Annotated in this window: 48 protein-coding genes and 1 tRNA gene (1 of these 49 running past the window's edge); 37 read left to right on the top strand and 12 right to left on the bottom strand. The window is 69.8% G+C overall.

The genetic code is table 11. The features are described from left to right. Window positions 1-677: the 3' end of a S9 family peptidase gene (locus ACYVD1_RS20955; protein ID WP_460775470.1), read on the top strand. It extends 1273 nt beyond the left edge of the window; only the last 677 of its 1950 coding nucleotides appear in the window; the start codon falls outside the window, past its left edge; the stop codon is at window positions 675-677. Between the two features lie 527 nt (window positions 678-1204). Next, the gene (locus tag ACYVD1_RS20950; RefSeq protein ID WP_460775466.1) at window positions 1205-1417 is read left to right on the top strand and encodes a DUF397 domain-containing protein; all 213 of its coding nucleotides are present in this window, start codon (window positions 1205-1207) and stop codon (window positions 1415-1417) included. Window positions 1418-1424: 7 nt separating this feature from the next. On the opposite strand, the gene fxsT is transcribed toward ACYVD1_RS20950, so the two are convergent. Both fxsT and ACYVD1_RS20940 read right to left on the bottom strand, forming a co-directional pair. Next, window positions 1425-3974, bottom strand: a complete 2550-nt coding sequence (gene fxsT, locus ACYVD1_RS20945) for an FxSxx-COOH system tetratricopeptide repeat protein (RefSeq protein WP_460775463.1) — start codon at window positions 3972-3974, stop codon at window positions 1425-1427. A gap of 509 nt (window positions 3975-4483) precedes the next feature. Further along, window positions 4484-4663 carry a hypothetical protein gene (locus ACYVD1_RS20940; protein WP_460753067.1) on the bottom strand — a complete coding sequence of 60 codons (180 nt, stop codon included), beginning with the start codon at window positions 4661-4663 and terminating at the stop codon, window positions 4484-4486. Between the two features lie 138 nt (window positions 4664-4801). Here ACYVD1_RS20940 and ACYVD1_RS20935 point away from each other — a divergent pair, with 138 nt between their 5' ends. The 6 genes from ACYVD1_RS20935 (at window position 4802) to ACYVD1_RS20910 (ending at window position 11706) form a co-directional block, all read left to right on the top strand. Beyond that, window positions 4802-5530, top strand: coding sequence for a FadR/GntR family transcriptional regulator (locus ACYVD1_RS20935; protein ID WP_460775459.1), 729 nt, complete (start codon window positions 4802-4804; stop codon window positions 5528-5530). A gap of 301 nt (window positions 5531-5831) precedes the next feature. After that, on the top strand, window positions 5832-7406 hold the full coding sequence (putP, locus tag ACYVD1_RS20930; protein WP_460775455.1) for a sodium/proline symporter PutP: 1575 nt from the start codon (window positions 5832-5834) through the stop codon (window positions 7404-7406). Between the two features lie 142 nt (window positions 7407-7548). Then, entirely contained in the window at window positions 7549-8133 is a 585-nt protein-coding gene (locus tag ACYVD1_RS20925) for a putative glycolipid-binding domain-containing protein (protein ID WP_460775452.1), read from the top strand. Between the two features lie 124 nt (window positions 8134-8257). Continuing rightward, window positions 8258-9088, top strand: coding sequence for an ammonia-dependent NAD(+) synthetase (gene nadE, locus ACYVD1_RS20920; RefSeq protein WP_460775449.1), 831 nt, complete (start codon window positions 8258-8260; stop codon window positions 9086-9088). Between the two features lie 309 nt (window positions 9089-9397). Continuing rightward, a complete protein-coding gene (locus ACYVD1_RS20915; protein WP_460775445.1) occupies window positions 9398-10771 on the top strand; it encodes an acyltransferase family protein in 1374 nt (457 codons plus the stop codon). A 92-nt stretch (window positions 10772-10863) separates the two neighbouring features. Beyond that, window positions 10864-11706 (top strand): alpha/beta fold hydrolase, encoded by an 843-nt coding sequence (locus ACYVD1_RS20910; RefSeq protein ID WP_460775442.1) that lies wholly within the window; start codon window positions 10864-10866, stop codon window positions 11704-11706. 30 nt (window positions 11707-11736) lie between these two features. Here the strand turns inward: ACYVD1_RS20910 and ACYVD1_RS20905 are convergent, their stop codons facing one another. Then, window positions 11737-12567: an SDR family oxidoreductase gene (locus ACYVD1_RS20905; RefSeq protein WP_460775440.1), complete on the bottom strand. Its 831-nt coding sequence runs from the start codon at window positions 12565-12567 to the stop codon at window positions 11737-11739. A gap of 213 nt (window positions 12568-12780) precedes the next feature. Here ACYVD1_RS20905 and ACYVD1_RS20900 point away from each other — a divergent pair, with 213 nt between their 5' ends. The 8 genes from ACYVD1_RS20900 to ACYVD1_RS20865 all read left to right on the top strand — a co-directional run bounded on the left by ACYVD1_RS20900 (window position 12781) and on the right by ACYVD1_RS20865 (window position 23307). Continuing rightward, window positions 12781-14055: an AGE family epimerase/isomerase gene (locus ACYVD1_RS20900; RefSeq protein ID WP_460775437.1), complete on the top strand. Its 1275-nt coding sequence runs from the start codon at window positions 12781-12783 to the stop codon at window positions 14053-14055. A 41-nt stretch (window positions 14056-14096) separates the two neighbouring features. Then, window positions 14097-15083 carry a carbohydrate kinase family protein gene (locus ACYVD1_RS20895; protein WP_460775484.1) on the top strand — a complete coding sequence of 329 codons (987 nt, stop codon included), beginning with the start codon at window positions 14097-14099 and terminating at the stop codon, window positions 15081-15083. Between the two features lie 372 nt (window positions 15084-15455). Continuing rightward, window positions 15456-18272 carry an AAA family ATPase gene (locus ACYVD1_RS20890; protein WP_460775434.1) on the top strand — a complete coding sequence of 939 codons (2817 nt, stop codon included), beginning with the start codon at window positions 15456-15458 and terminating at the stop codon, window positions 18270-18272. A 101-nt stretch (window positions 18273-18373) separates the two neighbouring features. Continuing rightward, window positions 18374-19228, top strand: coding sequence for an ABC transporter ATP-binding protein (locus ACYVD1_RS20885; protein WP_460775430.1), 855 nt, complete (start codon window positions 18374-18376; stop codon window positions 19226-19228). Continuing rightward, window positions 19225-19989, top strand: a complete 765-nt coding sequence (locus ACYVD1_RS20880; protein ID WP_460775427.1) for an ABC transporter ATP-binding protein — start codon at window positions 19225-19227, stop codon at window positions 19987-19989. Before ACYVD1_RS20885 ends, ACYVD1_RS20880 begins: the two co-directional genes overlap by 4 nt. 11 nt (window positions 19990-20000) lie before the next feature. Beyond that, entirely contained in the window at window positions 20001-20852 is an 852-nt protein-coding gene (locus ACYVD1_RS20875; protein WP_460753114.1) for a branched-chain amino acid ABC transporter permease, read from the top strand. Between the two features lie 6 nt (window positions 20853-20858). Further along, the gene (locus tag ACYVD1_RS20870) at window positions 20859-21953 is read left to right on the top strand and encodes a branched-chain amino acid ABC transporter permease (RefSeq protein WP_460775423.1); all 1095 of its coding nucleotides are present in this window, start codon (window positions 20859-20861) and stop codon (window positions 21951-21953) included. Between the two features lie 28 nt (window positions 21954-21981). Beyond that, complete coding sequence (locus ACYVD1_RS20865) at window positions 21982-23307, top strand: ABC transporter substrate-binding protein (RefSeq protein WP_460775420.1); 1326 nt, start codon at window positions 21982-21984, stop codon at window positions 23305-23307. A 590-nt stretch (window positions 23308-23897) separates the two neighbouring features. Here the strand turns inward: ACYVD1_RS20865 and ACYVD1_RS20860 are convergent. After that, a complete protein-coding gene (locus ACYVD1_RS20860) occupies window positions 23898-24842 on the bottom strand; it encodes an alpha/beta hydrolase family protein (protein ID WP_460775417.1) in 945 nt (314 codons plus the stop codon). 412 nt (window positions 24843-25254) lie between these two features. Here ACYVD1_RS20860 and ACYVD1_RS20855 point away from each other — a divergent pair, with 412 nt between their 5' ends. Beyond that, window positions 25255-26232 carry a TIGR03557 family F420-dependent LLM class oxidoreductase gene (locus ACYVD1_RS20855; protein WP_460775414.1) on the top strand — a complete coding sequence of 326 codons (978 nt, stop codon included), beginning with the start codon at window positions 25255-25257 and terminating at the stop codon, window positions 26230-26232. Window positions 26233-26239: 7 nt separating this feature from the next. Here the strand turns inward: ACYVD1_RS20855 and ACYVD1_RS20850 are convergent, their stop codons facing one another. Then, window positions 26240-27625: a cytochrome P450 family protein gene (locus ACYVD1_RS20850; protein WP_460775410.1), complete on the bottom strand. Its 1386-nt coding sequence runs from the start codon at window positions 27623-27625 to the stop codon at window positions 26240-26242. A gap of 382 nt (window positions 27626-28007) precedes the next feature. Here ACYVD1_RS20850 and ACYVD1_RS20845 point away from each other — a divergent pair, with 382 nt between their 5' ends. The 5 genes from ACYVD1_RS20845 to ACYVD1_RS20825 all read left to right on the top strand — a co-directional run bounded on the left by ACYVD1_RS20845 (window position 28008) and on the right by ACYVD1_RS20825 (window position 35541). Continuing rightward, complete coding sequence (locus ACYVD1_RS20845; protein WP_460775482.1) at window positions 28008-29252, top strand: SWIM zinc finger family protein; 1245 nt, start codon at window positions 28008-28010, stop codon at window positions 29250-29252. Next, window positions 29249-30898 carry a DUF5691 domain-containing protein gene (locus ACYVD1_RS20840; RefSeq protein WP_460775407.1) on the top strand — a complete coding sequence of 550 codons (1650 nt, stop codon included), beginning with the start codon at window positions 29249-29251 and terminating at the stop codon, window positions 30896-30898. The genes ACYVD1_RS20845 and ACYVD1_RS20840 overlap by 4 nt, the downstream gene beginning before the upstream one ends. 85 nt (window positions 30899-30983) lie before the next feature. Continuing rightward, complete coding sequence (locus tag ACYVD1_RS20835; RefSeq protein ID WP_460775479.1) at window positions 30984-32054, top strand: ATP-binding protein; 1071 nt, start codon at window positions 30984-30986, stop codon at window positions 32052-32054. Further along, window positions 32054-34345 carry a DUF5682 family protein gene (locus ACYVD1_RS20830; RefSeq protein WP_460775403.1) on the top strand — a complete coding sequence of 764 codons (2292 nt, stop codon included), beginning with the start codon at window positions 32054-32056 and terminating at the stop codon, window positions 34343-34345. The genes ACYVD1_RS20835 and ACYVD1_RS20830 overlap by 1 nt, the downstream gene beginning before the upstream one ends. Continuing rightward, window positions 34342-35541 (top strand): VWA domain-containing protein, encoded by a 1200-nt coding sequence (locus ACYVD1_RS20825; protein ID WP_460775400.1) that lies wholly within the window; start codon window positions 34342-34344, stop codon window positions 35539-35541. The genes ACYVD1_RS20830 and ACYVD1_RS20825 overlap by 4 nt, the downstream gene beginning before the upstream one ends. A gap of 53 nt (window positions 35542-35594) precedes the next feature. Here the strand turns inward: ACYVD1_RS20825 and ACYVD1_RS20820 are convergent, their stop codons facing one another. Together ACYVD1_RS20820 and ACYVD1_RS20815 are read right to left on the bottom strand one after the other, a co-directional pair. Beyond that, window positions 35595-36029, bottom strand: a complete 435-nt coding sequence (locus tag ACYVD1_RS20820; protein ID WP_460775397.1) for a VOC family protein — start codon at window positions 36027-36029, stop codon at window positions 35595-35597. A gap of 116 nt (window positions 36030-36145) precedes the next feature. Then, on the bottom strand, window positions 36146-36916 hold the full coding sequence (locus tag ACYVD1_RS20815; protein WP_460775395.1) for a GntR family transcriptional regulator: 771 nt from the start codon (window positions 36914-36916) through the stop codon (window positions 36146-36148). Window positions 36917-37108: 192 nt separating this feature from the next. Between ACYVD1_RS20815 and ACYVD1_RS20810 the strand changes: the two genes are divergently transcribed. Both ACYVD1_RS20810 and ACYVD1_RS20805 read left to right on the top strand, forming a co-directional pair. Then, the gene (locus tag ACYVD1_RS20810) at window positions 37109-37630 is read left to right on the top strand and encodes an ATP-binding protein (protein ID WP_460775391.1); all 522 of its coding nucleotides are present in this window, start codon (window positions 37109-37111) and stop codon (window positions 37628-37630) included. Further along, window positions 37627-38046, top strand: coding sequence for a hypothetical protein (locus ACYVD1_RS20805; RefSeq protein WP_460775388.1), 420 nt, complete (start codon window positions 37627-37629; stop codon window positions 38044-38046). The genes ACYVD1_RS20810 and ACYVD1_RS20805 overlap by 4 nt, the downstream gene beginning before the upstream one ends. Before the next feature lie 108 nt (window positions 38047-38154). Here the strand turns inward: ACYVD1_RS20805 and ACYVD1_RS20800 are convergent, their stop codons facing one another. Next, complete coding sequence (locus tag ACYVD1_RS20800) at window positions 38155-39492, bottom strand: hypothetical protein (RefSeq protein ID WP_460775384.1); 1338 nt, start codon at window positions 39490-39492, stop codon at window positions 38155-38157. Window positions 39493-39728: 236 nt separating this feature from the next. On the opposite strand from ACYVD1_RS20800, the gene ACYVD1_RS20795 reads away from it, so the two are divergent. The 8 genes from ACYVD1_RS20795 to ACYVD1_RS20760 all read left to right on the top strand — a co-directional run bounded on the left by ACYVD1_RS20795 (window position 39729) and on the right by ACYVD1_RS20760 (window position 48963). Next, window positions 39729-40124, top strand: a complete 396-nt coding sequence (locus ACYVD1_RS20795) for a hypothetical protein (RefSeq protein WP_460775380.1) — start codon at window positions 39729-39731, stop codon at window positions 40122-40124. A gap of 124 nt (window positions 40125-40248) precedes the next feature. Then, on the top strand, window positions 40249-40953 hold the full coding sequence (locus tag ACYVD1_RS20790; protein WP_460775377.1) for a Crp/Fnr family transcriptional regulator: 705 nt from the start codon (window positions 40249-40251) through the stop codon (window positions 40951-40953). 341 nt (window positions 40954-41294) lie between these two features. Further along, window positions 41295-41894 (top strand): O-methyltransferase, encoded by a 600-nt coding sequence (locus ACYVD1_RS20785; RefSeq protein ID WP_460775373.1) that lies wholly within the window; start codon window positions 41295-41297, stop codon window positions 41892-41894. 98 nt (window positions 41895-41992) lie between these two features. Continuing rightward, entirely contained in the window at window positions 41993-42778 is a 786-nt protein-coding gene (locus tag ACYVD1_RS20780; RefSeq protein WP_460775476.1) for a polyamine aminopropyltransferase, read from the top strand. A 65-nt stretch (window positions 42779-42843) separates the two neighbouring features. After that, complete coding sequence (locus tag ACYVD1_RS20775; protein WP_460775371.1) at window positions 42844-43983, top strand: FUSC family protein; 1140 nt, start codon at window positions 42844-42846, stop codon at window positions 43981-43983. Window positions 43984-44093: 110 nt separating this feature from the next. Beyond that, a complete protein-coding gene (locus ACYVD1_RS20770) occupies window positions 44094-45137 on the top strand; it encodes a PQQ-dependent sugar dehydrogenase (RefSeq protein WP_460775368.1) in 1044 nt (347 codons plus the stop codon). Window positions 45138-45265: 128 nt separating this feature from the next. Beyond that, entirely contained in the window at window positions 45266-47833 is a 2568-nt protein-coding gene (locus ACYVD1_RS20765) for a hypothetical protein (RefSeq protein ID WP_460775366.1), read from the top strand. 179 nt (window positions 47834-48012) lie between these two features. Next, a complete protein-coding gene (locus ACYVD1_RS20760; RefSeq protein WP_460775363.1) occupies window positions 48013-48963 on the top strand; it encodes an alpha/beta hydrolase in 951 nt (316 codons plus the stop codon). A 122-nt stretch (window positions 48964-49085) separates the two neighbouring features. Here ACYVD1_RS20760 and ACYVD1_RS20755 read toward each other — a convergent pair whose 3' ends face one another. Then, window positions 49086-51386, bottom strand: a complete 2301-nt coding sequence (locus ACYVD1_RS20755; RefSeq protein WP_460775360.1) for a glycoside hydrolase family 9 protein — start codon at window positions 51384-51386, stop codon at window positions 49086-49088. 285 nt (window positions 51387-51671) lie between these two features. After that, window positions 51672-52514 (bottom strand): SDR family oxidoreductase, encoded by an 843-nt coding sequence (locus tag ACYVD1_RS20750; RefSeq protein ID WP_460775356.1) that lies wholly within the window; start codon window positions 52512-52514, stop codon window positions 51672-51674. Between the two features lie 85 nt (window positions 52515-52599). Between ACYVD1_RS20750 and ACYVD1_RS20745 the strand changes: the two genes are divergently transcribed. Then, window positions 52600-53037, top strand: a complete 438-nt coding sequence (locus ACYVD1_RS20745) for a MerR family transcriptional regulator (RefSeq protein WP_460775353.1) — start codon at window positions 52600-52602, stop codon at window positions 53035-53037. 297 nt (window positions 53038-53334) lie between these two features. Further along, on the top strand, window positions 53335-53994 hold the full coding sequence (locus ACYVD1_RS20740) for a peptidoglycan-binding domain-containing protein (RefSeq protein ID WP_460775350.1): 660 nt from the start codon (window positions 53335-53337) through the stop codon (window positions 53992-53994). Between the two features lie 219 nt (window positions 53995-54213). On the opposite strand, the gene ACYVD1_RS20735 is transcribed toward ACYVD1_RS20740, so the two are convergent. After that, window positions 54214-54828 carry a TetR/AcrR family transcriptional regulator gene (locus tag ACYVD1_RS20735; protein WP_460775347.1) on the bottom strand — a complete coding sequence of 205 codons (615 nt, stop codon included), beginning with the start codon at window positions 54826-54828 and terminating at the stop codon, window positions 54214-54216. Window positions 54829-54952: 124 nt separating this feature from the next. Between ACYVD1_RS20735 and ACYVD1_RS20730 the strand changes: the two genes are divergently transcribed. Then, the gene (locus ACYVD1_RS20730) at window positions 54953-55603 is read left to right on the top strand and encodes a hypothetical protein (protein ID WP_460775344.1); all 651 of its coding nucleotides are present in this window, start codon (window positions 54953-54955) and stop codon (window positions 55601-55603) included. Window positions 55604-55605: 2 nt separating this feature from the next. Continuing rightward, window positions 55606-56493, top strand: a complete 888-nt coding sequence (locus ACYVD1_RS20725) for a lysostaphin resistance A-like protein (RefSeq protein WP_460775341.1) — start codon at window positions 55606-55608, stop codon at window positions 56491-56493. Window positions 56494-56746: 253 nt separating this feature from the next. Here ACYVD1_RS20725 and ACYVD1_RS20720 read toward each other — a convergent pair. Further along, window positions 56747-56817 (bottom strand) — tRNA-Gly (locus ACYVD1_RS20720). Window positions 56818-56952: 135 nt separating this feature from the next. Here ACYVD1_RS20720 and dcd point away from each other — a divergent pair. After that, window positions 56953-57543 (top strand): dCTP deaminase, encoded by a 591-nt coding sequence (gene dcd, locus ACYVD1_RS20715; protein WP_460775337.1) that lies wholly within the window; start codon window positions 56953-56955, stop codon window positions 57541-57543. Window positions 57544-57671 lie beyond the last annotated feature (128 nt).

Genomic DNA, 57671 nt, shown 5'->3' with positions numbered 1-57671 from the left:
AGTTCCTGGCCAACCGCGGCTACGCGGTGCTGCAGGTGAACTTCCGAGGCTCCACCGGGTACGGTCGGCAGCACACGGTCGCCGGGATCGGCGAGTTCGCCGGTGCGATGCAGGACGACCTGCTCGACGCCGTCTCGTGGGCGATCGATCAGGGCTACGCCGATCCGGACCGGATCGGCATCTTGGGCGCCTCCTACGGGGGCTATGCGGTCTTGGTAGGCGTCACGTCCACCCCCGACCGCTTCGCGGCGGCTGTCGATCTCGTCGGGATCGCGGATCTGGCGAGTTTCATGCGCAGCCTGCCGCAGTACGCGCGTCCGTACCTGATGAACAATTGGTTCGCGTACGTGGGCGACCCCGACGACCCCGCCGAGGAGGCCGACATGCTGGCGCGGTCGCCGATCAGCCGGGTCGACAGGATCACCACGCCGTTGCTGGTCGCCCATGGCGCCAACGACGCCCGCGTCATGCGCTCCGAGTCCGACAGCATCGTCGACTCGCTGGGCGACCGCGGGGTCCCCGTCGGATACCTCGTCGCCGAAGACGAGGGACACGGCTTCTCCAACCCCGAGAACGAGATCCGCTTCCAACGCGCGGTCGAGGAGCACTTCGCCGAGCACCTGGGCGGCACCGCACGGGCGTCCGAGGAAAGGGGCAGCGCCGACTTCTGCGGATGATCTTCGTGACAGCGTGGAAACTATCCGTATTGGTCACCGTGGTCATGGCGGTGGTTGACTACTGCCCGTGCGCCACCCCTCGCCGTGGATGGGAAAGTGCCCCGGAACGCAGGGGACGCCAGGTGATGCCGTCGAAGCCGTGGGCGGCGTGGTGCAGGTGGGGGGAGGGCTTCGTCTCGGCTACACTGTCAAAGAACCTACCTTTGTGAATGCGGCCAAACTGGCACGAAATCAAACACTTCTCGTCCTCGTCAAAGCACTGTGCGTCCGTGGGGGAATCACCATAGGTCACTGATGGGAAACGATCGAGGAAATTCACGAGGCATGTGCGTTTGAGGTATCGCGCCAGCGGTGTTGCTTGCGCTAATGTTCCCTGTGTTTCCCGCTGTGTCGCGCGCGGGAGCCTCCACGTCTCGCCATGGAAGCCTTTGACCTGCTGTGTCATCGGCTTGGGTTGGTGTGGGCTCCTGAGGCGGCGTGGTCGGAACGCTCCAGGGTCAACGTTGACTAAGATCAGGACGAGAAACATGAGCGAAACGCTCGCGGGGGAATCGCAGGCCTTCTTCGGCCGGTGGCGCAAGTCCCATTACTCCTACGACATCGGGACCTGCTGTGAGGTGCTCAACCTGACGTCGGGAGAATCGTTTTTCCGGGACTCGGTACACCCCGAGGACGCGCAGCTGAAGTTCGACAATCTTGAGTGGACTACCTTTCTCGCGGTTTCCAAGGGAAGTCTCTGAGGATTCCTCACAGGGCTGCCAGTGGGAACACGTCACAGTCCTGTCGCGTGAACGAGGACATGGAAACAGTCAGAGGGTGTTCGGTGCTGTAGCGCCGGGCGAACACCTCGCGTAGGCTCGCCCATTCCTCGCTCACGTCTTCGCCTCCGGCACGTCGGCTGACCAGGTGGTTCCGGCGTGCCGCCAACAGGAACGGATGGTCGGCGGGCAGCTGGTGACGGCAGTCCGCCTCCGTCAGTGAATCCAGCTCGCGTGCCTCGTGGAACCGGTCCAAGTGGTACAGGTCGGTGGACACATTCAGCGCGGCGGAAAGACTGATGAAGGAGCCGGGCCCGTAGATCCGGAGCATCCGTTCCAGTCCTTCCTGGTCCAGCTTCAGCGCCTCGGTGTACCGGCCTGCGGCGCGCATGACTATGGCCATGCTGAGCCGGGCCGTCGCCGGGAACGGGTGTTCTATCGGGTAACGCTCGTCCACCGGACGCGCCAGCCGGTCCACCTCCAGGACCGCTTCCGCCATCCTGTCCGCAGCCACCAGGGTCACCATGTGGATGATTCGGCAGTACAGCACCTGCCGAACCGTTGACGGGTGTTTGCGCAGGTAAAGAGCTCGGGCGCGTTCGGACAACTCCAGGGCCCGTTCCGTGTCACCGAGCCTGCGGTGGACCACGGAGAGGATCATCATGGCCTGGAGGGCGTGCGGGCTGTCGGGTTCGGCGGCGACGGCGAAGCGCTCCATGCACTCCTCGATCCGTTCCCTCGCCTCGACCAGTCGGCCCAGCATGATCAGGTTCAGGCCGACGGACACGCCGGTGCGCAGGGTCTGGACGTTGTCGGCGCCCAGCAGGGACCGGCGTCCTTCCAGGGTGTGCAGGTCGAGGGCGAGCGCCTCCTCGAACCGGCCCTGCTCCTGGAGGTTCTGCCGGTAGTCGTGCGCGGCCTCCAGGGTCTGCGGGCCGGACTCGGTGTGCTGCCGGGTGCGGTGGTCCAGGATCCGCCGGAAGTTCCGGCCGGCCTCCTCGAACCGGGCCAGGCCGCTCAGAGCGATGGCGACCGCCCGGAGGGACTCCATGGAGGCGTCGCTGTCGGGCCCCTCCCGGTCCACTTGCTCTGCGTGGATCTCCTGGGCCTCGGCGAGCGCGCTCACGTACTCACCGTGGACACGCCGGATCTTGTTGCGCCGCAGCCGGGCGTGCAGGAGCAGATTGGGGTCGTCGGTCCAGGCGTTGGCCGCTTGGCCGGTGAGGCTGGTGGCACTGGTGTGGTTGCCGACCTCGGTGAGGAAGTCGATGACGTTGAGAATCGTGGCACGGACCTGCGGGTCCCGGCTGGACCAGGCCTGCGACGCCTTCACGTGCGCGTACAGCAGCAGGTACGTGGTGCGGTGTGCCGGGTCGGTGGGCCCCGACGGGTCGTTCTGGGCCAGAATCAGGTGGGCCATGTTGCGGTAGCGCGCCCGCTCCTCCAGGGACAGCGAGTCGCGGACCACGGCCTGGAACAGTTCGTGCAGCTGGAAGGTGTCCCGCTCGTGGTCGAAGTAGGCCAGGTCGTGCCGGTTCATGTACTCCAGGACCCGCCCGAGCCGGTCATCGTCGCCCAAGGGGTGCGGCCGTTCCGGGGCGGGATCCGGCCCGTGCGTCCGGGAGAACAGGGTGCGGGGGAGCGGCCTCGGTGCGAAGAAGGCGCAGAGCCGGATGAGCTCCAGCACCATGGGACCGGTCTCGCGCTCGTCGGCGCCCTTCGCCAGGTGCTCGGACTGGATACCCCAGGCCACCCGCAGCGGGGCGGTGTGGTCGTCGTCCGCCCCCATGTACCAGACGATCTCGTCGTAGCGCTCCTGGAAGAGCTCCAGGTAGTCGTGGGTGGACATGCTGGACTCCCGGAGGAACGCACCGACCTGGCCGAGCACGAGGGGAAGGTGCTCGAGCAGTTCGGCGAGGTGTTCCCCGTGGCCCGGCGTGCTCAGCCGCTCGGGGCACACCCTGCGCAGCAGGGACAGGCTCTCGGCGTTGGTCAGCCGGGGGACGACCTGCCCGTCGAACCTGCGGCCGGTCGGGTTCCGGGGCTGCCACCGGTGGTCCCGGGAGGTGACGAGGATGCGTCCCCCGCCGTCGGGGAAGTAGTCGACGGCCAGGGTCTCCACGTCCGCGACGTCGTCGAAGACCAGCAGCCAGTTGCCGAGCGCGGGGTCTTCGGCGAGCGCCCGGCACACGGTGTGGACTGTGCGGGGAACGTGTTCGTAGGAGACCGGCAGCCCTATGTGCTCCGCCAGGCGAAGGTAGGCGCGGTGCGTGTCGATGTCGGTGGCCGCGGGGATCCACCAGATGAGGTCGTAGTGCCCGGCGTAGCGGTGCGCGTACTCCGCGGCGATGTGGCTCTTGCCGACACCGCTTCCGCCGCCGATCAGGAAGCGGGATCCGGCACGGGAGCCGAGGACGTCGTGAATCTGTTCCAGGATGACCTCGCGCCCGGTGAAGTTCGGGTTGGCGCGGGGAACCCCGCCGATCACCGGAAGGCGTGCTGGGTCCCTCCGGAGGGGACGGCTGGCTCCGGTCGTCATCGGTCCACCAGCTTTCTCGTGTGGCGGTGAGGTTGGACCCGGGTCCGCGGGCCCTGACGGAAGACCGTTTACCTGAGACTCTCGGACGGTCGTGAGCTGCGCACGGTGGAGTGGACGGCCGGGCGGGGCCGCGGGGAGGAGCCGCCGCTGCTCAGGGCGGGTGCCTGCCGCAGGTGTGCTGCGGGCGGAGACCGGCGGTGCGGGGGCGTGCGGGAACCTCGCGCGGGATCCGACGGCCGCGCGGTGGGAAGAGCGGGCGCGAGCGCCGCGGCACCGGTGCGTTCATGGTGTTGTTCCCATGCCTCGGGTGTCCTTCCCCAGGGGAGGGAGGATCGAGTTTTCCGCGGGCGGCGCACGGGGCCGACTACGGGTGTTTTAAGGCTAGGTTCTGCCGCCGCGCCGTGTCGATAGTCGTCCACTGCCTGTGGAGACACGGATACGCGACCGTTGCCGAAGTGCGTGCCAGGTGGGGAGGAAATGGTCCCTGTGGCTGGTGGGGAGTCCGGGACTCAGTCCTCGGCCGGTTCCGGACGGTCCGGCTCGTAGTTGCGCGTCATCATCGAGTTGCACTTCGTGCACAGGTGTCGGGCCGACCCGGGTGACGAGGGCCGCCAGTCGTGTTCCCCGCGGGGACAGATCCCCGAAGGTCCGATGCTGCGGGCTCCGATGGCGGCGGGCTGAGCGTCCATGCGGCAACGGTAGCCGTCGGCACCCCGTCCCCACCACCCGCGGGCCCACCGCCCACTGGCCCGCCGTTCCGAAACAGCCCGAAACGGAGGATCGGACTTTTCCCGGCGAGTCGGCCGAACACGCCCTAAGCTGGCCCCGTGGTTTCAGCCAGCGACCCCGCGGCCGAGGCGGTCTTCCGTCCGGTCCGGGCGGGCAACGCCCTGGAGGTGACGGTCGAGCGCCTGATGTGCGCCATCAGGCTCGGTGTCGTCCCTGCGGGCGCCCGCTTCCCGGCCGAACGCGACCTGGCCCGCCGCCTGGGCGTCAGCCGTATCACCCTGCGCGAGGCGATCCGTGTCCTGCAGCGCCGGGGCTACGTCGTATCCCGGCGCGGCCGCCGCGGCGGCACCTTCGTCTCCGACGTCCCGCAACGCCCCACGCCCGAGGAGGCGCGGCGCGATCTCACCGCCAACGGGACAGCCCTCGAGGACCTGCTCGCCTACCGGCGCGGTCTGGAGACGGGAGCGGTGGTCCGACTGGCCGAGACCGGACTCACCGGTGAGCAGGAGGCCCTGCTGGGCCAGCGCGTGGACACGGCCGCCGACGCCTGTCCCGCCGACTACCGGCGCTGCGACACCGTCCTGCACATCACCTTGGCCCAGCTGACGGGGTCGGCGCAGATGGCCGCCGCCCTCACGGACGTGCGGATGCGGATCAACCGGCTCATGGACGCCGTACCCCTGCCCGAAGTCGGATTCGGGGCGAGTAACGCGCAGCACCGGGAGATCGTCCGGGCGGTCCGGGAACGCGACCCCGAGGCGGCACGGCACGCCCTGGGCGCACACCTGGCCGCCGCGGAGGGCCGGCTGAGGCTCCTGATCGGCTGACCCCGCCGACTGGCTCGGCCGTTCGGCGAGCGCAGCCCTCGGGGAGTGGCAGTCACCCGGTATGTGGGGCGGCCATCCGATCACGGGACCCCGCGTATGTCCGATCTGACAAACGGTGATCTCCTGCGATGGCCAAGCGAACAATCATGCCTGGTCAAAGAATCGGTAAGGTCTCGAACCGGTGTTGTTCCGCACACAGGGCATTGTGGTCGGGGCTACTTGCGGTGATGATCTCGAACAAATGCCGTCGAACGCGCGTATGGGTACATGCCGCGCGTGACATCAGGAAGGAGGGAGACGGGTGAACGATTCCTTGATCGCGTCAGTCGCCACCTTCGGCGTATACCTGGCCGCCATGGTGGCCATCGGCCTCTGGGCCTATCGGCGGACCGCCTCGCAGGCCGACTTCGTACTCGGCGGGCGGCAGCTCAACAGCTGGGTCGCCGGACTGAGCGCCAACGCCAGTGACTTCAGCGGGTGGCTGCTTCTCGGCCTGCCGGGCGCCATCTACGTCTCCGGTCTGGGCGAGGCCTGGATCGCCGTCGGTCTGGCTGCGGGTTTCGCGGGCAGCTGGATACTCATCGCCCCGCGTCTTCGCGTCTACACCGAGCGGGTGACCGACTCCCGCTCCGGCGGCGAGTCCGACTCGTTGACGCTGTCCTCCTTCCTCGAGAACCGCTTCAACGACGGAACCCGCTCCCTGCGCGCGGTCTCAGCTGTTCTCATCATCGTCTTCTACTTCTTCTACGTCGCGTCCGGTCTCGTCGCGATGGCGCACCTCTTCGACCAGGTCTTCGACCTGGACCCGGCCCCCGCCATCCTCCTCGGCGTGGGCATCGTCGTGGTCTACACGGTCCTCGGCGGGTTCCTCGCGGTCTCCTACACGGATGTGCTCCAGGCCGTCATGATGTGGGCCGCCCTACTGGTCGTCCCGGTCATGGCCATCATCCTGCTCGGTGGCTTCGGCGGAGTGACCGAGGAGATTACGGCGAAGGGCGAAGGACTGCTGTCCGCCTTGGGGGGCACGTCCTTGGACGGCGACGCCGGGGCCTGGCTCTCCACCGAAACCATCGGCTGGGTCGTCGTCGTCTCCGGTCTGGCATGGGGCTTCGGTTACTTCGGGCAGCCGCACATCCTCGCCCGGTTCATGGGTATCCGGTCGGTGAAGGACATCCCCAAAGCGGGGGTCATCAGTGTCGCCTGGGCCGTCACCGCGATGTCCCTGGCAGTCCTGGTCGGCTTCGTCGGCATCGCCTACTTCGACACTCCGCTCAGTGACCCGGAGCAGGTCTTCCCACGCCTGATCGAGGCACTCACCCATCCGCTCGTCGCCGGCCTCCTCCTGGCCGCCATCCTCGCCGCGGTGATGAGCACGGCCGACTCCCAGTTGTTGGTCGCCGCCTCGGCGCTCACGGAGGACGGCTACAAGGCCTTCGTGAACAAGGACGCGTCGCCCCAGTTCCTGCTCTGGATCAGCCGTGGCACCGTGATCGCCGTGGCCGCTGTCGCGGCCGGTGTAGCCCTCTGGGGAGAGCAGTCGGTCATGGATCTGGTCGGCTACGCCTGGGCGGGCTTCGGCGCGGGCTTCGGCCCCATCCTGCTGCTGGCGCTGTTCTGGAAGCGTATGACCTGGGTCGGTGCACTCGCGGGCATGGTCGTCGGCGGTGCCACCGCCATCATCTGGGACATCGTCGACTCCGCTTATCTTGAGACGGGCCTGTTCGCCATGGTCCCCGCGGTCGTCCTCAGCTTCGCCGCGATCTTCGCCCTCAACGGCCTGGGCAGGGTCAGCTCCCGGATGGAGCAGGACTTCGACCGCATGGAGGCCGAGGTCAAGGCCGGTGGCCGGGACGAGGAGGCCAACCCCGCGACCTGACCCCCGCGCCGAGAAGGGCACCTGGCCCACCTCGGTAGCGGACCACAGGCCCTGTAACGAACGGCTTCCGGGCCCGTGTCGCGTGCGGCACGGGCCGTTCGCGCTCTGGCGCCGGCACTGCCCCGAACGGTAGAACGGTGACATGTCGTCACTGACGGAACACCCGGCAGCCTGGACCCGTACCGACGTCCCCGAAGGGTTGGGGCTCGGCACGCTGCTTCCCGAGCCCGGCGGCCACAGGCTGGAGGCGGGGGAGACCGTGGTGGTGGGGGAGGAACGCTTCTTCACGCGCTTCACCGTCCGCACGGACCTGGCGTGGACGACCCGGAAGGTCCGCGCCGAGGTGCTCTCCGCTTCAGGGCTGGAGTCGGTCACCCTTCAGGCCAGGGGCGGCCACTGGTCCGACGCGGACGGCCGGCCCCTGGCCGAGCTGGTCGGCTGCCTCGACGTCGACGTCGCCGCCACCCCCCTCACGAACACCCTCCCGATCCGCCGCCTCGGGTTGCGGCCCGGTGAGTACCGGGACATCGCGGTGGCGTGGATCGACATCCCCTCCCTGCGGATCCGCCGCGTCCGCCAGCGGTACACCCGGCACCCCGCCGAGGGCGGACTGGAGCGCTACACCTACCGGGACCCCCTCCACGGTGAGTACCGGATGTCCGTGGACGGCGAGGGGCTCGTGGTGGACTACGAACGGTTCGCCCGGCGCCTGCGCCCGGACGCCTGACCCCGCTGCCCGCCCCTACGCGCACTCCGCCGGGCTCCTCCGTGCCCGCTCCGATCCGGGTAGTCTGGCGCCCTCCCGCGTAGGTCGAAAACGGGGGAGCCGGAACCATAGGCAGGGAGCGCACGTGACCGAGACCGAGCTCAGCCAGGAGCGCCGCGAGATCATCCGCGACCTCGAAGTCCCTGAGTACTTCGACATCGGATCCGAGATCGAGCGCCGCGTAGCGTTCCTTGCCGAGAGACTCACCACCACCGGTGCCCGTGCCCTGGTCCTGGGAGTCAGCGGCGGTGTGGACTCGCTCACAGCCGGTCGGCTGTGCCGCCTCGCCGTCGACCGGGCCCGCGCGTCCGGGCACGACGCCGAATTCGTTGCCATGCGCCTGCCCTACGGGGCGCAGAAGGACGAGGAGGACGCGGCCCGGTCCGTGGAGTTCACCGCCCCCGACCGCTGCCTGACCGTGGACGTCCGTGCGGCCACCGACGCCATGGCCGCCTCGCTCACGGCCTCGGGCATGACCTACACCGACGCCGCCGCGGAGGACTTCGTGGTCGGCAACGTCAAGGCCCGGCAGCGGATGATCGCCCAGTACGCGGTCGCGGGCGGGCTCCGCGGCCTCGTTGTCGGTACCGACCACGCCGCTGAGGCGGCCACCGGCTTCTTCACCAAGTACGGTGACGGCGGGGCCGATCTGGTGCCGCTGACCGGTCTGACCAAGCGCCGGGTGCGCGCGATCGCCGCTGAGGCGGGTGCACCGGACGCCCTGGTGAACAAGGTGCCGACGGCCGATCTCGAGTCGCTCACACCGCAGAAGCCCGACGAGGAGGCCCTGGGGCTCACCTATGATCAGATCGACGACTTCCTGGAGGGCCTCGAGGTCTCCGACCACGTGGCCCGGATCCTCGTCGACCGCTACCGCGCGACAGCACACAAGCGCGCACTCCCCACCGCTCCCTGACACCCACCAGGGCTTCGGTACCCCTCCATCCGCCCGCTTCCAGCAGGGAACGGTAGTGCTGGCACCACCTTCCACGGTTGGGCAGGCCGTCGGGCTGAGAGGGGCCCCAACGCCATAGCCGCCGCCCCGCCGGCGCGCCTAAGGTCGTTACCAACGACGCGTCACCGTCTCAGGATTCGCACCGGCAGGAGCCCGCATCAAGGGGCCCGCGCCGGGACGTGACGACACCCCCTGATTCCCGGTCGAACCGCGGCACCGCCATGTGCCAAGTGGACCCTGAGATTCGGGAAAGACCAAGGAGCGACCACGATGACACTGACCATCGGGCCGGACGGCGCGGCGAAGCGCTCGGGCGGCGTCACCCGCGCCACCGCACCGGTACGCGCCGTGTCCCTGCCCCAACCGGGCGCGGGGCGTGACCGCTTCCTCGACGTGCTGCGCCTGTTCGTCATGGTCCTGGTGGTCGTCCAGCACTGGTGGCTTCCGGTGCTGAGCGTGCAGTCCGAGGGAGACCTCGCGGCGAGCAGCGTCCTGAGCACACCGGGCGGCTTCGCTCTCACCTGGGTCTCGCAGGTGATGCCGCTGATCTTCTTCGTGGGCGGCGCGGCCAACCTGATCAGCTGGCGCGCGGCGTCGGCCCGGGGCGGGACAGCCACGGTCTGGTGGGCCAAGCGGCTCCGGCGGCTGGCTTGGCCGGTGGTGCCCCTGGCGGTGGTGTGGATCGTGGCCTGCCACCTGATGGCGCTGGGCGGCGCACCCGAGCAGCCCGTGCTGGTCGGCGCGGGTGCCGCGGGCATGGTGCTGTGGTTCCTTGCCGTCTACGTACTGCTGGTCGTGGCGACGCCGGTGCTGGTGGCCGCGCAGGACCGGTTCGGCTGGTGGGTTCCGGTCGGCCTGCTCGCCGGTGCCGTGGTCGTCGACCTGGCCAGGTTCGGGTTCGGTGTGGAGGCGTTCGGCTACCTGAACGTGGCCTTCGTCTGGCTGGCCGTGCACCAGCTGGGCTTCCGCTACGCGACGGGTGAGATCCGCGGTACCCACGCGCTGTGGATGGTCGGCGTCGGCGCGGTCACCGCCGTGGCCCTGGTCACGGCGGGCCCCTACTCGGTCAACATGACCGGCGTCTTCGCCGCCGAGACCTCGAACGTGTCCCCGCCGACCCTGGTGCTGGCGGCGCTGGGCGCCGTGCAGGTCGGCATCGCGATGCTGCTGCGTGACCGGATCGCCGCGTGGTCGGATCGCCCAAGCCCGGCGAGGATGCTGGACCGGGTCTCCCCGCAGCTGATGACGGTGTACCTCTGGCACATGCTGCCGATCAGCGTGGTCGCCGGTGCCCTGCTGTACGGGTTGGGTATCTACACCCCCGAGCCGATGACCGGCCTGTGGCTGCTGTGGGGCGTGCTCGGAGTGGCGGTCCTGCTCCCGTTGATCGTGCCCCTGGCCCACTGGGCCGTGCGTTTCGAGGACCCGCCGAAGGTCCTGAAGGGCGACCCGGGAATGCTGCGCGTGCTGGCCGCGGCCGCGCTGATCGGTGGCGGGCTGCTGGTCCTGACCGTGGCCGGGCTCGGTTTCGGCCCGGCGCCGGTCCTGGGCCTGGGGGCGGTGGTGTCGGGGCTGCTGCTCACCTCGGCCCCGCGCCCCTCCGCCCGGTCCAGGGCGGCCGTGCTCGTGGCCGACCGGGGCTGACCGCGGGGCTCGAGGCGCGGGCCCCGCGGTTGGGGCGAGCCTTTCCAACGGCCCATGATGACCGGGCGGTGAACGGCGGGTAGACCGGAAGAATGGACCCAAGAAGCATCGCTTTCGACCGGCGGGGCAGCGGCCGAACGGCCGTCCTCCTGCACGGGCTCGGTGACCGTCGGCAGTGCTGGCGTGCCGTGGTGCCCCGGCTGGCCGACGAATACGAGGTCGTCACCCTGGACCTGCCCGGGTTCGGGGCGTCGCCGGCCCCGGACCGCGAAGAGCCTTACGACGTGCACAGCCTCGTGCGGGTGGTCAGGGAGTTCTGCGCGTTCCACGGGTTCGAGCGCCCGCATCTCGTAGGTAACTCCCTGGGCGGCTCTATCGCCCTGGAACTCGGGGCGCAAGGCCTGGCCGGTTCGGTGACGGTGTTCTCCCCGGCCGGCTTCTCCGACAAGGTCGGGCGATGGGGGATCCGCGCGGTGGGTATGGCGGCCAACTTGGCCACGCGCGTCCCGATGCCGGTCAAGGAGCGGATCGCCGACACACCGCCGGCGCGGGCCGCGGCCCGGATCGCTCTGCGCGGGAACCCTTCCTCCCCCGAGGCCAAGGCCGCGCGGTTCAGCGTTCGGGAACTCGACCCAGGAGCACCCTTCGTGCGCCTGGTGTCGAAGGTCGCGGACTACGACTTCGCCCCGCGCCCGATCTCCTGCCCGGTCACGATCGCGTGGGGCGACCGCGACCGGACCCTCCTTCCGTCCAGCGCCGTCCACGCGCACCAGCGGGTGCCCAACGCGCGCATGGTGTCGCTCCTCGGTTCCGGACACATCCCGATGGCCGACGATCCGGGCACGGTCGCCGAGCACATCCGGTGGACCTGCCGCGCCGCCGACCGGGCGCCGCGCGTCACCGACGCGCTCGGCTCCGTCCCTCAGGAGGGGTGAGAGCCCGTCCGAGGCGACCGGTGGCACGGCTCACCCGAAGCCGCCGTCGGTGCTGATCACCTGTCCGGTGACCCAGCGGGCCTCGTCGGTGGCCAGCCAGGACAGGAGCCGGGCGGGGTCGTCGGTCTCACCCACGCGGCCGAGCATGAACATGGGGACCACGCGGTTCATGAGCTCCTCGTCGATGTACCCGGTCTGTACCGGGCCGGGGTTGACCGCGTTGACGGTGATGCCTTTCGGTCCCAGCTCGGCCGCGATGGTCGGGGTGATCTGGGCTAGTACCGCCTTGGCGGAGGCGTAGGCGACCTCGCCGGGCATGGGCCCGTTCATCTGTCCCGAGGTCAGGAAGAGCACCCGGCCGCCGGGGCGGCTGTCGTGCCGTTCGGCGAATGCCTTGGCCAGCAGGATCGGCGCGCGGGCGTCGACGGCCCAGTGCCCGTCCAGCATCTCGGGAGTGACCTCCGCCAGGGCGGCGTCGCCGCCGTTGCGGGCGTGGTTGGCGACCAGGATGTCCAGGTGGCCGAACTCGTCGACGGCGGCGGAAACGACCCGTTCCGGTTCTTCGGGGTCGGCCAGGTCGGCGCTGAGGTGGGCCACGCGCGCCTCCGGGGCACCGAGCGCCTCCCGCACCCCCTCGAGCACCCCGTCCAAGCCGTCGCTGCCCCAGGGCTGCTCGGCGTCGTGCGGCCGGTAGTGGTGGACCACCACGGAGGCCCCGTAGGCGGCGAGGCGTCGTGCTGTCGCGTAGCCGATCCCGCCTCGGCGGCTGGCCCCGGTGACGAGCGCGGTCCGGCCCCGCAGCGGCAGGGGGTCGCGGGCCAGCTCCTCGGGACTTCCCCCATTGGTGCCGGGGTGGCTCATGTCGATCGGCCTCTCGTGTCGGCCCCGGTTTCCAGCGGGGACGGGGTGGTTGAACGGGCTAGACGATGCCAGGAGGGTGTGGGGCGCGCACGTGGTTTTCCCTGCGCGGGGTGTCGGCAGGGGGCGGTGACGGAGAGCGCCGCGCGGTCTTTCCCGGGGTGGAGGGTGCGGGATAACGTTACGCGCGGAACAACTCCCCGAGGAGGCACTGGTTTGATCCCATCGACACATCCGGTTCCGGGCGACCCCGCGTGGCTGAAAGCGGAGGAGCGGCGCCTGGTGGACTTCGCCGCTGGTTCCGTCGTCCCCGACGGCTTCGCCTGGCTGGACGCCAAGGGCGGTGTGGAGACCGGCCGCACGACGGAGACCTGGATCACCGCGCGTATGACGCACGTGTTCTCCCTGGCGCACCTGCGCGGTGACGGGGGCGCCGGGGCCCTCGCCGACCACGGTCTGGCTGCCCTTTCCGGGCCGCTGCGCGACGCCGACCGGGGCGGATGGTTCGACGAGGTGCCAGAGGGAGGTAAGGCGACCGCTCTACGGGAGCGCTCCCAAAGGCTGCCGGACAAGTCCGCCTACCCGCATTCGTTCGTGGTCCTCGCCGCCTCCAGCGCCTCCCTCGCCGATAGGCCCGGTGCCCGGGAACTCCTCGATGAGGCCTTGGGCGTGGTCGAAGAGCGGTTCTGGGAGCGTTCGGCGGCCTGCGTCCGGGAGAGCTGGGACGCCGACTGGACCGTGACCGAGCCCTACCGGGGGGCCAACAGCGCCATGCACTGCGTGGAGGCCTTCCTCGCTGCGGCCGACGCCACCGGCGACACCCTCTGGACCCGCCGGGCCCTGGACATCACCGAACGCCTGATCCACGGGGTGGCCGCAGCCCACGACTGGCGCCTGCCGGAGCACTTCACCCCGGAGTGGGAGCCCGTCCCGGACTACAACAGGGAACGGCCGGACCACCCCTTCCGGCCCTTCGGCAGCACCACCGGCCACCTCCTGGAGTGGGCTCGGCTCCTGGTCCACCTCGAACTCGCCTTGGAACGTGCCGGGGAACAGGCGCCCGCCTGGCTGCTCACCGACGCCGAGCTCCTCTTCGCCAACGCCGTCCGCCGCGGCTGGCACGCCGACGGGGCCGAAGGGTTCGTCTACACCCTGGACTGGGAGGACCGGCCGGTCGTCCGCCAGCGCATGCACTGGGTCTCCGCCGAGGCCACTATGGCCGCGTGGACGCTGGCCCGGCGTACCGGGAACGGCGCCTACACGGAGCACTACGACCGATGGTGGTCCTACGCGGACCGGTTCCACGTGGACCGGGAACTCGGTAGCTGGCGCCACGAACTCGCCCCGGACAACAGCCCTTCGGGGGCGGTGTGGTCGGGCAAGCCGGACGTCTACCACGCTTACCAGGCCACGCTCCTGCCCCAGGTCGGGTTCTCGACCTCGATCGCGGCCCCCCTGCTGCCCGCGTCCCAGACCGGAGGAACGAAGTGAGCGACCAAGCACCCCGGCTCGTCGTGGTCGGGGAGAACGTGATGGACCTGCTGCCCACCCGGCACGGCCCCGACGTCCTACGGGCCGCGCCCGGAGGCGGTCCGGCCAACACGGCGGTGTCCGCCACCCGGCTCGGCCTGCCGACCCGCCTGCTCGCCCGGATCGGCTCCGACGGTTTCGGAGAGCTCATCCGGGACCGGCTCCTCGCCGAAGGGCTGGACCCTTCGGGCCTGGTCGCCGCGGGAGAACCGTCGGCGTTGGCCCTGGCGACGCTGGCCGCGGACGGTTCGGCCCGCTACGACTTCCGCATGGACGACGCCGCCGACTGGCGCTGGCTGCCGGGTGAGCTGCCGCACGCCCTGGAGCCCGAGGTCAAGGCCCTGCACGCGGCGTCGATCGCGCTGTTCCGGGAACCCGGGGCCGCCAAGATCGAGGCGATGCTGCGGCGCGAGCACAGTCGGAGGGAGGTGACCGTCACACTGGACCCCAATATCCGGGAGGACGTGATCGGCGAACCGGACACCGCTCGGGGGATGGCGCTGCGCCACGCCGCCCAGGCACACGTGGTCAAGGCCAGCGACGAGGACTTGGCCTACCTCTACCCCGGACTCTCACCGGAGGGTGCCGCGCACTCCCTCGCCGCACTCGGTCCGGCACTGGTCGTGGTCACCCGCGGCGGGGAGGGCTCGTTCGCCCTGTCCCACGGGGTAGCGGCCTCGGTCCCTGCCCCGGAGGCGGAGGTCGTCGACACCGTGGGTGCGGGGGACTCCTTCATGGGTGCCCTCCTGCGGAGGCTGGACCTGGACGGCCGCCTGGGGGACGCCCCGCGGGAGCGCCTGACGGGGCTCACTGAGGCCGACCTAGAGAACCTGCTGGCCTACGCGGCCGCCGCGGCCGCGTACACGGTCACCCGCGAGGGCGCCGACCCGCCCACGGAAGAGGAACTGCGCGCGCGGACCGCCGACCGCGGAACCTCCCCCGGAGCCGGCCGCAGTGCCGACCGGCAGGAGGAACGGGCCGGAAGCTAGCTTGGCCCTCGGCGGCAACGCCCTGAAGAGGCAGAGAAGCTCCCTCTTGAGCGAAATGCCGTCTTTGTCGGTTTCGCGGGTGAGGTGTTCCCCGCACGTTACGTCTTGATAACTGCGGGAGGGTGCGGAACCCGGATGTGAAGAGCTTCCACTGGCCGCCTGGCGAGTGAGTGGAGTCACATTCCGTGGCGCAGGAATCCCAGGTGAACACCGGGTTCCGCGGCCCTCCAGGGCACTCGCGGGGGCATCCGCAACCCCCGCCGAACCCCTCGCACGCGTACCCCGTGCGAGTCCGTGCGGGCATCGGTGAAACCACCAGTGTGCCCCCACAGACCTGCCGTAACGGGGCGGCGCTGTGAAACTGTGAGCTACATGACAGGCAGGTACACAGAGTCCCAGAGCACACGCCTCCGGGGCCGGGACGCTGAACAGCGGATCCTCGCCGACGCCCTAGGCGACGCGAGGTCCGCGCGCGGCGCGTCCGTACTCCTCTCGGGCGGCCCGGGCCGCGGGAAGAGCACCCTCCTCGAACACGCCCGTAACACCGCAAGTGGTTTCACCGTCCTCCACGTCGGCGGTGTCGCCGACGAAGCCGACTTCCCCCTCTCCGGACTCCACCGCCTCCTCCTCCCCGTGGAGTCCGTGGTCTCCCGGCTCCCCGAGGCCCGCAGGTCCCTTCTGCGCACCGCGCTCACCCAGGGCGGTGTCGCCGACGCCGACCGCTTCGCCCTCTACACCGCACTCCTCGAACTCCTCTCCCTCCTTGGTGCGGACCGGCCCCTCCTGCTCTGCGTGGACGACGCCGACCTGCTTGACGGCGCCTCCCTCGACGCACTGGCCTTCGTGGCCCGCCGCGTCACCGGTACCCCCGTAGCCGCGGTGTTCGCCGCGCGTGAGGGTCGCGGCAAACCCCGGGACCACCGGCGGGCCGAACCGGAGGACGGCTCTGAAGCCTCCCTCGTCCCCGGGGTGGCCGTGCACACCCTCCACCCGTTGGAGGACCGCGCGGTACACGACGTCCTCACCGACCGGGCCCCCGCCCATCTCGCCTCCGCGGTCCGCTCCGCACTGGTCCGTGCCGCCCACGGCAACCCCGCCGCGGTCCTCGGCTTCCTGGACGCCCTGACCACCGCGCAGGTCCAGGGCGAGCGGCCCCTCGCCGAGCCGCTGCCCCTCACCGTCCGCCTGCGCTCGGCCCTGCTCGCCCCCTACCGCGCACTGCCCGGGGACGCCCGTCACATCCTCCTGCTGAGCGCCCTCGCCGCGGACCACGGAACGCACCTCCTGCTCGACGCGGCGGGAGGTGCGGGCACGTCCCTGTCCGTGTCCACCTTGGAACCCGCAGAGGAGCGCGGCCTGGTGCGGGTGGACGGCGACGCCGTGGTCTTCACCGACCCGCTCCTGCGCGAGGCCATCATCCAGGGCACCCCCGCGGGCCGCCTGCGCGAGGCCCACCGAGCCCTGGCCGGGGTCACCGACCGCGAGTACTCACCGGTCGAGTTCGGCCGACACACCGCCTGCGGGGCCGATGCCCCCGACGAGGCGCTCGCCGACGACGTAGCGCAGGCCGCCCGGCGGGCCAAACGCTTGGAAGGGCCCCTCCCGGCCTCCCACACCAACGAGCGCGCCGCGGCGCTCACCCCCGACCAAGACGAGCGCACCTGCCGCCTCGCCACCGCTTCCTTCGAGGCCTATGTCGCGGGCGAGTCCGGGCGCGCCGCCCGCCTGCTGGAACGGGCCCGACCGCTTGCCGTCTCGGACCGCCGCCAGGCCACCGTCGCCCTTATCGAAGCCGAGTTCGAGATGCGCGACTCCAACGCGATCGACACGGCGGAGCGGCTCCTGGAGATCGGCAAGGACCTGATCCCGCACGACCGGAACCTCGCCCTGCGCGCGCTCGTCCGCTCCGCCGACAGCGCCTCGTTCGCCGGTGACCCGGTCCGCCACGGCCGGGCGTCAGAACTCGCCGTCCCCCTGGTCCGGCCGGACGACCCGGCCTCGATGCGGCTGATGGCGGCTTTCCTGGACGGGTGCACCATCTCCTTCCGGGGCGATTACGTGAACTCCACCCCGCTGCTGCGCGAAGCGGTCCGGTTGTCGCACGAGATGACCGCGCCATCGGAGATGGTGTGGGCGGGCATCTGCGGTCTACGGCTGGGTGACGCGCCCTATGTCCGCACCATCACCACGCGCGCAGTCGAGGCGGCCCGATACCGCGGCGAGCACGCCTTCGTCCCGTCGGCCCAGGCGTTCCTCGTCTTCTCCGAGTTCTGGAGCGGCCGCTTCCCGTCCGCGGCGGGCACCGCCCTGTCCGGCCTGCGCGCCTCCCGAGAGTCCGGCCAGTCCATCTGGGCCACCCAGAACCTGGCGTCGCTGGCGATGATCGCCGCGATCCAGGGCGACATCGACACCTGCCGTATCCGGGCGCGCGCGGTCACCGCCCAAGCGGGCGAGAACAGCCTCGGCCTGTCCTCGGCCCTGGCCGCCTGGGCGCTGGCCGTCCTGGAGCTCTCGCGCGGCAACGCGGCCGAGGCCTTCTTCCGGTTGCGCTCCCTGGTGCACGCCGGGCCCGGGCACGGCCACCCCACCATGCGCCTGCTCACCGCACCGCACTTCGTGGAGGCAGCTGTCCGCATGGGTGAGACCGAGTGGGCCAGCGCCTCCCTGGCCGGGTACCGCCGCTGGGCCGAGGCCGTGGACAGTCCGAGCACGCTGGCCCTGGCCGCGCGCGGGGACGGCCTCCTCGCCGGCGGAGACGAGGCGGCGGACCACTTCGAGACCGCGCTGGCCCTGCACCGGGCCTGCGGAGACGACGACGTCGAACACGCACGCACCCAGCTGCTCTTCGGCGCTTTCCTGCGGCGGGCCCGCCTACCCGGACGGGCCCGCGAGCACCTGTACAACGCGCTCGAGACCTTCGAGCGCTTCGGTGCCCGGCTGTGGGTCAGACAGACCCGTGCCGAGCTGCGCGCCATCGGTACCGCCGAGCGCAGCCCCGACCCCCCGTCCGAGGGCGAGCTGACCGCTCAGCAGCAGCAGATCGCCCGGCTGGTGGCGGAGGGTGCGACCAACCGAGAGGTGGCCGCGCACATGTTCATCAGCCCGCGCACCGTGGAGCACCACCTGCGCGGCATCTTCCGCAAGCTCAACATCAGGTCCCGGGTGGACCTGGCCCGCCTCCTCAACTGAAACTCCCCCTGGGGGACCGGACGCGATGGCGCGGACGGGCAACCATGTCATACCAACTAGTCGGTACGGGTCTTCTGGTCGCAACCGCGAGAAAGGCAGTCATGACAACGACCGCACCGGAGCATCTCCTGAGAGCGGACGGGGTGACCGTGCGCTTCGGAGGCCTCACCGCGCTCGACAACGTCGGGCTCCAGGTCAAACCGGGATCCGTTGTCGGCCTCATCGGCCCCAACGGAGCGGGTAAGACGACGCTCTTCAACGTCCTGTCCGGCATCCTGCACCCCACCACCGGATCCATCCACTGGAAGGGTCAGGCCCCGCCCGGACGCCGCGCCCACCACCTCGCCAAGGCCGGGATCGCCCGCACCTTCCAAGGCCTCAACCTCTTCCCGCTGATGCCGGTCATCTGGAACGTCATGGTCGGCGCCGACCGCACCGCCAAAGGCGGGGCGTTCTCTCTGATCAGCGGATTGGGGAAGCACCACCGTGACGAGCAGGAACTCAAACTGCGCGCCATGGCCACCCTGGAGCGGTTCGGCATCGCCGAGTACGCGCTCCGCCTGCCCGGCACCCTGCCCTACGGCGTGCAGAAGCAGGTCGCCCTCGCCCGTGCCTGCGTCAGCCAGCCCGAGCTCCTGCTCCTGGACGAACCGGCCAGCGGCCTGTCCGGCCAGCAGATGGACACACTCGCCCAACAGATCCGCGGCTTCAGCCAGGACATGGCGGTCGTGCTCGTGGAACACCACATGGACCTGGTCATGGAGGTCTGCGACCACATCGTCGTGCTCAACTTCGGCAAGGTCATCTCCAGCGGGACACCGGAGGAGGTCCAGGCCGACCCCGCCGTCACCCAGGCCTACCTCGGCACACCCGCCACCGACGGGCCCTCCGACGGGAGCCCGGTCGTCGTCGACCTCGCAAACGGCAACGGCAACGGGAACGGAGCGGCCCGATGAGCAGTGAAACCCTGGACAACCGGGCCCGGAGCAACGGGTCGGCGAACGGCGAGACGCTGCTCAGCGTCGAGAACCTCAGCGCCTCCTACGGGCCCATCAAAGCCCTCGACGACGTCTCCCTCGGCATTCCAGAGCAGGGGCTGTGCGCCGTGCTCGGCGCCAACGGCGCGGGCAAGAGCACGCTGCTCCGAACGCTCACCGGGCTGCACCGCGCGAGTTCGGGCCGGGTCCTGCTCGCCGGGGAGGACATCACCCGCCTGCCCGTGGAGAAGGTGATCACCCGCGGACTCGCCCACGTCCCCGAGGGCGGTGGCGTGATCGTCGAGCTCACCGTGGAGGAGAACCTGCGCCTGGGCGCCCTGTGGCGCTCCGACCGGCGCGACCGCACCACGTTCGACGAGGTCATGGACCTCTTTCCGCCCCTGGTGGAACGGCGCGGCAAGACCGCCAGCACCCTCTCCGGTGGTGAGCGCCAGATGCTCGCGATCGGCCGTGCGCTCATGGCCCGGCCCAAGGTGCTGCTCCTGGACGAACCCTCGCTCGGACTCGCGCCCATGATCACCAAGCAGATCTTCACGCTGCTGCGCGACCTGCGGGACCGAACCGGCCTCACCGTCGTGCTCGTCGAGCAGAACGCCGCCGGTGCCCTGTCCGTCACGGACCACGGCTACGTCCTCAACCAGGGAAGCATCGCCGCGGAGGGCCCCTCCGAAGGACTCCTGGCCGACGACCGCACGCGCCACGCCTACCTCGGCTTCTGAGGGAGACCGCCATGAACTACTTCATCACCCTGACCCTCAACGGGTTGGCGTCCGGGGCGGCCTACGCCGCGCTGGCGCTCTCCCTGGTCATCATCTACCAAGCGACCCGGCTGGTGAACTTCGCCCAGCCCGCCCTCGCTCTGCTGTCGGTGTACACCGCCTACACGGTCACCCAGCTCACCGGTTCCTACTGGATCGGCTTCGCCGCGGCCCTCGCCACGGGCCTGCTCGTCGGCTCGTTCGTGGAACGCGTGGTCGTCCGGCCGATCGCCCGCAAGTCCCAGCTCAACGCCATCATCGTGACCCTCGGCCTCCTCTTGGTGGTCCAGGGCGGGGTCGGCATGATCTGGGGCAACGAACAGCACGGCCTCGGCTACGCGTTCAGTTACGTGGGCCGGTTCTCACCCGCGGACGTGTTCGCCTTGGCCGCCGTGGCCGTGGCCGCCCTCCTGGTCTTCGCCCTGTACCGGTTCACGCCGCTTGGACTGCGAATGCGTGCCGCCGCCTTCCATCCGGAGGCCGCGCGGCTCAGCGGTGTGAAGGTCGGCCTGATGCTCACCGCCGGATGGGGCATCGCCTCCCTCATCGGCGCGCTCGCGGGCATGCTCGCCGGGCCGCCGTTCATCTACCCGAACGTCTTCGACGTCGTGTTCGTCTTCGGTATCACCGCGGCGGTGGTCGGCGGCCTGGACAACCCCTTCGGCGCCATCGTCGGGGGGCTGCTCATCGGCCTGGGCGGGTCGTACGTGTCCGGTTACGCCGGTCCCGAACTGGCGACCCTCTCCGCCCTCGCCATCGTCGTCATCGTCCTGAGCGTGCGCCCCGACGGCATCCTGTCCCGACCGACCGCGCGAAAGGTGTAGCCAGTCATGACCTCGCCCACCAGACAGCGCGAAGAGCGCTCCAGCACCTCCGGGGCCGGGGCGGCACCGCCCCGGATTCCGAAGACCTCCCGTTGGGCCTCGCTGCCCCTGCCCGCGCGGCACCTGATCCTGGCCGCGCTGGGACTGGCCGCCGTCACCGGACTGCTGTCCGTGACCGGCGACCTCACCGCGCTCCGGGTCGCCGCCATCGGCTACACGATGCTCGCCATCGCCGGACTGCAGCTGCTCGTCGGCGGATCAGGCCAGGTCTCCCTCGGGCACGGCGCGTTCATGATGATCGGCGCGTACGCGATGGCGCTGCTCGTCCTGCACCAGCCGGCACTGCCGCTCGCCGCCAACCTGGGCATCATCGTCCTGGTATCCATCGTGGCGGGTATCGCGGTCGGCGCGGCCACCGCCCGCCTGCACGGGCCCTACCTCGCCGGTGCCACGCTCATCCTCGCCGTCGGACTGCCCGGGCTCACGCACCGCTACCACGACTTCCTCGGCGGTAGCAACGGCCTGAACATCCGCACCGCCGGCGTCCCGCCCTTCCTCGACGGCATCGTCACCACCAGTGAGTGGCGGGCCCTGGTCGTGTGGACCACGGTCGTCATCGGCCTGGCCGTGCTCGCCACGATCTCCGCCGGACGCCTCGGACGCCGTATGCGGGCCATCCGCGACGACGAGACCGCCGCCGCGATGGCGGGCATCCCGGTCGGTAAGACCAAGGTCGTGGCCTTCGTCATCGCTTCCACCGCGGGCGGCCTGGCCGGCGGTCTCCAGGCCTACGTGCTGGGCAACGTCACGCCCAGCAGCTTCACCCTGGTGCTTTCCCTGACCCTGCTCGCCGCCCTCGTCCTCGGCGGCATCGGCAGTCTGTGGGGTGCCCTGTGGGCCGCGATCGCCATCGTCTACCTGGAGATCTGGGCCACCGATCTGGCCCGCGCCATGAACCTGACCCGCGACGCCGAGAACAACCTGCCCATCGTGTTCTTCGGTGTCGTGCTCATCCTCGTCCTGCGCTTCTGGCCCTTGGGAATCCACGGCGCGCTCCAAAGCATCAGAGACCGGCTCAGAGGACGCGGCACCTCCTCTTGACCCACACCCCCCAGTTAAGGAGAAAACCATGCGAACACGCAGTGGAACACGGGGCCTCTTGGCCATAGGACTAGCCCTGGTCTTGCTGGCCACCGCCTGCACCGGTGCAGGCGAGGCCGGAGACGGCGCCGACACCGACCTGGACGTCTCACCGGGCGTCACCGACGACAGTGTCGTCATCGGAACCCACCAACCCCTGACCGGGCCGGCAGCACCCGGATACCTCGCGGTCTCCCAAGGGGCGAGTGCGGTGTTCGAGTACGTCAACGCCCAAGGCGGTGTGAACGGCCGGGAGATCGACTTCCGGGTCGAGGACGACATGTACGACCCCTCACAGACCATCGACGTCACCCGCGAACTGGTCATCGAGGACGAGATCTTCGCGATGATGGGAGGGCTGGGAACACCCACGCACGGCGGTGTCCTCGACTACCTCAACGACGAGGGCGTCCCCGACATCTTCCCGTCCTCCGGGGCTCTGGCCTGGAACAACCCGGAGGAGCACCCGCTCACCTACGGCTGGCAGACCGACTACACCAAGGAAGCGAAGATCCAGGGCGAGTACATCGCCGAGCACTTCGCCGGGGACAGCGTCGGTTACCTGTACCAGAACGACGACATCGGCGAGGACTCCCAAGCCGGGCTCGACCAGTACCTCAGTGACGAGGTCGTCGCCCGTGAACACTACGAGTCCGAGGTCACCGACCTGAGCTCGCAGATGGCCGAGATGGACGACGCCGACGCCGACGTGGTCGTGTGCTCCTGCATCCCGGCGTTCGCCGCCCTGGGGATGCTGGAGGCCGCCCGGATCGGCTACGAGCCCCAGTGGGTGATCTCGAGCATCGGCGGTGACACCGCGACACTCCAGGGGCTCCTCGCCGAGTTCTCGGAGGATACCGATGCCGAGGATGTCCCGGCCGACGCCTTCCTGGACGGCGCGATCGTCACGAGCTACATGCCCCGCGTGGAGGACGACGACGACGAGTGGGCACAGCACTTCCTGTCGATCTACGAGGAGCACGGCGACGACGACATGCCCACCAACACGACCATGTTCGGCATGACCCAGGCCGTCATGTTCGCCCAGGTGCTCAAGTCCGCGGGTGAGGACCTCACCCGCCAGTCGCTGATCGACGCCCTTGAGGAGCAGGAGTGGCAGGGGCCCGGTTTCACCCCCTTCGCCTCCAGCGACGGTGACCACGGCGGCCACGAAGGCGTGTACGTCGTCCAGTACGAGGCAGGTGGCGACATCGACATGGTCCAGGGTCCGCGGGTGACCGACCGTGAGGGAGGCCCCATCGAGGAGGTCGACTTCGAGCGGCTCAGCCCCGAGGAACTGCCCTTCCACGACTAGACCGTTGAGGGGTTGTGCGAGGCGCACCTGAACCCGCTTGAGTGCGGGAAAGGGCGTCCAGGACAGTCATGGAGACTGGCCTGGACGCCCTTCTTGGTGCAATCGACGTCCCGTGAACACGCGCACGGTGCTTCCGCGGACACGTGCGGGCTTGGTCTGATCCGGTGGAGGGGCGGGGCAGCAAGTGGAGTGCGGAGCCGGCCGAGGTGATGGAGGTTGGCGCTGGTGCGCCAAGTGGCAAGCGACAGGCGGTAGGTGACTGGTGGTGGGGGTCCCCGCCGTGCCGGGTAGGGAAGTGAGGGGGATTCCCCGGCGTGCCGGTAGGGGTCTGAGCGGTGCGTATCCTGCCGTGCCGGTAGGTAGGTAGGTGGTGGTTCCCGCCGTGCCGGTGGGCGGGTGCGGGCAGCGTTCCCCGCCGTCGTGTCACCGTGACCGCCACGCCTCGCGCGTGAAGGCCGTACGTCCTCGCTTCGCCGGGTGCGCGCTCCGCCTTGACCCGTTGCGAAGCGAGGACACGGGACCGGACGGACACACACGGGCGGCGGCCCGGAGGGAGTTCCCTCCGGGCCGCCGCCTGTACGGGTCGGGGATCAGCCGTCGTGCGGGCAGGAGTCCCGGTAGTCGGAGAAGTCCGTGCCGATGCCGGTGTCGGGCGCCGGGCAGAGGAACTGCTCGTAGCGCTCGTCGTCGTCGACGAACCGCTTCAGCCAAGAGATGCTGTACTTCGCGATGGCGTCGTTGGAGAAGTTCGGCGCGAAGTGGCTCGCGTTGCGGAGTTCCAGGTACGCGGTGTCGAGCGACTCGGGCAGGCTCTCGTACATGGGGATGGCGTGTGAGCGCACGGACGCGGTGACGTCGTTCTCAGCGCCGACGATCAGGGTCGGTGTCTCCACGCTGGACCAGTTGTTGCTGGTGTGCCAGGGCGTCAGCGGGATCGCTGCTTGCAGCTCCGGCCTGTCGTCGATGGCGGCCAGGGTGCCGCCACCGCCCATCGAGTGCCCCATGACGGCCATGCGCTCGCTGTCCACGATGTCGCTGACGTCGCTGCTGTCGGCCAGGTAGTCCAGGGCGGACTCCATCTGGCGGCCCCGGCTGTTGGGCTGGTCGAAGCGGGTGTTGGTGTCGATGGTGAACACCACGAAGCCCTGCGAGGCGAGGCGTTCGCCGTACCAGGACATGGTCGACTGGCCCGCCGTGTAGCCGGGTGAGATGACCACCCCGCCGAAAGTGCCCTCGCTGTCGTCGGTCGGGTAGTAGATGGTGCCGCCGCCGAAGCCGCTCACCAGGGAGGACACGCTTTCGCTGTCCGTGTCGAAGTGCCCGGTCGGCGCGGTGACGCTCTCCTCAGTGGGGTCCGGCCCGCGCTCGTGGGGGTTCTCGGCGTGTGCGGGGGCCACTGCGGCGCCGGCGCCGAGCAGGGACAGTCCCAGGACCATCGCGGACTTCGCGGCGACCGCGGAGACCCAGCCCCGGTTCCGGGGAGCGGGGGACGGTGAGGGGGTGGGGGACGGGGGGAGGGGATTATCGGTACGCACGTTTAATTCCTTATCTCGTGCAGCGGGAATCCACGGTTTTTCCAGATTCCGTGAATCGTGCCCAGCAATGGGCGCTGACCAGATCGGTCACCTTCTCGCCCTTGCCTATGGGGCGTGCGTTCACTATGAAGTCCGTTGTGTGAACGTGCATCCGTTGAACCACCAGTGTTTGTGTCGGTCCAGTTCAGGCGTGCGTTCTCATCCTTTTCGCTGGTTCCGGTTGGTTCGTTGCGGCGTTTCCCGTGACCGCACCTCGGGCAGGGGCGGACGTACGGACGGCCGCGGAGAGGGACGGAGCAGTTTCCGGGGCGGAGGGGAGCCCGGAAACCCGCCCCTGTCGTCGGCCGCGGCGGGGAGTGGAAGACGGTCCTTCGGCTCGAGCCGAAGGACCGGAAACGAGAGGGGTACGGGGATGAGGATCGGCTACAAGCTGTTCGCCGAGGGGTACGGCCCCCGGGAGATCGTGGAGCAGGCGGTCCGGGCGGAACGGGCCGGGTTCGACTTCGTCGAGGTCAGTGACCACTTCCATCCCTGGCTTTTCAGCCACCAGCACTCCGGGTTCGTGTGGTCGATGCTGGCCGCGATCGCCGAGCGGACCGAACGGATCGGACTCGCCACCGGGGTCACCTGCCCGATCCTGCGGATCCACCCCGCGATCGTCGCGCAGGCGGCCGCCACCACGGCGCTACTCTCTGACGGTCGGTTCACACTGGGTCTGGGTTCGGGGGAGCGGCTCAACGAGCACGTGGTGGGCAAGGGCTGGCCCAGCGCGACCACACGCCACGAGATGCTGCGTGAGGCGATCACCATCATCCGCATGCTGTGGGCGGGCGGGTACCAGTCTTTCGAGGGAAAGCACCTGGTCCTTGAGGACGCCCGGGTGTTCGACCTGCCGGAGGAACCGCCGCCGATCGCCGTCGCCGCGGGGGGTGAGCGGTCCGCCGAGCTCGCGGCCGAGTTCGGTGACGGCCTCTTCGGCACCGAACCCAGCCCGGCACTGACCCGCGCCTACCGCGACGTGGGCGGTGCGGGCCCCACCTACGGTGAGGTGCCGCTCGCCTGGGCCGCCGACGACGGCACGGCGCTGGAGTCCGCTCGGAACCTGTTCCGCTTCGGGCTCACCGGCTGGAAGGTCCAGTCCGAACTGCCCAACCCGGTGAACTTCGAAGCGGCGACCGCCCTGATCGACACCGGTGACATGGCGGATGCCTTCGGCTACGGCCCCGACCCCGAACGCCACTTGAGCGCGGTCCGCCAGTTCGTCGACGCCGGGTTCGACCACCCGGTCCTGATCAACGCGGGGCCGGACCCCGAGGGGTTCTTCACCTTCTTCGAGGAAGAGCTGGCGGAGCCCGTTCGGAAGATGGTCCCGCCGGACCCGCACGGCTGAGCGGGGTTCACCGCGCCAGGTTGCGCCACCACTTGAGCAGCTTTCCGAGCAGGTCCTCTGGCGGTTGCTCCTCCTCGGCCGCGGGGTGGATCTGCTCCATCTGCTCGGTTCGGGCCGGGGCCGGGTCGCTCGGCCTGCCGGGGCGGAAGGAGACGGGGAGTTCCCGCAACCCGTGCAGGAACGGGGAGGTCGCCCTGCGCAGTTCCTCCGGGGGTACCGACAGGCGCAGTTCGGCGAGCCGTTCCTGGAGCACGCTCACCCCGGTCGAGGCCACCATTCGGCCCAGTGAGCGGGCGGGGCAGCTGTGCGGTCCGGCACCCAGCGACAGGTGGGCCCGGCTGCCGCTGGCCAGACCGGTGTCGGGGTCAGACTGGCCCTTCCGGACGGCGGGGTCCTGGTGCGCCGCGACGGTCCCGATGTACAGGGCGTCGCCCGCGCGGATCAGTGTGTCGCCGATCCGCACGTCCTGGAGCGCGATCCGCCCGGCCATGAGTTGGAGGGGCGGTTCCGTCCACATGACGTGGTCGAGGAGGTCGTTGGTGGACAGGCGCGCGTCGGTGTGGGCGGAGCGGATGCGGCTGTCAGTGAGCAACGTGCGCATGGTGTTGCCGATGAGGTGGGTGGTGGTCATGTGGCCGGCACTGACGAGGAGGGAGGCCTGGTGGGCGAGCTCGTGCGGGGTCAGTCCCGCGGGGTGTCCGATCATCCAGCTGGCCAGGTCGGGGCCGGGTTCTTCGGCTTTGCGGGCCACCAAGCCGGCGAAGTACTGCTGCATCCGCACGATGGTGTCTTCGGTGAGCTCGGTGTCCTCGCTGAAGATGGCGGTGGTGAGGTCGCCGAGCATGTAGCCGTAGCTGTCGGGGAGCCCGAAGAGCCGGTTGATCACCAGGATGGGCAGCTTGGCCGCGTACTCGCCGATCAGGTCGGCACTGCCGCTGGCCGTGAACGTGTCGACCAGGTCGTTGGCGATCCGGCGTGCGTCACGGCCCATGGCGGTCAGGTCGACCCTGGCCATGCCGTCCAGGACGGGGGCGCGCAGCCGGGTGTGTTCGGCCCCGTCCACGAAGAGGGCGTTGGGAAGCCACGTCATCAGGGGGACGGTCTTGTCGAGGTCGACGAGGCCGTCGACGGCCGCGCTCCAGTTGCGGGTGTCCCGGGTGAACAACCGCGGTTGCTGGAGGGCGGTGAGGTTCTCCTGGTATCCGAGCAGCACCCAGGCGCGCACCCCGGGCTCCAGTTCGACCGGGGCCACGGGCCCGTGCTGTGCGCGCAGTTGGTGCCACAGGTGTTCGCGTCCGTGGGGCGGCGTGGGCTCGTAGAGGCGGGTCACGCCGGCGGGGCAGACCTGGTTGGCGGGGGAACCGTGTTCCGTGCCGGGTCGGGTGGCGGTCATGTCGGGTGCGCGGGCCCGCGGGGGAGGATCGCGGGGCCGCTTCCCTCCCTTCGAGGGGAACGGGGGCAGTGCCGTGGCGAGTGGAAGGGGAAAGCGGGGCACCCGGAAACAGGGCGACACGGTGGACGGGGAAGTGACCACCTCGGTCGTGGCATTCTAGGTTCACCGGATCCGCTTTTTCAACACAGGGAAAATTCGGCCGGTTCTGTTTCCGGCCGAATAGTTCTTATTTCTTTTTTGTCAGGGCCTGTGGCGTCGGGGTGCGGATCGCCCCGGATTGTCAGTGGTGCTCTCTAGGGTTGTCTGTGTGAGCGATCGATGGAGTACCGAAGAAGTCTGGGCTCTGGCGCCGGACCCCTCATCACACAGGGCCGCTCTCAAGGTGGCCAAGGCGGCGTCGTGGCCCCAGTCCGGGGTGGTCGCCGAGAACGGTCGGCCCTCCGCCGTCTGGGGCGAGTGCAAGGGGAGCGGGGCCAAGCCCTACCTGGCCGCCGTGCACCTGGACGGGGACCGGGGGCCCGCCTACAAGTGCGGCTGTCCCAGCCGCAAGATCCCCTGCAAGCACGTGCTCGCCCTGCTCGCGCTATGGAGCCGGGGCGAGGTGTCCGACCGCGAGGCTCGGCCCGAGTGGGTCGCGAAGTGGCTCTCCGCCCGCGTCGCCCGCCAGGAGCGCGCGGCGGAGGGCCCGTCGGCCCCGGCGGCCCCGGAGAAGGCCGCCGCCACTCTCCGGGCCAGGGAACAGGCGGTCACCTCCGGGTTGGAGGAGCTCCGGCTGTGGTTGCACGACCAGGTCGACAGCGGTCTCGCCGAGGTCCCCGAACTCGGCTACGACCACTGGGACCGCATGGCCAAGCGCCTGGTGGACGCTAAGGCGGGCGGGGCCGCGGCCCTGGTCACCCAGCTGCCCCAGGGCGGCGGCGCGGACAGCTGGCCGACCCGCCTCCTGGAACGCCTGGGCCTGCTCCACCTGCTGGTCGACGGCTACCTCGCCGGGGAAGCGGTGGAACCCCGGACCCGCGCCGTGCTGCGCTCCAGGGTGGGCATCAGCACACGGACGGAGGAGGTGCTGTCCTCGGGTGAACGGGTCCGGGACACCTGGCGGGTCCTCGGTCACCGGGACGGTCTCACCCCCGACGGCATGCGCGTCCGCCGGACCTGGCTGCGCGGGGCCGCCACGGGCCGCTGGGCCCTCTCCCTGGCCTACGCCCGCCCCACGCAGACCCCCGACGCCCCCTTCCGGGCCGGAACCGAGGCCGCCGGCGAACTAGCCTTCCACCCGGACGGGCGGAGGGCCGTACGGGCAGGTGCGATGGCCGAGGCCCCCGTGTCGGCGCCGCCCGGGGGCGCTGTCGACCACGCCCTGGACACCTACGCCGCCGCCGTGGCCGAGGACCCCTGGCTGGATGCCTGGCCGATGGTGCTGGCTGAAGCGGCCCCCGCCCGGGCCGACGGCTGGCACCTGGCCGACCCGACGGGTGCCTCGCTGCCCATGGACACCGGGGAGTTGTGGCGACTCCTGGCGGTCACCGGCGGCCGACCCGCCACGGTCGCCGCGGAATGGTCGCCGGGCACCGGACTGAGCCCGATGACCGTGTGGGACGCCGACGGAAAGGCGCACGCCCTGTGAACCACCCCGAAACCCCCGTTACCGAGGCCCCCGTTACCGAGCACGGCGCCGGGCACGAGGTCCCGGCGGCCCCCTCCTGGGAGGGTCTGGTGTCCACCGCGCTGGTCGGCACCGCACGCCGCGCCGTCCCCACATCGGCCGCCCCTACACCGACCGGCCCGTCTGAGTCGGCCGTTCCGCCTGGGCCGGCCGCCGCGCCGGAATCGGCCGGACTGCCGGAGCGGTACCGAGAGGGCGCCCCCGCCCTGCTCGCCCTGGCCGCGGTGGAGACCGTGCGCGCCCGTGCCGGGTACACGGCGCACACCGCCGAACCCGTCACCCCCGATGCCCCCGACCCGCGGCCCCCGGCCGGTGCGGCCGCCACCCACCGGCTCGACGTCATCCTCGCGGACCGCCCGGAACTGCTGCCCGAATGGCTGGACCACGCCGTCCGCGGCGGCCGCCGGGTCAGCCACGCCCAGATCCCCGAACTTCTCGAACGGGCCTCCCGGGACAGCGAGCTGCGCCCCACCGCCGCCCTCGCCGCGGGAGCTCGGGGCGCCTGGCTGGCCGCGTTCAACCGGGCCTGGGCCTTCGCCGCCCGTGAACCCCTGCCCACCGACCGCTTCACCCAGCGGGCCTGGGACGAGGGCACCCCCGCCGAGCGGCGCCGGGCCCTCTTCGCCCTCCGCGCCACCGACCCCGCCGCCGCCCGGGACCTCCTTGCGGCCGCCTGGCCACGGGAGAGCAAGGGGGACGAGCGGCGCGGGCTCCTGGAGTCCCTGCGGGTCAACCTCGGCCACGACGACGAGGAGGTCCTCGACCGGGCCCTGGACGACCGCAACGCCAACGTGCGGGGCCTCGCCCTGGCCCTGCTCACCCGCCTGCCCGACAGCGCGCACGCCCACCGGCTCCGCGGATACCTGCGCGAACACGTGCGGCGCGATCCCAGCCCGCGCTGCCCGGTCGAGGTCACCGATGTGGACGTCCGGCGCACGGACCTCCTGCGCGACCTCGCCCTGGCGGCCCCGAAGGGCGGGCGCCGCTCCCACGACGAGTGGCGCGCGTCCCACTCCGAACACCGGGAGCGCAGCCGGGTCCTGGTCACGCACACCCCGCTGGACGTGTGGACCGACCTGCTCGGTACCGGGCCCGAAGGCGTCCTGGCGTTGGCCGCGGGAGAAGCGGAGCTGCGCGAGGCCCTCACCGACGCCGCCTGCCTGCAACGGGACCCCGCCTGGGTCCGGGCGGTCCTCGACCACCCGGGGACCGGGCTGATCCGCATGGTCGGGTCCGGGGTCCAGGATCCCCGGCGGCAGCGCATCCGGGCCCTGCTCGCCCCGCTGCCGGCCACTGAGCGGTGCGAACGCGTCCTGGCCGCGATCGGCACCGCCGGGGACCAGCACAACCTCGGCCAGACCCTCCTCGCGACCGGTGCCCCGTGGACCCGGGAGCTCTCCGAGGAGGTGGCGCGGCGGCTCGCGGAGCGGGTCGACCAGCGCGACTCGCGCGGCTACCGGTTCCTCTGCGAGGCCGCCGCCGAACACATGCCCCCCGAACACCTCGACCTCCTTCCCCCGGAACCACCCCAGCCGGAGGAGGGCCCCGCCTACCTCCGCCTCCGCGACACCCTCCGATTCCGCCTCGACATGCACAGGGAGCTCTAGCTTGACCGCCACCGGAACCGCCGCCACCAGCGCCACCACCGCCTCCGCCACCGGAACCGGCACGGACACCGACCCGTCCAGCGCCCTGCGGCCCCACGCCGAGCAGACCTACGCCGCCGAGCTCCAGGCACTGGCCAAGGACGACGACCGCCAGCGACCCCCGGGCTGGCACCTGTCCCCGTGGGCGGTCACCCAGTACCTGCTGGGCGCCACCCTCGACGACGGCACCGAGATCACCCCCAAGTACATCGGCTCCCGCCGGGTGGTGGAGGTGGCCGTGGCCACCCTGGCCACCGACCGCGCCCTGCTGCTCATCGGGGTGCCCGGCACCGCCAAGACCTGGCTGTCCGAGCACCTCGCGGCCGCGGTCTCCGGCGACTCCACGCTCCTGGTGCAGGGCACCGCGGGCACCTCAGAGGAGGCGGTCCGGTACGGGTGGAACTACGCCCGGCTGCTCGCCGAAGGGCCGTCCGAGGCGGCGATGGTGCCCAGCCCGGTCATGACAGCCATGGCCCGCGGCTCCATCGGCCGGATCGAGGAACTCACCCGCATGCCCTCCGACGTGCAGGACGGCCTGATCACCGTGCTCTCGGAGAAGGCCCTGCCCGTCGCCGAACTCGGCATCGAGGTGCAGGCCCGGCGCGGGTTCAACATCATCGCCACCGCGAACGACCGCGACCGCGGCGTCAACGACCTGTCCAGCGCCCTGCGCCGCCGGTTCAACACCGTGGTGCTCCCGGTCCCGGACAGCGCCGAGGACGAGGTCCGCATCGTCACCCAGCGGGTGGAGCAGCTCGGCCGCTCCCTGGAGCTGCCCGAGGTGCCCACCAGCCTCTCCGAGATCCAGCGCGTGGTCACGGTCTTCCGCGAGCTGCGCTCGGGGTTCACCGAGGACGCCGGCACCAGGGTCAAGTCACCGAGCGCAACCCTGAGCACCGCCGAGGCCATCTCGGTGATCACCAACGGGATCGCGCTCGCCGCGCACTTCGGTGACGGCCGGCTGCGCCCGGCCGACGTCGCCGGCGGCATCCAGGGCGCCGTCGTCCAGGACCGGGTGTCCGACGGTGTGGTGTGGCGCGAGTACCTGGAGACCGTCGCCCGCGAGCGGGACGGCTGGGGCGACTTCTACCGGGCCTGCCGCGAGGTGGGCGCCTGATGGGACAGCCCCGACCGGACACCGCCAAGGTGAGTGTCCTGGGCGTGCGCCACCACGGCCCGGGTTCGGCCCGGGCCGTGCGGGCCGCCCTGGACGAGATCAAACCCGACATCGTGCTGATCGAGGGGCCGCCCGAGGCCGAGGCGATCACTTCGCTGGTCGGCGGGCTGGAACCGCCGGTGGCGCTGCTCGTGCACCTGGCCGACACCCCCAAGGCGGGGACTGTGCGGTCCAAGGAAGGTTGGGGGATGTGGCCGTTCGCGTCCTTCTCACCGGAGTGGGCCGCCCTGGTCCACGCGCATGAGGGCGGCGTGCCGGTGCGCTTCTGCGATCTGCCCGCCGCCCACACCCTCGCCGAGCGGATCGCGCGGGCGGAGGCCGAGGAGGAGGGTGCTGACGACGGGAGAGGGGCTTCGGAAGAGGGCCGGGAGGAGACACCCCGGGTCCGGACCGACCCGCTCGGGGTGCTCGCCGAAGCCGCCGGCTACGACGACACCGAGCGCTGGTGGGACGACGTCGTGGAGCAGCGCCGCGACGGCGAGCCCTCGCCCTTCCCCGCGATCACCGAGGCCATGGCCGCCGTCCGCGCCGAAGCCGGACCCGAGACCGGCCGGGACGCGCGCCGCGAGGCGTACATGCGCAAGACCCTGCGCACCGTCCTCAAGGAGGGGTACGAGCGGGTGGCCGTGGTGTGCGGCGCCTGGCACGCGCCCGCCCTGCGCGACCTCTCCGACTACCCCGTCTCCGGTGACACCGCCCTGCTCAAAGGGCTGCCCAAGGTGAAGACCACCGCCACCTGGGTGCCGTGGACGCACGGACGGCTCGCCACCGCCAGCGGTTACGGGGCCGGGGTCACCTCGCCCGGCTGGTACCACCACCTGTTCACCGCACCCGACCTGCCGGTCCACCGGTGGCTCACCGAGGCGGCCCGGGTCCTGCGCGAGCAGGGCCAGCCGGTCTCCTCCTCGCACGTCATCGAGGGGGTGCGGCTGGCGGAGAGCCTCGCCGTGCTGCGCGGGCGGCCGCTCGCCGGGATCGACGAGGTCTCCGAAGCGGTCACCGCCGTGCTCTGCGAGGGCGAGCAGACCCGGGCGGAGCTGGTGCACGGGCGGATGGCGATCGGGGAACGCCTCGGTTCGGTGCCCCCGGACACTCCCATGGTGCCCCTGCAGCGCGACGTCCTGGCCGCCCAGAAACGGCTCCGCCTCAAACCGGAGGCCTTCGACCGCGACCTCGACCTGGACCTGCGCAAGGACATCCACCGCGAACGCAGCGTCCTACTGCACCGGCTGCGGATGCTGGGCGTCGAGTGGGGTGTCCCGCGCACGCCCTCGAGCGGGTCACGCGGCACCTTCCGCGAGTCGTGGCGGTTGCGCTGGGAGCCCGACATGGACGTGGCGCTCATCGAGGCCGCGCCGTGGGGGACCACCGTGGCCGCGGCCGCCACCGCCCGGGTGGTGGAGCTCGCCGCCGACGCCCGGCTCCCCACCCTGACCGCGCTCACCGAGCAGTGCCTGTTCGCCGAACTCGCCGAGGCGCTGCCGGACGTGCTCGCCCTGCTCACCGACCGCGCCGCCACCGACAGCGACACCACCCACCTGATGTCGGCGCTGCCGCCCTTGGCCCGCGCCGCCCGCTACGGCGACGTGCGGGGTACCGACACCGGCCACCTGGGCACGGTCGCCCAGCAGCTCCTGGCCCGGATCTGCGCGGGTCTGGCCCCGGAGGTCCGCGGCCTGGACGACGACGCGGCGGCGGCGTTCGTCAAGGCGATCGACCGCACCCACAACGCGGCCAACCTCCTCGGTACGGGTCTGGAGGGCTGGACGGAGGCGCTGGAGTCCCTGGCCGTGAAGGAGTACGTCCCCGGTCGGATCGCCGGCCGGGTGAACCGGATGCTGGCGGACTCCGGCCGCATCCCCCCGGAGGAGCTGCGCCGCAGGCTCGGCCTGGCGATGTCGCCCGGCACCGAACCCGCCCGCGCCGCCGCCTGGCTGGAGGGGTTCCTGCAGGGCAGCGGACTGATCCTGGTCCACGACCCCCAGCTGCTCGGGCTCATCGACACCTGGCTGCTCGGTCTGTCCGAGGAGCGGTTCACCGCGGTCCTGCCGCTGCTCCGGCGCACCTTCGGGGCCTTCGACGGGCCTGAACGCCAGGAGATCGGCGCCGCTGTGACCAGGGCCGACCGCGGTGGCCACCCGGAGCCTCGGCCCCGACGCCCGATCGACACCCGCCGTGCGGCCCCGGCCGTCGCGGCCGTGACGGCACTACTGGAGAGGAGCGGCGCATGAGCGCGGAAGTGGAAGCGGTGGAAAGGGGCCCGGCCGTGAGCGAACGGTCCCGCCGCTGGCGGCTGGTCCTCGGCGCGGAGTCCCAGTGCGCCACCCTGACCGGCGACGACCAGGCGGTGGATGCGGCGCTGGCGGCCCTGTACAACCGGGCCGACCGGGCGTCCTCCGGCGGCCGTCCCGGCTCGGACGACCGCGGGGCCGACCTCAGCGGTTCGGCGCCGAGGGTGTCCCGGTGGTTGGGCGACATCCGGGAGTACTTCCCGTCCTCAGTGGTCCAGGTGATGCAGTCCGATGCCATGGACCGGCTCGGACTCCACCAGCTCCTCCTGGAACCGGAGATGATGGAGGCCGTAGAGCCCGACGTGCACCTGGTCGGCACCCTGCTCTCCCTGAACCGGGTGATGCCCGCCGAGGCGCGCGAGAGTGCACGCACCATCGTCCGCAAGGTGGTCGACGACCTGGAGAAGCGGGTGGCACAGAAGACCCGTTCCGCCGTCCGGGGCGCCATCGACCGGTCCTTGCGCACGCACCGCCCCCGCCGGGTCGCGGACATCGACTGGAACGCCACCATCCGCCGCAACCTGGCGCACTACCTGCCCGAACACAACACGGTGGTCCCGCAGACCCTCGTGGGCCACGGGCGGCGCTCCCAGGGGGTGCAGAAGGACGTGGTCCTGGCCATCGACCAGAGCGGCTCGATGGCGTCCTCGGTCGTCTACGCGAGCGTCTTCGGTGCCGTGCTGGCTTCGATGAGCACCCTGAAGACGTCGCTCGTCGTCTTCGACACCGCCGTGGTGGACCTGACCGAACAGCTCACCGACCCCGTCGAGGTGCTCTTCGGCACCCAGCTCGGGGGAGGCACGAACATCAACCGGGCCATCGCCTACGGCCAGGAGCTGATCGACCACCCGCAGGACTCCATTTTCGTGCTGGTCAGCGACCTCTACGAGGGCGGTGTCCGAGAGGAGATGGTGAAGAGAGTCGCGGCGATGCGGTCAGCGGGGGTTCAGGTGGTGGTGTTGCTGGCACTGTCCGATGAGGGAGCGCCTTCCTATGACCGCCGCAACGCCGCGTCCCTGGCCGAACTCGGCGTCCCGGCCTTCGCCTGCACCCCGGACGCGTTTCCGGAGCTGATGGCCGCCGCCATCCAGGGTCAGCCCCTCGACGCCTGGGTCGACCAGCACCTCGACCAATAGGAAACCCCCACCCGCCGGGCGGGGCCGTACCCCCCGCGGCCCCGCCCGGCCTCTCAGTCCAGGCAGAACTCGTTGCCCTCGACGTCCTGCATCACGATGCACGACTCGTTGAACCCGTCGGCGACCATCACCCGCACGCACACCGCGCCGAGCGCCTCCAGCCGTGCGCGCTCGGCTTGGAGCGTGGAGAGGCGCTCTTCCCCGACGAGCCCGGTGCCGGTCCGTACGTCGAGGTGCACCCGGTTCTTGGCGGACTTGCCCTCGGGAACCCGCTGGAAGAACAGCCGCGGCCGCTCACCCGAGGGATCGACACAGGCGAACGCGGAGTCCTGGTGCTCGGGCGGCAGCGAGCGGTTGAACTCTTCCCAGTCGGCGAACCCCTCGGGCGGTGGTGGGACGACGTACCCCAGCACCTCACACCAGAACCGAGCGACACGCTCGGGCTCCGCGCAGTCGAAGGTGACTTGGAACTCCTTGATCGCAGTCATCGGAACACCCTAGTGCTGCGTGCTGTCAGCGGAGCTCTGCATGGCTTCAGAGCTTGGCGGTGCGATTGAAGATCGCCTCGTGGCTGCGGAGGTCCTCGGAGGTCTCTAGGAGGAGGTTACTCCGGCACCGCGAAGCGATAGTCGAAGAGCGCCATGTCGGCCCTGATCAGGAACTGGGCGACATCGAGAGGACCGTCGTCCGTGTGGTAGGTCCTGATCACCTCGAAAACCGGGGTGCCCGGTGGAATCTGAAGCCTGCTGGCCTCTGGGCCTGTGGGCATCCGTGCCCCGATTTCCTCCTGGATTTCGCGCACGGTGCTGATCGAGTCGATGTCGGCTATGTGTCCGCCAGGGCCCTCGCCCTCGACGATGCTGGGTGAACGCTCAGCCGTGGCAAAGCTGAAGTAGCTGTCTGCCGACTGGTTGATGGTCCCGTCGAGCCGGGTCACCCGCCTGCGCACGTAGACAGGTTCGTTTTCCTCCACGTCGGTGAGCCGGTCGGCCACGAAGGAAGGCGCCGGTACCCGAACTGTCTCAGTGTCCTGCTGGACGTCCTGTCCCTGTGCAGATCCCTCGGCACTAAGGACGCCCTTTGGCTTTGCGCCGGACCAGACTGACCTGGCATAGCGCTGGAATCCGTAGCGCTTCACCTGCTTCGGTTCCCTGACGTACGTGCCGCTTCCTCGGCGGCTGGTCAGGACGCCTTCTTGGCGGAGTAGGTCGATCGAGCGACGGGCGACTATCACGCTCACGTCGTATCGAGCGGCGATCGTGTGCAGGGTGGGGAGCTTCTCCCCAGGCACGAGGTTCCCACGTCGAATCTGGTTCCGCAGGTCATCGGCGATGCGAACCTGCATTGGCCGAGCGTCAGTCGTCTCGTCACTCATGCGACGCACTCTAGCGGCACGCATGTTTGTATACAAACTTCTTGCGAGTTGGGCGAATGTGTGCTCTCATCTGTGTAAGCAAGTATACAAACTTGGCCAGTGGTTCAGGCGCATAGCAAGACCCCGACGAGTGTTGGAGCCACACGTCGGGGCCGGATCGACAACCAACCCTTGGAACCAGGAGTTGCCGACGTGTCCATTCTTCCTCAGACCCCCACGCCCGCATACCCCGGGCGGCGGTGGGAGGCTCGCCAGTATCCCGGGATCCTCGAACAGTCCTCCCGCTTCCGCGCTGACCTGCGGTCCGATCTCCGACAGCTGGCCGGGATTCCCTCCGAAGTCCGCGACGACGTCGAGCTGTGCGCCAGCGAGGCCTTCGCGAACGCGCTCGTGCACTCGCGTTCCAGTCGGAAGGGCGGCACGGTGATGCGTCTGCTCTCCACCCCGGTCGTCATGGGCGCGCAGACCATCCTCCGTCTCTCCGTCCTCGATGACGGGCCTATGGACACCCGCCCAATGGTCCCGGCGCAGCGCTCGGTCGAGCAGTGGGAACAGGGCGAATCCGGCCGGGGCCTCCTCCTCATCCACCACCTGGCCACCGAGTGGGGCACCCAGAGGTGGGCCAGCCCGACCTCACGCATGGTCCTGGGCACGGTGCTGTGGGCGGAGTTCGTCTACCGCACCCGCATGTGCACCTGCGGGGGTGCCTCATGACCACCACCGCCATCGAGCCCGGGATGCGCCGGGTCCTGGACCGCCCTCGGGGAAGCCGCTTCAGGCCCCCGGGCACGGTCACCGCACCTCCGACGGAGTCCACTCCGTCGCCTCCGCCGCCCACTCCCTCCGCCGCACGGTTCGCCTCCCTGGGCCGCACCCCTCGTGAGCGCGCGATGCTGGCCCAGATGCGCGGCAACCCCCGCGTGGAGCACCGGCTCCGGTACGGCACGCTGCCGGAGTGGATGTACCGGCGCCCCGAACCCGCGCCCACGCCACCGCGCCTGGAACCCCGGCAGCCCGGAAAACGGGGCGCGCACCGCAAGCCCAGGAGGGTGGTCGGCTGGCAGCTCGCGAGCTACGCCCTCGCCACCAGCACGGGCCTGATCATCGGCCAATTCGTCGGTCTCACCTGAACCCCGAGGAGGGGAACCAGGCCGCGCCGCACAGAGGAGGGCGGCGCGGCCACAGCTCACCGACTGTCACCTGCCCCCAGGCGGGCAACCATTGAGCCACGACCCCGCTCATCCGGCGGGCTCCGGTTCAGGGCACTCGGTGTCCAGCTCGGGCACCGGGGTGAGGCTCACCGAGAATCGGGGCACCTTGGTGACGCCGTGCTCGCGGTCCCACAGCAGGTCGACGTCGTCCTCCCCTACGAAGTACAGCACCGGCCGGTCGGTGGTCAGTGGCGGCCCGGTCCTGCTGACCGGATCCTCCTCGGGTTCCACGCACACCACGGACGGCAGTACACCCGCGTGCATCCGGGCCGGGCCGCCCTCGGACCGGTACTCGGCGACGTGGGCCAGGCCCCGCTCGGAGTCCCGCTCCAGGACCACCGTGACCGCGGTGAGCCCGTAGTAGAGGACCACGAGGACGGCCATCAACCACTGGAGGAGCCGGAAGTGCCCACGGCTGGCCAGGTGGAAGTACCGGAGCAGCCCGAACACACCCAGCGAGATGACCAGTGCGAACAGCACCAGCGGCAGGGTGCCCGCGAGGGAGAAGAGCCGACCGGTGGCGTTGGTGGCCGCCTCACCGGGGGAGATCCCGAACGCGTCCAGGTAGACGTCCTGGCTGAAGTTGCTCAGGGCGATCGCTGAGGGCCCGGCCAGGGCGGTCAGCCCCAGGGGGAGCCACGTGTTGATCCGGCCCTCCGGGATGCGGCGGAACATCTGCCACACCCCGAACAGGCAGGGGAGGGAAACCAAGAACCCGACGGCGAGCGGGGTCGAGATCTCCTCGGGCATCCACAGGGCGATGTACAGGCCGATGAACACCGCACCGGCCGTGATCAGGAGTGCTGTGGCGAGGAGGAAGCGCCAGTCGTCCCACGGGTCCGGTGCCGCCGCGTTCGTAGCGGGCTCCGTGGTGCCGGGACGGTCCGGGGGCCCTACCACCATGAGCCCGTCCGGGGCACCGGCCTCGGGGTTGCGGTCCGCGAAGTATGCCAGCTTCGATCTCGCCTCGGTGAGTGAGGCGGCAGGGATGGTTCCCCGGGAACGCCAGGCCATCAGAACCCGGACGGGGGCCGCGAGCCACCCCCGCTCGGGCATCCATCCCCGGGGCAGCACCAGGTATCGGCGGGGCGCGGACGGCCGGGGCCGCAGCCGGGCGGCGAACAGGACCCGGACGCACACCCCGGCCCTGTTCAGCGCATGATGGAACTCGGACAGGGCCGCGCCCGTGGAGCCCAGCGCCGCACCGGAGACCGCGACGTACACGTCGTGCCGTCCCTTGCCCAGGCTCTGGACCTGCCAGGGCTGGCCTCCCACCGTTCCCAGGAACGCTGCCCCGTCCCGCGGTTCGACCTCCACCCCGATGCGCACCACGTGGTCGTGGTGGCGGGGCAGTTCTCCCTTCAACGGCTCGGGGGAGGGCCGCTCGGGAGCGGGTGTCTCAGGGGCTCCGGAAGGCCGCGGGTTCCGCCGGGACCGCCGAAGGCGTCGGAAGAGGCGCATGCGAACCTTGTCTGCCGGGGGTTTCGGGGGAAGCCTACGGCGCCCGGGTGTCAGCCCTCCCGGTGCCGTCCGGAAAGCCGTTGGACAAGCGGCTTCGGCTCCCATCCGACCCCCATGCCCCACGAGAAGAGAACTCCCCCTTGTTCCAGCTGCTCCTGCACCTCTTCCCCGAGTCGGCCGCCTACCTGTACACCTGCTGGTTCGGCCGTGCCCGGCTGCGTCGCCTACGGGAGGCGCATGCCCAAGGCGATCCGGTGCGCATCGAGTGCGTGGGGCGTCCGGTGCGTGACGGCGCGGTGCGGCGGGAGCGCTGTGCGCTCCGGCTGCAAGGGGACCGGATGACGGTGTCGCTATCCCCGGGACGCGGGGAGGCGCTGACGGCTCCGCTGTCCCGGACCGCCCTGCACCGGGGTGATCTGGCGGGTTCCTACGCGGTGTACGGCGAGGGCGAACCCGTGGAGATCTTCCTTTCCAGGGCCCAGGAGGTACTGCTGATGGCCCTGCTCCCGCTGGACGGTACCGGCCAGCGGCCCTGAACCCGGACGCCGACGGCCCGGACCCCGGGCGGCCCCGTTTCGGTCACAAAGTTTCCTGTTTTCCGTGCTCCACCGGTGGGACCCGGTGCCACCTGGGCATGATGGGGGGATGATCGGAGGACGTATGACGGACTGGCAGCCGGGCAGCTTCGTGTCCAGGTTGGAGAGCGCCACCGCGAATCGGCTCCTCCTGCTCTCCCCGCCGCGTCACCTCCCCGCCAACCGTGTACTCATCTCCCAGGGCGACGAGTCGGAACAGGTCATGCTCCTGGGCCCGCCCGGACGCGGGAAGTCGGCCGACCCGGCGTGCGTCAAGATCACCTCGGTGCTGCGCAACGGCACCGAAGCCATGTTCGGTATCCGGCGGTGGGGCGACCTGGTCGGCGAGCTCAGCATGTTCCGGGGGACCAGGCCCAGCGCCACGGTCACCTCGTGTGCCCCGCTCACGGTCCGGGTCTACCCGCACCACGTCTTCGAGTACTTCCTGGAGGAACACCCCGACGCTTGGCGGGCGATGGTCGCTGTGATGGGTGAGCGGCAGGAGCACGCGGACCGGCAGCGGGCCGAACTCGCGGGCTACGAGGTGGAGGCCCGGGTGGCCCGGACCCTCGTCGACATGGCCAAGCGCCACGGGGTGCCCACCGAGAAGGGCATCGACCTAGGCATCCGGCTGTCCCACACCGACCTGGGCAAACTCGTCGGGGCGCGCACGGACGCCGTCGGCAACGCGATCCGACGCTTCCGCTCCGACGGGATACTGCTGTCCAGCTACCGGAGTGTGGTGATCGTGGACATGGAACGCCTGAACCGGGTCTACGAGGCCGCGTAGCCGCCGGACCGACGGTGATCATTCGCGGCTCGAATTGCCGACTGATCCGTGGTCCGGTGGCTCAGCGGGCGACAGAATTCCCTTCGGGCGTCTTGCCCGCACCCTCGCTCCGCATGGCCTGCACCTCCTCCTCCGGTGCCCTCTCCTGTGCGGGGAAGAGCGGTAGGGCTGTCGGGACGGTGAGGACGGCACCGTTCCGGCAGCCGCCCCCGTCTTCCCGGAACCACCCCTCTCTCCCGGGAAACGCCCTCTCCGCTGCGAAGCCCCTGGAACACCGTGCCCCTCCGGCATAGCCTGGCCTCCTCAGCGAGTTCACTCGACCCGAGCGGAGAGCGGTTCCCGTGACAGCGACCCGGCCCGACCAGCGGCCCGCCACACTCGACGCGATCGAGCGCGACACCGAGGGCATCGGCTTCAGCATGTCCTGCGAGGAGGCGGTCGGGCACCTGCTCCGTGCCCTCGCCGCCGCGAAACCCGGGGGACGCCTCCTCGAGCTCGGCACCGGAACGGGGGCGGGCACGGCGTGGCTGCTCGCCGGTATGGACCGACAGGCCCGGTTGGACACCGTCGACAACGACCCCGAGTACCTCGGCGTGGCCCGGCGCCACCACACGGCCGACCCCCGGGTGACGATCGTCGAGGCCGACGGCGGTGAGTGGCTCCGCGCCCGAGCCACCGACGACCGCCCCGGCTACGACCTGGTCTTCGCGGACACCTGGCCGGGCAAGTTCACCCACCTGGACGAGGCGCTCACCCTGGTCGCCCCTGGCGGCTTCTACGTGGTGGACGACCTCGCCCGCCAACCCGCGGGTACCTCCGCCCCCGAGGACCACTGCCTGGCGGTGGACGCCCTCATCGAGAACCTGGAGTCCCGCGTCGGCTGGGAACGCCTTCCGCTGCTCGGCTGGTCCTGCGGCGTCCTGGTGATGGTCCGCAAATAGGGGCCTGCGAGCCCGGTCCGTCGTTCGCAAGCAAGGGCCCGCGAGCCCCTAGGGTCGAAGGGGCACGTGAACGCGTGCGTGAACCGACCGGGGGCACCGTGAACCTGCGTTTCCAGGAACTCGACTGGCGGCCCACACCCATGGGCGTCATCAGTCTGCGGGTCCGATGGGATCCGATGGCCAAGGCCGAGGTCCACGAGATCAAACTCGACGACGACTTCCTCATGTCCAGCCTGTTCGTCCAGGGGGAGATCGAGGTGGCCCGGCTGGCCCTGGCCGAACTCCACCGCCACCCGGTACCGCCGGGCGGGTACGACGTGGTGGTCGGCGGGCTCGGGCTCGGGCACACCGCACTGACCGTCCTGGACGACCCGGATGTGCGGTCGCTCGTGGTGGTCGAAGCCCTCCCGGAGGTCGTCGCCTGGCACGAGGCGAAGCTCATCCCGGCGGGGGAGCGGCTCACCGCCGACCCCCGCTGCCGCCTGGTCCAGGGCGACTTCTTCGCCCTCGCCGCCGGTGAGAGCCTCGATCCGCAGAACCCCGAGGGTCCGCAGACCGCCGGAGGCCCGCAGAGCCCCGAGGGCCGGGAGGAATCCGGCAACCGCTTCCATGCCGTTGTCGTGGACATCGACCACTCACCCCGGCACCTGCTCAACCCCGCACACGCGCCCTTCTACGAACCCGCCGGGGTCCGCCGCCTCCTGGGCCACCTCCAGCCTGGCGGAGTCTTCGCCCTGTGGTCCAACGACCCGCCGGACGAGGACTACATGGACGTGCTGCGCGCGGACTTCCAGGGCGTACGCGCCGACGTGGTCAGTTTTCCCAACCCCTACCAGGAGCGCCCCGCCACCAACACGGTCTTCCTGGCGACGGCACCGGAGTAGGACTGAGCGGTTAGTGCGCGGGTAAGCACGGATCGTCACCGGATGACCCGATGGAAGGGTTGGGCATGCTCGAAAAGTTGCGGAACGGGGCCCGGCGCGCCTATCAGAGGCGCGGTTTCGAGCGGGAGACCGCGGTCCTGATCCTCAAGTGCGTGGTCGCGGCCACGGTCGCCTGGGTGGTGGGCACCCTTCTCGGAGCCTCTTCCCAGGTCGGCTTCGCGCCCTTCACGGCGCTTCTCGTGGTCCGGCCGAGCGTGTACGGGTCGGTACTCCAGTCGGGCCGCTACGTCGCGGCGGTCTTCGCGGGTGCCCTCCTCGCCGGACTGGTGGGGTTCACGGTCGGCCCGAACCTGTGGTCGTTCTCCCTGTTGCTCCTGGCCGCGCTGGTGGCCGGGCAGGCGCGGTTCTTCGGCGGACAGGGCATCCAGCTCCCCGTGGTCGCCGCCTTCGCCCTGGCCGGCGGCACTGCCGAGAACCCCGAGGACCTCGGCTACCTCCTGCTGATGGTCTGCGTGGGTGCCGCCTCTGCCCTGGCCACCAACATGGCCTTCGCGCCAGCGGTCAGGTTCCGGGACGCGGAGAACGCGGTCCTGGACTTCGCGGACGGCCTGCGCTCCCTGACCGGCGAGATCGCCGACGGTATGAGCCAGGGGTGCGACGGCCTGGACCTGGACTACTGGGGGCGGGCCGCGGACGGGTTCGACGGCACCGTCCGCAACGCGGAGGAGGCGGTCCTGCGCCAGCAGGACCGGGCCCGGTTCAACCCGAGGCGCATCATCTCGGGGGACCGCCACTCACCCAGTGCCCTGGAGACCTACCGGGACTGGGTCTCGGCGCTAAGCAGGGCCTCCCGGCACGTGCAGTCCTTGGTCCGGACGCTGCGCACCACACACCAATCGGGTTCGCGCTTCCCCGCGCCCGAGGACGGTTTCCTCCGCGACCTCGCCCCGCTGGTCCAGCGGGTGTCGGACATCTTCAGGGCGGTCCACGACTACGGCGAACCCGACCACGCGACTGCTTCCGAGGACCTTCGCGTGATGGTGGAGGACGCGCTGCGCCAGGTCGATTCCGAGCGTTCACGGATGCGGGAGGAGTGGGACGACGACCGGTGGCCCGTCTACAGCGCACTGCTCACCGACATCGAGCGTCTCTTCGAGGAGATCCACCAGGGCTACGAGAACAGCACGAGTGAGGACGCTGAGTGAGGGTAGTCGTGCGCGTAGTGGGCAGGGGGCGTTCATGGCACAGATACCGACACACACGGTCAATAAGCGCCACCAACAGAACCCTCGCCCTCCTTGGCACCGCTCTTCTCGTGAGTTCCTGTTCCATCACCGAGGCCGATGGTGTGGGGGCTGAGGGCTCCACCGGGGCCGGCCCCCTCGACCTGGGGCAGCCGGAGGACATCGCCACCGACTTCGACATGCCGTGGGGGATCGACTTCCTCCCCGACGGTTCCGCGCTGGTCGCCCAACGGGACTCCGCGGACGTCGCCCGCGTGGCGCCGGACGGCACGACCGAGGAGGCGGGCACCGTCGAGGGGGTCTCGCACGGAGGTGAGGGCGGCCTCCTCGGGCTGGCCCTGGACCCCGACTTCCCGGAAGAGCCCTACGCCTACGCCTACTTCACCACCGACTCGGACAACCGGGTCAGCCGGATCGAGTACGACCCGGACGCCAACTCCCTCGGCGACGCCGAGGTGATCCTCGACGGCATTCCCGCCGCGAGCACCCACAACGGCGGCCGGATCGCCTTCGGTCCGGACGACGAGCTGTACGTGGCCACCGGTGACGCCGAGGTACCGGACGACGCCCAGGACACCGATTCGCTGGCCGGGAAGATCCTGCGGATCACCACCGACGGCGAACCGGCGGCCGACAACCCGTTCGACAACCACGTCTACACCTACGGCCACCGCAACGTGCAGGGCCTGGCCTGGGACGAGGAGGAGAACTTCTACGCCAGCGAGTTCGGCGCCGACCTCGTGGACGAGGTGAACCTGGTCGAGGCGGGCAACAACTACGGCTGGCCCGAGGTGGAAGGGCCCGGCGGCGGTGACGAGTACACCGACCCGCTGATCAGCTGGGAGCCTTCGGAGGCCTCGCCCAGCGGCGCCACGGTCGCCGGCGAATCGCTCTACGTGGCGGCCCTGCGCGGTGCCCGCCTGTGGGAGATCCCGCTGAACGGTGACGGAACCGTCGGCGAGCCCGAGGCGCACTTCGTCGACGACTTCGGCCGTCTGCGCACCGTGGAGGCCCACCCGGACGGCGACGCCCTGTGGCTGAGCACCAGCAACCTGGACGCCTGGGGTACCCCCGGCAGTGACGACGACCGGGTCATGAACGTCCCGCTGGAGTAGGAGTAGCCGAACCGGCGGGTATATGTCGACAAGGCGCTGGTTCGGTGAATCGCCGACAGAGGCACCATCAATCACCCTGAGTGCATATTGATTACTCTTAGTGGTTGTCTGGTGATGAAAGGTGCCTCATGTCTGCTTTCCGCTCGCATCGTCGAACACCGCGGGGTCGGCTCTGCCGCCTTCCTGCTCTGCTGACCGCTCTGCTCCTGGCCTTGACCGCCTCCGCCGCACCCGCGGCTGCGCAGGGCGCTCGGCAGGAAATCAGCACGGTCACGGTCCACACCGGCGGTGAACGACTCCCCAGCGGTGAAGTCGACACCCTCGACGGGGTGAACCTGGCGCTCTACGAGTCGGAGGACAGCGAGACTCCGTTCTCCGATGAGGACTGGGCCACCTGTGAGTCCACGGGCGGAGTCTGTACCTTCGAGATCCCCGTCGGAGCTGACGGCGTTTCTCCGGATACCCGGCTCTGGGTCGGTCAAGAGGAGGACGGTGTCCCCGAGGGATGGTTCACCAACCCCGGCCTGCGTACCGGGCAGGGCACCGGCGAGAACTCGGTCGAACGCGAATACCGGTATCAGACACCCGAGCTCACCGCGGGGTCGAGTTTCGACTCCCCGGCAGACGATGCCTTCATGCGTGACCCCGACTCCTGGACCACCCCGTCGGGTTACTGGCAGCAGTCGATCGACAACCCGCCGCTCCCACAGGCCTGCGGGCTCAACGTCGCGCTCCTGCTCGACCTCTCGGGTTCGATGTCGGGCTCTGTGGGCGATCTCACAGACGCTGCGGACACGATGGTCGACTCCCTGGTGGGGTCCCCCTCCCAGGCGGCGGTCTTCTCCTTCGCCAGCGGTTCGCCCGCGCAGGGGGGCGACAACCGGCCGGATCTCGTGCCGGTCGCCACCCAGGACGAGGCGGACGCCTTCAAGGCCACCTACTCCGACTGGGACGCAGTCGGCGGCACCAACTGGGACCAGGGCGTGGCCAAGGTCGCCGAAGACATGGCCGCCGCCGGTGAGCACTACGACCTCACCGTGATGATCACGGACGGCAACCCCACCTTCTACGCGGATGAGCAGGGCAACGGCAGTCAGACCCGCGTCATCGAGGTGGAGAACGGAATCTTCTCCGCCAACGAACTCAAGGGCGCGGGCAGCCGCCTGATGGTGGCGGGTGTCGGATCGGGCATCGACGAGACCACCGAACTCAACCTCCGGGCGATGTCCGGACCGGTGGAGTTCGACGCCGACGCGGGCAATACCGCCGACGCCGACTACCTGCACACGGATAACTTCGCCGAGGTCGGGCAGGCCGTCCGGGAGCTTCTGGCCTACCTGTGCGAGGGCACCCTTTCGGTGACCAAGTACATCGTGCCCTCCGAGAACGAGGGCGACGACATCACTGGGGCCACTCAAGCAGGTCAGGGATGGGCCTTCGACGCCGCCGTCGCCGATCCGGACGGTGTCGGGGCGGACCCGGAGAGCGCCACGACCGATGGCACCGGAACGGTCAACTTCCAGCTGGACTACCCGGCGGACACCGAGACCGCGACTCTGCGTGTCACGGAGCAACAGCAGGAGGGGTACGAGCTGTTCGCCCCGGACGGGAACACGGCCGTCTGCGAGATCCGCGAAGAGGACGGAAGTGCGGATCCGCACGGCTCCGAGTCTGTCGCTACGGGTGACGGGAACACCGCTTTCGAGGTGGATGTCCCGCGCAGCAGCGCCGTCGAGTGCCGGATCTACAACAAGCTGTCCCCAACCGGGCTCACGGTCGACAAGCAGTGGGAGATCGACGACCGGACCGTCGCACAGGGCGACCGCCCGGACGGGTTCGAAGCGGACCTGGAGCTGTCCGGCCCGGGGGACGCGGACCCGTCGCCGCAGGACTGGGGCGAGTCCCGCGGCGGGTACTCGATCGGCGACGACGCCACCGGCACCGAAGAGGTGGCGATCCCCGAGCGGTGCACCCTCGACGAGGTGCGCACGGCACGGGGGGACGACCCCGACAACCCGGTCGGCGTGGATCCCACGGACCTGGACTTCGAGGTCTACGCCCAGTCCAGCGAGTACCTGATCACCAACGTGGTCTCGTGCGACACTAGATTGACGCTGGTCAAGACCGTGGACAACAGCGGAGGCGGCACCGCCACCCCCGAGGACTGGGTACTGACGGCGGACGGTCCGACCATCGTGGAGGGCAACAGCGGAGACGAGGCGGTGACGGACGCCTGGGTCCGGCCCGGCCACTACGAGCTGACCGAGCACGGACCCGACGACTACGGGTTCGACTCGTGGAGATGTGTGCTCGACGGTGACCAGGACCCGGTCAACGACGGGCGTGAGGTCGGCGTCGGGCTCGGAGACCACATGACCTGCACCGTGCACAACGTGTACCAGGAGCCGGAGCCGACCCCGTCGCCCACTCCCACGCCCACTCCCACGCCCAGTCCGACGCCCACGCCGTCACCGAGCCCGACGGAGAGCTCGTCACCGGACCCGTCGCCCGGTCCCGACCCCGCATCGATCCCCGGGCCGTCGGGTCCCGACTCACCCGGGCCGGCCCACGAACCGGATCTTCCGGTGACCGGGGCGTCGCTGGGCGGTCTGGTCGGAACGGCCGCATTGCTGCTCCTGGCCGGGGCGCTGTCCATCGCGATCGTGTGGCGCCGACGTACCCGACCCATGGAGTGATCCGGGTGCGTTGAGGCGCATCAGCCCCGGGAGGGCTCGACGCTCTCCCGGGGCGCCGCCGCTCAGGCAGCGCGGAGCGTGCTCGATATCCTGGGCTCCCGTGTGACGCCGCGCCTCCGGCTGGCGCCCGCCCGGTGGACGTTCGGCCCGTATCCGTCCGCGCAGCCCTGAGGAAACCGATGAACGAACTGCACCCGGAACTCGCCCGGGCCCGTTTCATACCGAGACCGCCGATAGGCCGCTCCACGGTTCGTCCGTTCCAGTGGCTGTCGGCACGCATGAGACCGGGCCCCGTGCCCGAGGACATGCACATCGAGGAGCGGACCGTTCCGGTGCCCCCCGGGTCACCTTCGGTCAGCCTGCGGATCTACCGCTCAAAGGTGCTCGACAGCCCTTCCCCGGCACTGTTCTGGATCCACGGGGGCGGGTACCTCATCGGCAGCCCCGTCCAGGACGAGCCCGGAAGCATCGACTTCGCCCGCCGGCTCGGGATCACCGTGGTCGCCGTGCGGTACCGCAAGGCACCCCAGAACCCGGCGCCCGCCGCCGTCGAGGACGCCTACGCGGGGTTGTCCTGGGTGTTCGAGCACGCCGACGAACTCCTGGTGGACCCGGAGCGGATCGCGATCGGCGGGGCGAGCGCAGGGGGAGGGGCCGCCGCGGCGCTGGCCCTCCTGTGCCACGACCGGGCGGAGCTGAGCCCGGTCTTCCAACTGCTCGTCTACCCGATGCTCGACGACCGCACGGTCCTGCGCACCGACATGGACACGCGGAACATGCGCCTGTGGACACCCTCCGCCAACCGTTACGCGTGGAGCGCCTACCTGGGCCGTGCACCGGGGAGCGAGGGCGTTTCGCCGTACGCCGCCCCCGCGCGGCGGGAGGAACTAGCTGGACTCCCGCCGGCCTGGATCGGGGTCGGTGACCTCGACCTGTTCCACGACGAGGACCTGTCCTACGGGGAACGGCTGCGCGCCGCCGGTGTCCCCTGCGACGTCACGGTCGTCCCGGGCGCGGTCCACGGTTTCGACGCGCTCTTCCCGAAGACGGAAGTGGCGCGCGGGTTCCGGGAAGAGCAGGCCCGCGCCCTCCGGTACGCCTTCGGCTCCGGGGACCTTCCCCCTCGGTAACCCGGGAGAGGGGATCCGAGCCCTGGTGGCCGGAGCCGGCGGTCGGGTGCGGGGAGGGCAAGGGCACGGGGTGGACCAGCGCTCTCAGACGGGTCCACCCCGTGGGGTCGGGCGGCGACGGCCTACTGTTCGACGGCGAAGGCCGCGACCCAGGCCAGGGTCGAGTTCCAGTTGATGGTCAGCTCGTTGGTCGAGTACGAGTCGATGTGGTCGATGTAGCAGAACTGGGGCGCGCAGCCGCTCAGGTTCGCGGCGGCGACCGGGTCCCAGGTCGCGGTGTCGGAGTTGGGTCCGCCCGCGAGCGAGCCGTCGGGCGGGTTGGGCAGGGACGGGTCGAGCTGGTTGGCGTACCAGCGGCTGTGCTGGTTGACCGCGTCGTTGGTGCCGTAACCGGTCACGTAGGACTGGTTGAGCGCGTTGCGGCCCAGGACGTAGTCCATGCCCTGGAGCACGGCCTCCCTGAAGTGCGCCTCCTCGGTGAGGTCGTAGGCCACGGAGAGGACCACCAGGTTGTTCAGCACCAGGTTGTTGGATCCCCAGGCGAAGACGCCGTCCTCGGGTGCGTAGGAGAGCCCGTACGGGTGCTCCGAGACGTTGGTGAGGTACTGCTCGGCTCCCTCCACCACGGTCGCCCTGATCTCGTCCAGTCCCTCGACGTCGCCGGGCACGGTGGCGAGCTGCAGGAGGCCCAGGGGTGCGGTGTAGCGCCAGTCGAAGCCGTCGGCGACGAACACCTCCGGGTCGTTGTGCAGTTCGTAGGAGGTGACGGCGTCCCAGTAGTTGGCTGCTCCGGTGGCCAGGTAGAGCTCGGCGGCGGCCCAGTAGAACTCGTCGGAGACGTCGTCATCGTCGTAGGGCCCGCCGCCGTCACCGTCAGCGGGCGCGTACTCCTCGGGGTAGGCCACCGCCGAGTCCCAGGCGGTCTTGGCCGCGTCCAGGCACTCCGCTGCGAAGTCGGCATCGTATTCCTCGAACACTCGGGCGCACTGGGCTCCGGTCGCCGCGAGGTTGAGGGTCGCGGCGGTCGAGGGCGGGTGCAGGTAGCGGGGCTCGGGGTCGTCCGCGGGCATCATCGGCATGGCCGTCCACGACTCGTCGTGGATCTTGTGGTGCGCCATCCCGGCGAACGCCTCGCCCGCGGGGACCTGCATGCTGAGCATGAACTCCATCTGCCAGCGGGCCTCGTCGAGCACGTCCGGTACCCCGTTGCCGGTCTCGGGTATGCGCAGTGAGGAGTCTCCCGCCCGGTCGGGGTTGCCCGTGGGTGCGGTGAGGGACCGCTCGTGCACGCTCATGAGCTGGTGGACGGAGATGCCGCCGTTCACCACGTACTTCCCGTGGTCCCCGGCGTCGTACCACCCTCCGGAGACGTCCAGGCTGTAGTCGCATGGCGAGTCCGGGTGGCAGGTGACCTCGGTGTCCCCTTGGTTGGGCGCTACGCCGACGTGCCCGGCGTCGCGCTCGTACCCGGGAGCGATGTCCCCGTCGATCTCGATGCCGCTGCGCTGCGGATAGTAGAAGGAGAGGGAGTCGGTGGCCAGGGTCTCGTACAGGTCGGCGTCGATCGCGAACGGATGGCTCGCCTCGTCGTCCGCGACCAGCGTGTAGTCGGACCCGGGTTCGGTGAAATCGGAGAAGTCGATGGTGTGCACCGCCTCCTCAGAGGAGTCGTCCACACCGGAGGGCTCGGTCTCGCCCTCCGCTACGGGAGCGCCGTCTTCGTCGGTGAGCTCCCAGGGCAGGGCGCCCTCCGCCTCGGTGACGACGGTCGCGTGCTTGGGGCCGTCGGGCAGGTAGCCCACCTGGTTGACCCTGACCCGGGGGCCGGTGTCGGGTTCGTGTACGGGGGGCTCGGCCCCGTCCAACAGGGAGACCTCGTCGAGGCAGAACGTCCAGTCGTCGTCGGCTCCGCCGATCTGGAAGGCGAGCTGGCCGTCGTCCCGGCTCTCCTGGACGGTGAAGGCGAACTCATGGGTCTCGGGCTCCGGGGTGAGGACCGCGCGCTCGTCCAGCTCGGTGCGGTAGGGCTCGTCGGGTTCCTGGACGAGCGCGCGGATCGGCGCGTCGCCGGAGGCGGTGAAGGCGAGGTCGTAGGACTCGTCCTCGACGAGGGGGACGTCGTCCTGGCCCACGATCAGGTCCCACGCGTCACCGGTGCCGCCGGGGACCTCGACGCACAGTTCTTCATCTGGGGTGACGACCAGTTCCACTTCCTCGCTGGCCCACCACTCGGTGGTTCCGTCGGAGAAGTCTCCGTTGACGATGTGCTCGATGCGGTCCTCGTCGGCCTGAACGGGGACGGCCGCGAGAAGTCCGCTGGTCAGTGCGGCCGAGGCGCCGAGCGCGAGGGCCGAGTTCCGTTTCCGTCTCAAGGGGTCCTCCTGGGGGAGAGGTGTTGGGAGCGCTCCCAATCGTATGATCATTGTTGTGTCGCCGGTCACAACATGTCAATGGGGGTAATTCCGATCGGGCCGCGTTATCGCGTGGGCGACCGGGAATCCCGCCGCCACGTCAGGGAAAACACGATCGTCAAGACCGGCCACACGATCCGGGAGCCCGACCTCGCCCACCGAATCCCAGCCGATCCGTGCCAGGACAAGTGAGGAGTCCGGGCCGAACCCCGAAGCCCTGCTGAGACGCCCCGGACCTTGTCCGGACCGGGGCGCAGCACCGCGGGCTCCGGTCGTGTCCGGGCCCAGCCGCGGCTCCTAAGGGGAGACGAGGTCGTCGCGGACCACCGACAGCGCGACCTCGCGCCCCGCGTCGTGTTCCGCCAACCGTGCGACCAGGGATCGGCGCACGTGGTGGTAGGTGTCAGATCCCAGGGGCAGCCTCAGCGGCACTTCACCGCTGTCGACGAGGCCGATCATCGCTCCCGCGATCTTCTCGGGAGAGTTGACCAAGACGAACGAACCGTCGGCGAGAGCCCGTCGGACGTCCCCGGCGGGCCCGGCGTCGTACTCCGGCATGACGGGTCCGGACGCCAGCGCACCGCCGAAACCGGTGGGAGTCGCCCCGGGCTGGACTATGGTCATACCGATGCCGAAGGGTTCGATCTCTTGGGCGGCGGTCTCGCAGAACCCCTCGATGCCCCACTTGGAGGCGTGGTAGTAGGAGAAGTTCGGGTAGGTCGTCTGGCCGCCCGCGGTGGACACCTGGAGGATCCGGCCGTGCTCCTGAGCCCGCAGATGCGGCAGGACCGCGCGGATCACGTGGATCGAACCGATCAGGTTGGTGTCGACCACCGCGCGGATCTGCTCGTCCGAAGCTTCTTCCACGGCAGAGAAGACACCGAAGCCGGCGTTGTTGACGATCACATCGATGGTGCCCAGATCCGCGAAGGCCCGGTCGACGACGTTCCGGACTTCTTCAGTGTCCGTCACGTCCATCCGCGCCACCCAGAGCCGATCGCCGTGCTCGGCGCGCAGGCCGTCGAGCGCCTCCGGGGAGCGGAGCGTCGCCGCCACCCGGTCTCCGCGGCTGAGGAGCTGTTCGGTGAGCAGGCGACCGAAGCCTGAGGACGTGCCTGTGATGAACCATGTTGTGGTCATGGGGCTGCCTTCCGTCGTTGGCTGCGGCCGACAGTAGGAGTTCGAGTCGACTCGAGGTCAAGCTCCTGCTTCCTATACTCGGGCCATGAGCGCCACATCTGAGCAGTCGATGGCCATCGGTGAGGTGAGTGAACGGACCGGACTGTCCGCTCACACCTTGCGCTTCTACGAACAGCAGGGGCTCTTGGTCGAGCCGGTCCGGCGTGACTCGGCGGGGCGGCGGACCTTCAGCGAACAGGAGGTCGGGTGGCTGCGGGTCTGCGCTCGGCTGCGTGACTCGGACATGCCCCTGCCCGATATCCGCCGGTACGCGGAACTGGTGCGCGAGGGCGAGGGAACCGAGTCCGAGCGGTTCGAGATCCTGCGGGGACACCAGGAGCGTGTGCGGCGGCGGATGGCCGAGCTCCAGCAGTCGCTCGACGTCATCGATTTCAAGGTCGGGCTCTACGAGGGCCACCTGGACGCAGGGTCCGCCGCCACGCTCTGGCGTGACGGCCCCGAGTGCGCTCCGGCGCCCCGCTGAGCCTGTGAGCGATGAGGGCGGATCGCGTGGATGGCAGCGAAACGAAAAGCGCATCCGTGGGCACGCTGGGTCTCCCTGAACGTGAGACAGCGGTGTAACCGGGGACGGGAACGCACTGCCTGTGACTTTCGTACACCCCTCAAGCGGCATGGGGACGACGTTCGGAGGGGGCGAGACCGTTCTCGCGGCCGATGTCCCGGACCCGCCCTGACTCGTAGCGTTCAACTACACAACGCGGCGGAACCAAACCACGCCGTATCCACGAAGTAGGGAACACGACGAGGGAAGGGTCAAGTCATGATCGAGAACCGCGTGAAGCGATCCTCAACGGGCCGTACGTGGGCTTCACTCGCGGTAGCCATGGGGGCTACGGCATTCCTGGGCGCGGCCGCGTTCGCAGCGCCGGCGGGCGCGAGCGCCGCGGGAAGCGTCGCCCCCAAGCAGTCCACCGTCGAGGCCGCGTCGGTTTTCCAGTCCCCATCCTGGCCCGAGTACCAGCAGGGTGAGATGGGCTGGAACATCGCGGTGGCCAAGCATCTGCTGGCGGAGGAGGGCTCATTGCAGCCCGGCGAGGTCCTCGACGACCGGTTCGACGACGTCACCGTCGAGGCCCTGCTTGACTACCAGCAGGCCACCGACCTGGCGGTCACCGGGGTCCTGGACGTCCGCAGCTGGGACTTCCTGGCCCAGGAAGCCGGAACCGTCAGCCAGGGCGACGAGAGCCACGCCGTCACCGCCGTACAGATCGCGCTGGCCGAGAAACTGGGCTACGACCTGAACGATGACGGCTACCAGACCTACAGCCCGGACCAGGGCACCTTCGGTGCCGCCACCCACGCCGCGGTGGTGGACTTCCAGGAGCAGGCCGGCATCGACGCCGACGGCCAGGTCGACCCGGGCACCCTGCAGTCCCTGGTGAACACCCACGTCCCCGAGAACGAGTCACCCGGGCACTAGGGGCACTGACCCCACCCGTTAGACGGCCCCGAACCCGGCAACCGGCCCCCGCGCGATGACCAGCGAACCTGAAACCCATGGCACGGGGGCCTTGCCATGCCCAGCACCGGGGCGTCTTCGGCCAGCGCATGTTCTGGAGGCCATTGCCGGTGTGTGCAAGCGGTGGTGTGAACCACACTGGGCTTTGATTCCTGGGAGAGAGCCAGTCGCAGGCACGGCTCACGCTTCGTTGTGCTCAACCGTAAGGACCGCGGATACCGCCACCTGAAGGGTTTGCTCCTCCGCCTCCGCGAGCGCATCGATTGTAGGGAAGGCTCGCTGTAGTGAGAGGCCGTTCAGGACTGTCCCAAGGAATCGAGCGTTTCGAGGGATGTCGTCCGGAGAGAGGAGGCCTTCCTCCGAAAGCGTATTGAGCCACCCTTCGAAGCGTCGTTGGCTGTCGCGTTCGATGGAGAGGTGCGCCTCTCTCACCTGATCAGTCTGTTCGACGGCGACGAATGCGTTGACGGCGGCGACCATGGCGTCTCGGGCCTGCTGTCCCGTGCCTGAACGAGCGAGCACCTGACGGAGGCACCGGAGGAGACGTTCGCGCCCGGGGAGGGAGGTGTCGCGCATCCACTCCGCCGGGGCGAGCCAATCACCTACTCGTTCCATGACCTGATCGCGCAACTCCTGCTGCGTCGGGAAGTGGTGGCGCATGGACCCGATGCTCACTCCGGCACGAGCAGCCACCGCCCGCACGGTCAGCCGTGCGGTGATGCCGTCCTCGGCCAGGATCGCGGCCGCAGCCGCGAGAATCCGCTCGCGCGTACTGAGCGGTGGTCTTGTCGTCATGGAAATCTCCTCTTGTCCTCTAGTGTGCCACCAGAGCAACTAGTACATTGTACTAGTACTGTGTACTATGGTGGTGGAGTGCGAGCGTGAGTTCGCCAAGGAGACTGGATCGGAAAGGGAAACGATGATCGATCAGTTGCGCCGGCGGCTTGCGCTGGCGCGCGTCGAACCGGGGGACAGGCGCGAGCTTGCGCCGTTCCGCTGGTGGCAGCTTCCCGGGCGTGCTCTGTTTCATCTGGATCGGGCGAGTTCGGGGCTTCCGTATCAGTACTCGGTGGACGTGCGGCATTGGAGCAATCAGGCTGCGGGGACGGTGCAGGTCCAGCTGTTCCGTGAAGGGCGTCAATCGGCTGTTGCAAAGCTGCCCGCGACCTTCGCTGTGGAGCAGGGGGTGATCGAAGTCGCCATGAGCTCTGTGGGCATGAAGCGCTGCCAGTACGTGACGGATGACGGTGTCGCACATCAGCTCCGGGCCGATCCCCGATCAGCGGAGGGGCTTCGCGCACGGTTCGAAAGCCGTCACCCGACAGCTAGTCGATGGGTTGGCTTCGCATCGGTACTGGTCCTCCTGATCAGCATCGCGCTCCTGCTGTTGCAGATCGCGGAGCCCTTGTCGGCGATTCCATTCATTGAGGAGCGAATCGGGAAGTTCGAGGCGCCGTTCACGCTGCCGATCTGGTTGAACACCGGTTTGACGATCCTGGCCGCAGCGGGGGCCACAGAACGCGCGCTGCGGCTCCGGTACCGCTGGTGGCTCGACGCGATAGGAAACTGAAAATGACTTCAAGCGACACCGGAATTAACGACCGCCGATTTGGCGCCCACCTCTCCATGAGCTGGTGGAAATCACTTATCCTGATCATTGTTCCGCCGATCGCGATGATCCTCCTGCAGGTCGTCCTGTACCAGGTCGCGACACTCATCGAGGGGCCAAGCGACCAGTCGGATGTACTCAGTCCGCTGCGTCTTCTCGCGGTGAACATCAGCATGATCGTCACTGGTTTTCTGACATTGCCTATCGTCGCCAGCTTTGCGAAGGTCTCGTGGCGTGACGTGTTGAGCTATCCCCGAGGATTCGACGTCCGCCGGCTCACCGTCTACCTGGTCTGGGCGCTCGGTTTCACCATGCTCGGCAACGCCGCGCTGGGGGTCTTCGCCATTGACCACACACCATGGGTGGGCTTCGGCATCACCGGCACTACCGTGGCGCTCATCGTGGTCATGCTGCTCACCACGCCCTTGACCGCGGCGGCGGAGGAACTGATGTTTCGTGGCGCCACCATGCCGGCCGTTGCGTCATGGGTCAGGCCCGAGCGGGTTGCACTCGGCCTGGGTATCGTGGTCTCCAGCTTTCTCTTCGCTGCCTCGCATATGGCTTCGGACCCGTGGCTGTTCAGCTACCACGTCTTCTTGGGTCTTGCCACTGCCGCAATGGCCATTCGAAGCCGAGGGCTGGAGGCGCCGATCGCCTGGCACATCGCCAACAACACCTCTACCGCGATCTTGAACACTCTTCTGTCGGGCGGCGGCGAATTCTCCGTCGCACGGGGCGAAGGCGTTGGTGGCCCGCACCTTCTCATTCCCGTTGTATTCGTCCTGGCGGCTGTGGTCGTCGTCTGGGTGCGCGAAGGAAGGGCGCAGAAGCCAGGAGTAATGATCCGATGACGGCGAGCACCACCGATCGCTCCTTCCTGCGCGGGTTTCGTCATGGCGGGGCCCGTGGTGACTGTTAGGGGGTGAGTCACCTCGGAGCTGTAAACCTGGGGCGCGTGTACCTGGGTCACCCTCAAACGGGGGTGTATGACGGGAGCTGGGCGCGTCATCCGTGGCCCCGTGCACCCGCTGGTGCACCCGCAACATGAAAACGGCCCCTGGCGTGCGAACGATGTTCGCTGCTCAGGGGCCGTCTTTCGTACGGAGCGGATGACGGGAATCGAACCCGCGTTATCAGCTTGGGAAGCTGAAGTTCTACCATTGAACTACATCCGCGTTGCGCCGCCGGAGGGGACCGGCCAACGATGGCCATCCTAGCCCACCTTCGGGGGCTGAGGGCAAGTCGGAGCGGTGGCGGGTGGTGCGGACGAGAAGCCGCCGGACCGTTCGCGCAGGCGGTAAGTTCGGAGCGTGCTTCTCTCCGATCGCGATATCAGGTCCCAGATCGACTCCGGGCGGGTCCGGATCGACCCCTTCGACCCCTCTCTTGTCCAACCGTCGAGTATCGACGTGCGCCTCGACCGGTTCTTCCGGGTCTTCGAGAACCACAAGTACCCGCACATCGACCCGTCGGTCGAACAGCCGGATCTGACCCGGTTGGTCGAGACCGACGGCAAGGAGGCGTTCATCCTCCACCCGGGCGAGTTCGTCCTGGCCGCCACCCACGAGAGGGTGAGCCTGCCGGACGACATCGCCAGCCGGTTGGAGGGGAAGAGTTCCCTGGGGCGCCTGGGGCTGCTCACGCACTCCACCGCCGGCTTCATCGATCCGGGCTTCTCGGGGCACGTCACCCTGGAGCTCTCCAACGTGGCGACCCTGCCGATCATGCTCTACCCGGGGATGAAGATCGGTCAGCTGTGCATGTTCCAACTGACCTCGCCCGCGGAGCGCCCCTACGGTTCCGCCGCCTACGGTTCCCGCTACCAGGGGCAGCGGGGTCCGACCCCGTCGCGCTCGCACCAGAATTTCTCCCGCACCATGATCGGCAGCGACGCGCCCTAGGTGTACTGACCACAGAGGTTGAGTACAGCGCGGGGTTGATTTGACAACAAGAGAGGGCCTCCGACATAGGTGTGGATTGTCTCGATCAACACCTGAAGTAAGTCAGGAGGCCCTCCGTGGCTCACACT

This window comes from Nocardiopsis nanhaiensis (assembly GCF_054778635.1).
This window is presented reverse-complemented; position numbering and strand designations above follow the sequence as displayed.

What these genes read in the sequence shown, in the direction of transcription:
- ACYVD1_RS20950 (WP_460775466.1), top strand. Translation starts at nt 1,205, where the DNA reads ATGAGCGAAACGCTCGCGGGGGAATCGCAGGCCTTCTTCGGCCGGTGG.
- fxsT (WP_460775463.1), bottom strand. Translation starts at nt 3,974, where the DNA reads ATGACGACCGGAGCCAGCCGTCCCCTCCGGAGGGACCCAGCACGCCTT.
- ACYVD1_RS20940 (WP_460753067.1), bottom strand. Translation starts at nt 4,663, where the DNA reads ATGGACGCTCAGCCCGCCGCCATCGGAGCCCGCAGCATCGGACCTTCG.
- ACYVD1_RS20925 (WP_460775452.1), top strand. Translation starts at nt 7,549, where the DNA reads ATGTCGTCACTGACGGAACACCCGGCAGCCTGGACCCGTACCGACGTC.
- ACYVD1_RS20915 (WP_460775445.1), top strand. Translation starts at nt 9,398, where the DNA reads ATGACACTGACCATCGGGCCGGACGGCGCGGCGAAGCGCTCGGGCGGC.
- ACYVD1_RS20910 (WP_460775442.1), top strand. Translation starts at nt 10,864, where the DNA reads ATGGACCCAAGAAGCATCGCTTTCGACCGGCGGGGCAGCGGCCGAACG.
- ACYVD1_RS20905 (WP_460775440.1), bottom strand. Translation starts at nt 12,567, where the DNA reads ATGAGCCACCCCGGCACCAATGGGGGAAGTCCCGAGGAGCTGGCCCGC.
- ACYVD1_RS20895 (WP_460775484.1), top strand. Translation starts at nt 14,097, where the DNA reads ATGGACCTGCTGCCCACCCGGCACGGCCCCGACGTCCTACGGGCCGCG.
- ACYVD1_RS20890 (WP_460775434.1), top strand. Translation starts at nt 15,456, where the DNA reads ATGACAGGCAGGTACACAGAGTCCCAGAGCACACGCCTCCGGGGCCGG.
- ACYVD1_RS20885 (WP_460775430.1), top strand. Translation starts at nt 18,374, where the DNA reads ATGACAACGACCGCACCGGAGCATCTCCTGAGAGCGGACGGGGTGACC.
- ACYVD1_RS20880 (WP_460775427.1), top strand. Translation starts at nt 19,225, where the DNA reads ATGAGCAGTGAAACCCTGGACAACCGGGCCCGGAGCAACGGGTCGGCG.
- ACYVD1_RS20875 (WP_460753114.1), top strand. Translation starts at nt 20,001, where the DNA reads ATGAACTACTTCATCACCCTGACCCTCAACGGGTTGGCGTCCGGGGCG.
- ACYVD1_RS20870 (WP_460775423.1), top strand. Translation starts at nt 20,859, where the DNA reads ATGACCTCGCCCACCAGACAGCGCGAAGAGCGCTCCAGCACCTCCGGG.
- ACYVD1_RS20865 (WP_460775420.1), top strand. Translation starts at nt 21,982, where the DNA reads ATGCGAACACGCAGTGGAACACGGGGCCTCTTGGCCATAGGACTAGCC.
- ACYVD1_RS20855 (WP_460775414.1), top strand. Translation starts at nt 25,255, where the DNA reads ATGAGGATCGGCTACAAGCTGTTCGCCGAGGGGTACGGCCCCCGGGAG.
- ACYVD1_RS20850 (WP_460775410.1), bottom strand. Translation starts at nt 27,625, where the DNA reads ATGACCGCCACCCGACCCGGCACGGAACACGGTTCCCCCGCCAACCAG.
- ACYVD1_RS20830 (WP_460775403.1), top strand. Translation starts at nt 32,054, where the DNA reads ATGGGACAGCCCCGACCGGACACCGCCAAGGTGAGTGTCCTGGGCGTG.
- ACYVD1_RS20825 (WP_460775400.1), top strand. Translation starts at nt 34,342, where the DNA reads ATGAGCGCGGAAGTGGAAGCGGTGGAAAGGGGCCCGGCCGTGAGCGAA.
- ACYVD1_RS20820 (WP_460775397.1), bottom strand. Translation starts at nt 36,029, where the DNA reads ATGACTGCGATCAAGGAGTTCCAAGTCACCTTCGACTGCGCGGAGCCC.
- ACYVD1_RS20815 (WP_460775395.1), bottom strand. Translation starts at nt 36,916, where the DNA reads ATGAGTGACGAGACGACTGACGCTCGGCCAATGCAGGTTCGCATCGCC.
- ACYVD1_RS20805 (WP_460775388.1), top strand. Translation starts at nt 37,627, where the DNA reads ATGACCACCACCGCCATCGAGCCCGGGATGCGCCGGGTCCTGGACCGC.
- ACYVD1_RS20790 (WP_460775377.1), top strand. Translation starts at nt 40,249, where the DNA reads ATGACGGACTGGCAGCCGGGCAGCTTCGTGTCCAGGTTGGAGAGCGCC.
- ACYVD1_RS20775 (WP_460775371.1), top strand. Translation starts at nt 42,844, where the DNA reads ATGCTCGAAAAGTTGCGGAACGGGGCCCGGCGCGCCTATCAGAGGCGC.
- ACYVD1_RS20765 (WP_460775366.1), top strand. Translation starts at nt 45,266, where the DNA reads ATGTCTGCTTTCCGCTCGCATCGTCGAACACCGCGGGGTCGGCTCTGC.
- ACYVD1_RS20760 (WP_460775363.1), top strand. Translation starts at nt 48,013, where the DNA reads ATGAACGAACTGCACCCGGAACTCGCCCGGGCCCGTTTCATACCGAGA.
- ACYVD1_RS20755 (WP_460775360.1), bottom strand. Translation starts at nt 51,386, where the DNA reads ATGATCATACGATTGGGAGCGCTCCCAACACCTCTCCCCCAGGAGGAC.
- ACYVD1_RS20750 (WP_460775356.1), bottom strand. Translation starts at nt 52,514, where the DNA reads ATGACCACAACATGGTTCATCACAGGCACGTCCTCAGGCTTCGGTCGC.
- ACYVD1_RS20745 (WP_460775353.1), top strand. Translation starts at nt 52,600, where the DNA reads ATGAGCGCCACATCTGAGCAGTCGATGGCCATCGGTGAGGTGAGTGAA.
- ACYVD1_RS20740 (WP_460775350.1), top strand. Translation starts at nt 53,335, where the DNA reads ATGATCGAGAACCGCGTGAAGCGATCCTCAACGGGCCGTACGTGGGCT.
- ACYVD1_RS20735 (WP_460775347.1), bottom strand. Translation starts at nt 54,828, where the DNA reads ATGACGACAAGACCACCGCTCAGTACGCGCGAGCGGATTCTCGCGGCT.
- ACYVD1_RS20730 (WP_460775344.1), top strand. Translation starts at nt 54,953, where the DNA reads ATGATCGATCAGTTGCGCCGGCGGCTTGCGCTGGCGCGCGTCGAACCG.
- ACYVD1_RS20725 (WP_460775341.1), top strand. Translation starts at nt 55,606, where the DNA reads ATGACTTCAAGCGACACCGGAATTAACGACCGCCGATTTGGCGCCCAC.